The sequence below is a fragment of the Stutzerimonas stutzeri genome (genome assembly GCF_009789555.1).
Lineage (GTDB): Bacteria > Pseudomonadota > Gammaproteobacteria > Pseudomonadales > Pseudomonadaceae > Stutzerimonas > Stutzerimonas stutzeri_R.
The window spans coordinates 4,624,365-4,680,122 of record NZ_CP046902.1; the positions used below are offsets into that span (position 1 = coordinate 4,624,365).

58 protein-coding genes (2 of these 58 running past the window's edge) are annotated in these 55,758 nt (G+C 62.7%); 23 read left to right on the plus strand and 35 right to left on the minus strand.

The window, feature by feature from the left end; translation table 11 throughout:
• Both GQA94_RS21535 and GQA94_RS21540 read left to right on the plus strand, forming a co-directional pair.
• Positions 1–263 carry the 3' end of a pilus assembly protein gene (locus GQA94_RS21535; RefSeq protein ID WP_233270200.1) on the plus strand. It extends 3,304 nt beyond the left edge of the window, so only the last 263 of its 3,567 coding nucleotides appear in the window; the start codon falls outside the window, past its left edge; the stop codon is at positions 261–263.
• 32 nt (positions 264–295) lie between these two features.
• The gene (locus tag GQA94_RS21540; protein WP_158189932.1) at positions 296–712 is read left to right on the plus strand and encodes a type IV pilin protein; all 417 of its coding nucleotides are present in this window, start codon (positions 296–298) and stop codon (positions 710–712) included.
• Positions 713–746: 34 nt separating this feature from the next.
• On the opposite strand, the gene ispH is transcribed toward GQA94_RS21540, so the two are convergent.
• The 6 genes from ispH to murJ all read right to left on the minus strand — a co-directional run bounded on the left by ispH (position 747) and on the right by murJ (position 8,226).
• Positions 747–1,691 (minus strand): 4-hydroxy-3-methylbut-2-enyl diphosphate reductase, encoded by a 945-nt coding sequence (gene ispH / locus GQA94_RS21545; protein WP_158189933.1) that lies wholly within the window; start codon positions 1,689–1,691, stop codon positions 747–749.
• Positions 1,692–1,843: 152 nt separating this feature from the next.
• Positions 1,844–2,281 carry an FKBP-type peptidyl-prolyl cis-trans isomerase gene (fkpB, locus tag GQA94_RS21550; RefSeq protein ID WP_158189934.1) on the minus strand — a complete coding sequence of 146 codons (438 nt, stop codon included), beginning with the start codon at positions 2,279–2,281 and terminating at the stop codon, positions 1,844–1,846.
• A complete protein-coding gene (gene lspA, locus GQA94_RS21555; RefSeq protein ID WP_158189935.1) occupies positions 2,274–2,777 on the minus strand; it encodes a signal peptidase II in 504 nt (167 codons plus the stop codon). The genes fkpB and lspA overlap by 8 nt, the downstream gene beginning before the upstream one ends.
• A 33-nt stretch (positions 2,778–2,810) precedes the next feature.
• The gene (gene ileS / locus GQA94_RS21560; RefSeq protein WP_158189936.1) at positions 2,811–5,642 is read right to left on the minus strand and encodes an isoleucine--tRNA ligase; all 2,832 of its coding nucleotides are present in this window, start codon (positions 5,640–5,642) and stop codon (positions 2,811–2,813) included.
• A 1-nt stretch (position 5,643) separates the two neighbouring features.
• Positions 5,644–6,594, minus strand: a complete 951-nt coding sequence (ribF, locus tag GQA94_RS21565; RefSeq protein WP_158189937.1) for a bifunctional riboflavin kinase/FAD synthetase — start codon at positions 6,592–6,594, stop codon at positions 5,644–5,646.
• 84 nt (positions 6,595–6,678) lie between these two features.
• Positions 6,679–8,226 (minus strand): murein biosynthesis integral membrane protein MurJ, encoded by a 1,548-nt coding sequence (gene murJ / locus GQA94_RS21570; protein WP_158189938.1) that lies wholly within the window; start codon positions 8,224–8,226, stop codon positions 6,679–6,681.
• A 218-nt stretch (positions 8,227–8,444) separates the two neighbouring features.
• Between murJ and rpsT the strand changes: the two genes are divergently transcribed.
• Entirely contained in the window at positions 8,445–8,723 is a 279-nt protein-coding gene (gene rpsT / locus GQA94_RS21575; protein WP_003281567.1) for a 30S ribosomal protein S20, read from the plus strand.
• Positions 8,724–8,822: 99 nt separating this feature from the next.
• Here rpsT and GQA94_RS21580 read toward each other — a convergent pair whose 3' ends face one another.
• From GQA94_RS21580 to rplU, 5 genes are all read right to left on the minus strand, one after another.
• Positions 8,823–9,281 carry a CreA family protein gene (locus GQA94_RS21580; protein ID WP_158189939.1) on the minus strand — a complete coding sequence of 153 codons (459 nt, stop codon included), beginning with the start codon at positions 9,279–9,281 and terminating at the stop codon, positions 8,823–8,825.
• A gap of 8 nt (positions 9,282–9,289) precedes the next feature.
• Complete coding sequence (gene proB / locus GQA94_RS21585) at positions 9,290–10,408, minus strand: glutamate 5-kinase (protein WP_158189940.1); 1,119 nt, start codon at positions 10,406–10,408, stop codon at positions 9,290–9,292.
• Between the two features lie 97 nt (positions 10,409–10,505).
• Positions 10,506–11,723, minus strand: coding sequence for an Obg family GTPase CgtA (gene cgtA / locus GQA94_RS21590; protein WP_158189941.1), 1,218 nt, complete (start codon positions 11,721–11,723; stop codon positions 10,506–10,508).
• Positions 11,724–11,885: 162 nt separating this feature from the next.
• Entirely contained in the window at positions 11,886–12,143 is a 258-nt protein-coding gene (gene rpmA / locus GQA94_RS21595) for a 50S ribosomal protein L27 (protein WP_003281574.1), read from the minus strand.
• Positions 12,144–12,178: 35 nt separating this feature from the next.
• On the minus strand, positions 12,179–12,490 hold the full coding sequence (gene rplU, locus GQA94_RS21600) for a 50S ribosomal protein L21 (RefSeq protein ID WP_003302133.1): 312 nt from the start codon (positions 12,488–12,490) through the stop codon (positions 12,179–12,181).
• A 248-nt stretch (positions 12,491–12,738) separates the two neighbouring features.
• On the opposite strand from rplU, the gene GQA94_RS21605 reads away from it, so the two are divergent.
• A complete protein-coding gene (locus tag GQA94_RS21605) occupies positions 12,739–13,707 on the plus strand; it encodes a polyprenyl synthetase family protein (RefSeq protein ID WP_158189942.1) in 969 nt (322 codons plus the stop codon).
• Positions 13,708–13,891: 184 nt separating this feature from the next.
• On the plus strand, positions 13,892–14,119 hold the full coding sequence (locus GQA94_RS21610; protein WP_158189943.1) for a hypothetical protein: 228 nt from the start codon (positions 13,892–13,894) through the stop codon (positions 14,117–14,119).
• Between the two features lie 11 nt (positions 14,120–14,130).
• Here GQA94_RS21610 and GQA94_RS21615 read toward each other — a convergent pair whose 3' ends face one another.
• The 4 genes from GQA94_RS21615 to GQA94_RS21630 all read right to left on the minus strand — a co-directional run bounded on the left by GQA94_RS21615 (position 14,131) and on the right by GQA94_RS21630 (position 18,472).
• Positions 14,131–14,748 (minus strand): FKBP-type peptidyl-prolyl cis-trans isomerase, encoded by a 618-nt coding sequence (locus tag GQA94_RS21615; protein ID WP_158189944.1) that lies wholly within the window; start codon positions 14,746–14,748, stop codon positions 14,131–14,133.
• Between the two features lie 115 nt (positions 14,749–14,863).
• On the minus strand, positions 14,864–15,352 hold the full coding sequence (locus GQA94_RS21620; RefSeq protein ID WP_158189945.1) for a TIGR00645 family protein: 489 nt from the start codon (positions 15,350–15,352) through the stop codon (positions 14,864–14,866).
• Between the two features lie 160 nt (positions 15,353–15,512).
• Entirely contained in the window at positions 15,513–15,848 is a 336-nt protein-coding gene (locus GQA94_RS21625; RefSeq protein WP_158189946.1) for a hypothetical protein, read from the minus strand.
• 170 nt (positions 15,849–16,018) lie between these two features.
• Positions 16,019–18,472, minus strand: a complete 2,454-nt coding sequence (locus GQA94_RS21630) for a Lon protease family protein (RefSeq protein WP_158189947.1) — start codon at positions 18,470–18,472, stop codon at positions 16,019–16,021.
• A gap of 340 nt (positions 18,473–18,812) precedes the next feature.
• On the opposite strand from GQA94_RS21630, the gene GQA94_RS21635 reads away from it, so the two are divergent.
• Entirely contained in the window at positions 18,813–19,844 is a 1,032-nt protein-coding gene (locus GQA94_RS21635; RefSeq protein ID WP_158189948.1) for a cytochrome-c peroxidase, read from the plus strand.
• A gap of 52 nt (positions 19,845–19,896) precedes the next feature.
• On the opposite strand, the gene mscL is transcribed toward GQA94_RS21635, so the two are convergent.
• Complete coding sequence (gene mscL, locus GQA94_RS21640) at positions 19,897–20,307, minus strand: large-conductance mechanosensitive channel protein MscL (protein ID WP_158190196.1); 411 nt, start codon at positions 20,305–20,307, stop codon at positions 19,897–19,899.
• A 212-nt stretch (positions 20,308–20,519) separates the two neighbouring features.
• On the opposite strand from mscL, the gene GQA94_RS21645 reads away from it, so the two are divergent.
• Positions 20,520–20,789, plus strand: a complete 270-nt coding sequence (locus tag GQA94_RS21645) for a YdcH family protein (protein ID WP_158189949.1) — start codon at positions 20,520–20,522, stop codon at positions 20,787–20,789.
• 108 nt (positions 20,790–20,897) lie between these two features.
• Here the strand turns inward: GQA94_RS21645 and GQA94_RS21650 are convergent, their stop codons facing one another.
• On the minus strand, positions 20,898–21,332 hold the full coding sequence (locus tag GQA94_RS21650) for a CopD family protein (RefSeq protein WP_158189950.1): 435 nt from the start codon (positions 21,330–21,332) through the stop codon (positions 20,898–20,900).
• A gap of 115 nt (positions 21,333–21,447) precedes the next feature.
• Here GQA94_RS21650 and radA point away from each other — a divergent pair, with 115 nt between their 5' ends.
• Positions 21,448–22,809 carry a DNA repair protein RadA gene (radA, locus tag GQA94_RS21655; RefSeq protein WP_158189951.1) on the plus strand — a complete coding sequence of 454 codons (1,362 nt, stop codon included), beginning with the start codon at positions 21,448–21,450 and terminating at the stop codon, positions 22,807–22,809.
• 13 nt (positions 22,810–22,822) lie between these two features.
• Here radA and GQA94_RS21660 read toward each other — a convergent pair whose 3' ends face one another.
• The 6 genes from GQA94_RS21660 to GQA94_RS21685 all read right to left on the minus strand — a co-directional run bounded on the left by GQA94_RS21660 (position 22,823) and on the right by GQA94_RS21685 (position 30,378).
• Positions 22,823–23,191: a PilZ domain-containing protein gene (locus GQA94_RS21660; protein ID WP_158189952.1), complete on the minus strand. Its 369-nt coding sequence runs from the start codon at positions 23,189–23,191 to the stop codon at positions 22,823–22,825.
• Positions 23,192–23,255: 64 nt separating this feature from the next.
• The gene (locus GQA94_RS21665; RefSeq protein ID WP_158189953.1) at positions 23,256–23,717 is read right to left on the minus strand and encodes a methyltransferase family protein; all 462 of its coding nucleotides are present in this window, start codon (positions 23,715–23,717) and stop codon (positions 23,256–23,258) included.
• A gap of 117 nt (positions 23,718–23,834) precedes the next feature.
• The gene (locus tag GQA94_RS21670; RefSeq protein ID WP_158189954.1) at positions 23,835–24,473 is read right to left on the minus strand and encodes a response regulator; all 639 of its coding nucleotides are present in this window, start codon (positions 24,471–24,473) and stop codon (positions 23,835–23,837) included.
• Between the two features lie 35 nt (positions 24,474–24,508).
• Complete coding sequence (locus tag GQA94_RS21675; RefSeq protein ID WP_158189955.1) at positions 24,509–25,861, minus strand: cache domain-containing protein; 1,353 nt, start codon at positions 25,859–25,861, stop codon at positions 24,509–24,511.
• A gap of 171 nt (positions 25,862–26,032) precedes the next feature.
• Positions 26,033–27,286: a serine hydroxymethyltransferase gene (gene glyA / locus GQA94_RS21680; RefSeq protein WP_158189956.1), complete on the minus strand. Its 1,254-nt coding sequence runs from the start codon at positions 27,284–27,286 to the stop codon at positions 26,033–26,035.
• Between the two features lie 125 nt (positions 27,287–27,411).
• A complete protein-coding gene (locus GQA94_RS21685; protein WP_233270201.1) occupies positions 27,412–30,378 on the minus strand; it encodes a bifunctional diguanylate cyclase/phosphodiesterase in 2,967 nt (988 codons plus the stop codon).
• Positions 30,379–30,430: 52 nt separating this feature from the next.
• Here GQA94_RS21685 and GQA94_RS21690 point away from each other — a divergent pair, with 52 nt between their 5' ends.
• Both GQA94_RS21690 and ettA read left to right on the plus strand, forming a co-directional pair.
• Entirely contained in the window at positions 30,431–30,655 is a 225-nt protein-coding gene (locus GQA94_RS21690; RefSeq protein WP_158189957.1) for a hypothetical protein, read from the plus strand.
• On the plus strand, positions 30,597–32,264 hold the full coding sequence (ettA, locus tag GQA94_RS21695) for an energy-dependent translational throttle protein EttA (RefSeq protein ID WP_158189958.1): 1,668 nt from the start codon (positions 30,597–30,599) through the stop codon (positions 32,262–32,264). Before GQA94_RS21690 ends, ettA begins: the two co-directional genes overlap by 59 nt.
• Positions 32,265–32,367: 103 nt before the next feature.
• Here ettA and GQA94_RS21700 read toward each other — a convergent pair whose 3' ends face one another.
• Entirely contained in the window at positions 32,368–32,877 is a 510-nt protein-coding gene (locus GQA94_RS21700; protein ID WP_158189959.1) for a gluconokinase, read from the minus strand.
• Positions 32,878–33,266: 389 nt separating this feature from the next.
• Here GQA94_RS21700 and gdhA point away from each other — a divergent pair, with 389 nt between their 5' ends.
• Positions 33,267–34,604, plus strand: coding sequence for an NADP-specific glutamate dehydrogenase (gdhA, locus tag GQA94_RS21705; RefSeq protein WP_158189960.1), 1,338 nt, complete (start codon positions 33,267–33,269; stop codon positions 34,602–34,604).
• A gap of 105 nt (positions 34,605–34,709) precedes the next feature.
• Here gdhA and GQA94_RS21710 read toward each other — a convergent pair whose 3' ends face one another.
• Positions 34,710–35,486: a ferredoxin--NADP reductase gene (locus GQA94_RS21710; RefSeq protein WP_158189961.1), complete on the minus strand. Its 777-nt coding sequence runs from the start codon at positions 35,484–35,486 to the stop codon at positions 34,710–34,712.
• A gap of 87 nt (positions 35,487–35,573) precedes the next feature.
• Between GQA94_RS21710 and GQA94_RS21715 the strand changes: the two genes are divergently transcribed.
• On the plus strand, positions 35,574–36,701 hold the full coding sequence (locus tag GQA94_RS21715; RefSeq protein ID WP_158189962.1) for a methyltransferase: 1,128 nt from the start codon (positions 35,574–35,576) through the stop codon (positions 36,699–36,701).
• A gap of 62 nt (positions 36,702–36,763) precedes the next feature.
• Here the strand turns inward: GQA94_RS21715 and GQA94_RS21720 are convergent, their stop codons facing one another.
• The 4 genes from GQA94_RS21720 to GQA94_RS21735 all read right to left on the minus strand — a co-directional run bounded on the left by GQA94_RS21720 (position 36,764) and on the right by GQA94_RS21735 (position 41,311).
• Positions 36,764–38,968, minus strand: a complete 2,205-nt coding sequence (locus tag GQA94_RS21720; RefSeq protein WP_158189963.1) for a xanthine dehydrogenase family protein molybdopterin-binding subunit — start codon at positions 38,966–38,968, stop codon at positions 36,764–36,766.
• Positions 38,965–39,951 (minus strand): FAD binding domain-containing protein, encoded by a 987-nt coding sequence (locus GQA94_RS21725; protein ID WP_158189964.1) that lies wholly within the window; start codon positions 39,949–39,951, stop codon positions 38,965–38,967. The genes GQA94_RS21720 and GQA94_RS21725 overlap by 4 nt, the downstream gene beginning before the upstream one ends.
• Complete coding sequence (locus GQA94_RS21730; RefSeq protein ID WP_158189965.1) at positions 39,948–40,481, minus strand: (2Fe-2S)-binding protein; 534 nt, start codon at positions 40,479–40,481, stop codon at positions 39,948–39,950. Before GQA94_RS21730 ends, GQA94_RS21725 begins: the two co-directional genes overlap by 4 nt.
• Before the next feature lie 227 nt (positions 40,482–40,708).
• The gene (locus GQA94_RS21735; protein WP_158189966.1) at positions 40,709–41,311 is read right to left on the minus strand and encodes a nucleotidyltransferase family protein; all 603 of its coding nucleotides are present in this window, start codon (positions 41,309–41,311) and stop codon (positions 40,709–40,711) included.
• Positions 41,312–41,742: 431 nt separating this feature from the next.
• On the opposite strand from GQA94_RS21735, the gene GQA94_RS21740 reads away from it, so the two are divergent.
• Together GQA94_RS21740 and trmA are read left to right on the plus strand one after the other, a co-directional pair.
• On the plus strand, positions 41,743–43,038 hold the full coding sequence (locus tag GQA94_RS21740; RefSeq protein ID WP_158189967.1) for an NCS2 family permease: 1,296 nt from the start codon (positions 41,743–41,745) through the stop codon (positions 43,036–43,038).
• A gap of 103 nt (positions 43,039–43,141) precedes the next feature.
• Positions 43,142–44,230, plus strand: coding sequence for a tRNA (uridine(54)-C5)-methyltransferase TrmA (gene trmA, locus GQA94_RS21745; RefSeq protein ID WP_158189968.1), 1,089 nt, complete (start codon positions 43,142–43,144; stop codon positions 44,228–44,230).
• Between the two features lie 31 nt (positions 44,231–44,261).
• Here the strand turns inward: trmA and GQA94_RS21750 are convergent, their stop codons facing one another.
• Positions 44,262–45,806, minus strand: coding sequence for a 2Fe-2S iron-sulfur cluster-binding protein (locus tag GQA94_RS21750; RefSeq protein ID WP_158189969.1), 1,545 nt, complete (start codon positions 45,804–45,806; stop codon positions 44,262–44,264).
• 136 nt (positions 45,807–45,942) lie between these two features.
• On the opposite strand from GQA94_RS21750, the gene GQA94_RS21755 reads away from it, so the two are divergent.
• The 3 genes from GQA94_RS21755 (at position 45,943) to GQA94_RS21765 (ending at position 47,752) form a co-directional block, all read left to right on the plus strand.
• A complete protein-coding gene (locus GQA94_RS21755; RefSeq protein WP_158189970.1) occupies positions 45,943–46,347 on the plus strand; it encodes a DUF1924 domain-containing protein in 405 nt (134 codons plus the stop codon).
• Between the two features lie 11 nt (positions 46,348–46,358).
• A complete protein-coding gene (locus tag GQA94_RS21760; RefSeq protein ID WP_158189971.1) occupies positions 46,359–46,877 on the plus strand; it encodes a cytochrome C in 519 nt (172 codons plus the stop codon).
• A 329-nt stretch (positions 46,878–47,206) separates the two neighbouring features.
• Positions 47,207–47,752 carry a cytochrome b gene (locus GQA94_RS21765; RefSeq protein ID WP_158189972.1) on the plus strand — a complete coding sequence of 182 codons (546 nt, stop codon included), beginning with the start codon at positions 47,207–47,209 and terminating at the stop codon, positions 47,750–47,752.
• 144 nt (positions 47,753–47,896) lie between these two features.
• Here the strand turns inward: GQA94_RS21765 and GQA94_RS21770 are convergent, their stop codons facing one another.
• Complete coding sequence (locus tag GQA94_RS21770; protein ID WP_158189973.1) at positions 47,897–48,439, minus strand: DUF4345 domain-containing protein; 543 nt, start codon at positions 48,437–48,439, stop codon at positions 47,897–47,899.
• Positions 48,440–48,608: 169 nt separating this feature from the next.
• On the opposite strand from GQA94_RS21770, the gene GQA94_RS21775 reads away from it, so the two are divergent.
• Entirely contained in the window at positions 48,609–49,043 is a 435-nt protein-coding gene (locus GQA94_RS21775; RefSeq protein WP_158189974.1) for a DUF411 domain-containing protein, read from the plus strand.
• A gap of 92 nt (positions 49,044–49,135) precedes the next feature.
• The gene (ypfJ, locus tag GQA94_RS21780) at positions 49,136–49,996 is read left to right on the plus strand and encodes a KPN_02809 family neutral zinc metallopeptidase (RefSeq protein WP_158189975.1); all 861 of its coding nucleotides are present in this window, start codon (positions 49,136–49,138) and stop codon (positions 49,994–49,996) included.
• A 21-nt stretch (positions 49,997–50,017) separates the two neighbouring features.
• On the opposite strand, the gene GQA94_RS21785 is transcribed toward ypfJ, so the two are convergent.
• On the minus strand, positions 50,018–50,350 hold the full coding sequence (locus GQA94_RS21785) for a hypothetical protein (RefSeq protein ID WP_158189976.1): 333 nt from the start codon (positions 50,348–50,350) through the stop codon (positions 50,018–50,020).
• Between the two features lie 108 nt (positions 50,351–50,458).
• Between GQA94_RS21785 and GQA94_RS21790 the strand changes: the two genes are divergently transcribed.
• From GQA94_RS21790 to GQA94_RS21805, 4 genes are all read left to right on the plus strand, one after another.
• Complete coding sequence (locus tag GQA94_RS21790) at positions 50,459–51,034, plus strand: DUF2796 domain-containing protein (RefSeq protein ID WP_158189977.1); 576 nt, start codon at positions 50,459–50,461, stop codon at positions 51,032–51,034.
• A 69-nt stretch (positions 51,035–51,103) separates the two neighbouring features.
• The gene (locus tag GQA94_RS21795; protein WP_158189978.1) at positions 51,104–51,811 is read left to right on the plus strand and encodes an ABC transporter ATP-binding protein; all 708 of its coding nucleotides are present in this window, start codon (positions 51,104–51,106) and stop codon (positions 51,809–51,811) included.
• A 2-nt stretch (positions 51,812–51,813) separates the two neighbouring features.
• Positions 51,814–53,079 carry an ABC transporter permease gene (locus tag GQA94_RS21800; RefSeq protein ID WP_158189979.1) on the plus strand — a complete coding sequence of 422 codons (1,266 nt, stop codon included), beginning with the start codon at positions 51,814–51,816 and terminating at the stop codon, positions 53,077–53,079.
• Between the two features lie 8 nt (positions 53,080–53,087).
• Positions 53,088–53,600, plus strand: a complete 513-nt coding sequence (locus GQA94_RS21805; RefSeq protein WP_158189980.1) for a DUF3299 domain-containing protein — start codon at positions 53,088–53,090, stop codon at positions 53,598–53,600.
• 105 nt (positions 53,601–53,705) lie between these two features.
• On the opposite strand, the gene GQA94_RS21810 is transcribed toward GQA94_RS21805, so the two are convergent.
• The 3 genes in view from GQA94_RS21810 to GQA94_RS21820 are tightly spaced (at most 1 nt apart) and all read right to left on the minus strand, a layout consistent with a single transcriptional unit that may run on beyond the window.
• Entirely contained in the window at positions 53,706–54,797 is a 1,092-nt protein-coding gene (locus GQA94_RS21810) for a tetratricopeptide repeat protein (protein WP_158189981.1), read from the minus strand.
• Position 54,798: 1 nt separating this feature from the next.
• On the minus strand, positions 54,799–55,509 hold the full coding sequence (locus GQA94_RS21815; protein ID WP_158189982.1) for an energy transducer TonB: 711 nt from the start codon (positions 55,507–55,509) through the stop codon (positions 54,799–54,801).
• A protein-coding gene (locus GQA94_RS21820; protein ID WP_158189983.1) for an ExbD/TolR family protein crosses the window boundary here: on the minus strand, positions 55,509–55,758 show its 3' portion. The gene runs 164 nt beyond the window's last position; 250 of the gene's 414 nt are visible here — the last part of the coding sequence; its start codon lies off the right edge, out of view; its stop codon occupies positions 55,509–55,511. Before GQA94_RS21820 ends, GQA94_RS21815 begins: the two co-directional genes overlap by 1 nt.

A 55,758-nucleotide genomic window follows, 5' to 3' on the forward strand; every position in this document is an offset into this window, starting at 1 on the left:
GTGATGGCGCCACCAACTGGACCTTCGCCATAAACCCATTCACGGGTGGCAGAACGCTCCACAACGCCTTCGACTACAGCCCAGTTACCGGCCTCGATACCAATTACGTTTCAGCAATTCGCCAGGACGGCGAAGGCGGCGGAACTCTTTCGCAAGACTCCGACGGCACTTACCAATACTGCACTGGGCAAGAGTGTGTGAACATCTATCCGGACCCGGCAAGCCTAGGCCGCCAGAGCTGGCGCCGTGTCGAACAGGAATGAAAGATGAACCAGGAATTTAAGCAGGATCCGCTATGAAACACACCCAAGATGGTTTCAGCTTAATAGAATTGATGATCGTCGTTGCAATCATCGGTATTCTTGCAGCTATCTCATATCCGAGCTACGACGAATACGTCAAGCGCGGCAACCGTACCGAAGGGCAGGCATTACTGGGCGATGCGTCTGCTCGGCAAGAGCGGTACTTTTCGCAAAACAATACCTATGTCACGTCTAACGCAGATATCGCCAAGCTGGGCCTTAGGAATGGCGGTACATCGGAAACCGGCAAATACGAGCTGACTGTGAGTGAAGGCACTGATGAGGGCGGCTACGCCCTAACAGCAGAACAGAAGTTCGGAGATACCAAGTGCGGCGACTTGACTTTGAATGCTCTGGGCGCGAAAGGACGCAGCGGTAGTGGTAAGAGCGTAGAGGAATGCTGGCGGTAATCACGCCAGAATCCCTCTAAAAAAGCGCTGACCTTTACACCGCCTTCAGCCGCAGCTCCTTTGGCATCGAGAACGTGACGTTCTCGGGGCGACCGTCGAGTTCGGCCATGCCGGTGGCACCCCAGGCTCGGAGTTGGTCGATCACGCCGCGCACCAGCACCTCCGGTGCTGAGGCGCCGGCAGTGATGCCGACGCAGGCGATATTATCGAACCAGTTGCGGTCGAGGTCTTCTGCCCCATCGATCAGGTAAGCGGGCGTGTCCATGCGCTCGGCCAGTTCGCGCAGGCGATTGGAGTTCGAGCTGTTCGGGCTGCCGACCACCAGAACCACATCGCACTCAGCGGCCAGTTGCTTGACGGCGTCCTGGCGGTTCTGTGTGGCGTAGCAGATATCGTCCTTACGTGGGCCACCGATGCTGGGAAAGCGCTCACGCAGCGCATCGATTACCCGGCTGGTGTCGTCCATCGAAAGCGTCGTCTGGGTAACGAAGGCCAACGAATCGGGGTTACGCACCTGCAGCCTGGCGACGTCTTCCTCGTCCTCGACCAGATAGATCGAACCGCCGTTGGCGGTGTCGTACTGCCCCATGGTGCCTTCCACCTCGGGATGTCCCTGGTGGCCGATGAGGATGCATTCACGCCCTTCCCGGCTGTATTTGGTCACTTCGAGATGGACCTTGGTCACCAATGGGCAGGTGGCGTCGAATACCTTGAGCCCGCGCTTGTCCGCCTCCATCCGCACGGCCTGCGAAACGCCGTGCGCACTGAAGATGACGATGAAGCCATCCGGCACCTGGTCCAGCTCGTCGACAAAAATCGCGCCCCGCTCGCGCAGATCTTCCACCACGAATTTGTTGTGCACCACTTCGTGACGCACGTAGATCGGAGGCCCGAACACTTCCAGCGCACGGTTGACGATCTCGATGGCGCGATCGACACCGGCACAGAAGCCACGCGGATTAGCGAGTTTGATTTGCATGTGATTCTCGGCACTCGAGCGGGTGAGAGTTGAGTGTAACGCCAGATCGGCCCCCTGCAGCACAGCGAGCCCGTCATCGCGATGGGGTGCGCGCCGCCTATGGCCCTGTGCATGCGGCGCCTACGGCGACAGCGTAGGGCGCCGGCGGGCACTCAGACCGGCTTGACCTCGAATATTTCCACATCGAACGTCAGCGCCTTGCCGGCCAGCGGATGGTTGAAGTCAACCGTGACCTGACGCTCATCGTAGGCTTTGACGATGCCCGGCAGTTCGGTCTTGGCCGCATCGTTGAAGATCACCAGCAGGCCCTCGGACAGCTCCATGCCTTCGAACTGGCTACGCGGCATGGTCTGTACATTCTGCGGGTTATGCTGGCCGAAGCCTTGCTCCGGCGTCATCCGGAAGGTGCGCTTGTCACCCGCCTTGAGCCCGAACAGTTGCTGTTCGAAGCCGGGCAACAGATTACCGTCACCGACCTTGAACGTCGCGGGCTGCTTGTCGAACGTCGTATCGACCTGCTCACCATTTTCCAGACTGAGCGCGAAGTGCAGGGTGACCTGCATGTCCGGCCCGATGCGTTGTTCAGTCATTTACCGTTTCTCCCGTTTTACTGCTACGGAACATGTCCAGCGCCAGCATCACGGCGCCTATGGTGATTGCGCTGTCGGCGACGTTGAATGCCGGGAAATACCAGCGGTTCTGCCAATGCACCAGAATAAAGTCGACGACGTGGCCCAGCATCACGCGATCGTAGAGATTGCCGATCGCGCCTCCCAGTACCAACGCCAGCGCAACGGCCAGCCAGGTTTCACCGGGCTTCAAACGCTTCATCCAGATCACCAATACGACGCTGACGCCAATGGCGATCACCGCGAAAAGCCAGCGCTGCCAACCGGAATGGTCAGCCAGGAAGCTGAAGGCAGCGCCCGTGTTGTAGGCCAAGGTCCAGGCGAAGTAATCAGGAATCACGTCGACTTTCTGGTACAGGCTGAAGTTGGCCTCAAAGTAGTGCTTGGTGGCCTGGTCCAGTGCAATGACCAGCACACTGAGCCAGAGCCACGCCAGCTTGCCTGAACGGGACGTCATGCGACACGCCCCGAGTCGAAACCCGACCGGCCGTTACGCATAGTGACGAACCTCGCCAGCGCCTTCGATGTTCTCGACGCAGCGCCCGCAGATCTCCGGATGCCCGGCATGCGCGCCCACGTCCGGCAGGTGATGCCAGCAACGGCCACACTTGGGGTTGGCGGTTTTGGCAACCTGCAGTTTCAGGCCGGGCAGTTCGCTTTCGACGGCATCGACGGGCGCTTCGGTGAGCGGGGCGACCCGGACAGCCGAGGTAATCAGCACGAAGCGCAGCTCATTGCCCAGCTTGGCCAGATCGTTCACCAACGCATCTTCGGCATAAAGTACAACCTCAGCTTGCAGGTTGCCGCCGATGGTCTTGGCCGCGCGTTGGGCTTCCAGTTCCTTGTTCACGGCAGCCTTGACCGCCATGACTTTGTCCCAGAAGGCGCGACCCAGCTCGACACTCTCCGGCAGTTCGCTGAGCCCTTTATACCAGGTATTGAGCATCACCGATTCGTTGCGCTCGCCGGGCAGGTACTGCCAGATTTCATCGGCGGTGAACGACAGGATCGGTGCGATCCAGCGCACCAGCGCCTCGGCGATGTGGTACAGCGCGGTCTGGCAGGAGCGGCGCGGCAGGCTGTCGGCACCGGTGGTGTACTGGCGATCCTTGATGATGTCGAGGTAGAAACCGCCCAGTTCCTGCACACAGAAGTTGTGCACCTTCTGATAAACGTTCCAGAAGCGGTAGGTGCCGTAGGCTTCCTCGATCTCCCGCTGCAGCAGCAGGGCACGATCGATGGCCCAGCGATCCAGCGCAATCAGTTGTTCCGCTGGGACCTGATGCCGAGCCGGATCGAACCCGTCCAGGTTACTCAGCAGGAAACGCGCGGTGTTGCGAATACGGCGATAGGAGTCCGCGCTGCGCTGGAGGATGACCTTGGAGACGGCCATCTCGCCGGAATAGTCCGTGGAGGCCACCCATAGACGCAAAATATCGGCGCCCAGGCTGTCGGTGACTTCCTGCGGCGCGACGACATTGCCCAGAGACTTGGACATCTTGCGTCCGTTCTCGTCGACCACGAAGCCGTGGGTCAGCAGCCCTTTGTACGGCGCATGGCCATCGATTGCCGAACCGGTCAGCAGCGACGAATGGAACCAGCCGCGGTGCTGGTCGGAACCTTCCAGGTACAGGTCCGCACGCGGACCGTTTTCATGTCCCATCGGGTGCGAGCCGCGCATCACATGCCAATGCGTGGTGCCGGAGTCGAACCAGACGTCCAGGGTGTCACTGATCTTCTCGTACTGTGCCGCTTCGTCACCCAGCAGTTCGACCGCGTCCAGTTTGGACCAGGCCTCGATGCCGCCCTGCTCCACGCGCTGTGCCACCGCTTCCATCAGCTCGACGGTACGCGGATGCAGCTCGCCGCTTTCCTTGTGCAGGAAGAACGGGATCGGCACGCCCCAGATCCGCTGACGCGAGATGCACCAGTCCGGACGCCCGGCGATCATGCCGTGCAGCCGTGCCTGGCCCCACGCGGGGACGAACTCGGTCTGCTCGATGGCGTCCAGCGCGCGACGACGCAGCGAACTGCCGTCGTGCACCACTTTGTCCATGCCGACAAACCATTGCGCCGTGGCGCGATAGATCAGCGGTGTCTTGTGCCGCCAGCAATGCATGTAGCTGTGCCGGATCGACTCATGCTTGAGCAGCGCGCCGACTTCACGCAGCTTTTCGACGATGGCCGGATTGGCCTTCCAGATGAACTGGCCACCAAAGAACGGCAGGTCCGACACGTAGACACCGTGGCTCTGCACCGGGCTGAGGATGTCGTCGTTTTCCATGCCGTAATGCTTGCAGGACCGGAAGTCGTCTTCACCGTAAGCAGGCGCCGAGTGCACGATGCCGGTACCCGCGCCGGTTTCCACGTACTCAGCCAGGTGCACGGGCGCAAAGCGCTCATAGAACGGATGGCAGAAGCGAATGAGCTCCAGCGCCTTGCCCTCGCAGCGCGCAATGATCTCGCCTTCCAGCCCGTAGCGTTGCAGACAGGAATCGACCAACGCTTCGGCAAGCACCAGCAGCTTTTCGCCGGTGTCGACCAGGGCGTAGACGAAGTCGGGATGGACGTTGAGCGCCTGGTTGGCCGGAATGGTCCAGGGCGTCGTGGTCCAGATGACGATGCTGGCCGGCTTGCTCAGCGATGCGACAGAGAACGCCGTTGCCAGCTTGTCGGCGTCTTCGACCTGGAAGGCGACGTCGATGGCATCGGACGTCTTGTCCTGGTACTCGACTTCCGCCTCGGCCAGGGCCGAGCCGCAATCGAAACACCAGTTCACTGGCTTCAGGCCCTTGAAGACGAAACCGCCCTCGACCATTTTCGCCAGCGCGCGTATCTCACCGGCTTCGTTGGCGAAGTCCATGGTGCGATACGGGTTGCCCCAATCGCCAAGCACGCCGAGACGGATGAAGTCGGCCTTTTGTCCCTCGATCTGCTCGGCGGCATAGGCACGGCAGCGCTCCCGGGTCAGGTCGGCCGGCTGGTTCTTGCCGTAGGTGATCTCGACCTTGTGCTCGATCGGCAGGCCGTGGCAATCCCAACCCGGCACATAGGGCGCATCGAACCCGGCGAGCGTCTTGGACCGAACGATGAAATCCTTGATGACCTTGTTGACCGCGTGACCGATGTGAATGCTGCCGTTGGCGTATGGCGGGCCGTCGTGCAGGACGAATTTGGGGCGACCTTCGCCGATCTGCCGCAGCTTCCGGTAGAGGTCAATACTGTTCCAGCGCTCCAGGGTCTCCGGCTCGCGCTGTGGCAGACCGGCCTTCATCGGAAACGCCGTGGACGGCAGATTGAGGGTCGCTTTGTAATCGGTCATTTCAGTCCTGACTCGTGGTAAAGGGTGAAGCTCGCCAGTATTCGCGAGCTGCGGCGATATCCGCCTCGATCGCCGTCTTGAGCGCCTCCAGCGAGGCGAAACGCTGCTCATCACGCAGCTTGCGGTGGAAGGTCACACGCAACAGGCGACCATAGAGATCGCCCTGATAGTCGAGCAAGTGCACTTCCAGATGCGGTTGGCCGTCGCTTTCCACCGACGGGCGCATGCCGATGTTGGCCACCGCCGGCTGATGGATACCCTCGACGTAGGTGCTCACCATGAACACGCCGCTGAGCGGTGTGCTCCTGCGTTTGAGCTGGATATTGGCAGTCGGCGCACCAAGCTGCCGCCCAAGCGCCTGCCCATGCATGACCCGTCCGGTAATGCTGAACGGTCGCCCGAGCAACTTCTGCGCCAGCACCAGATCGCCATCGGCGAGCACCTGACGCAGCCGAGTACTGCTGACACGCTCACCGTCCACCTCGATGGTGGTGGCCGCCTCGACCGTGAATCCTTCCGCGGCACCCGCCTTCAACAGAAAGTTGAAATCGCCGGCGCGGTCGCAACCGAAACGAAAGTCGTCGCCTACTTCCAGGTGCCGGACGCCGAGGCCTTCGACCAGTGTCGCGTGAACGAACTCGGCGGCACTCAGCTCACGCAAACGGCGGTTGAAGGCCAGGCACAGGACGAGGTCGACACCTTGCTCGTCGAGCAACTGAAGCTTTTCACGCAGCCGCGTCAGCCGCGCGGGCGCCTTGTCCGGTGCAAAATATTCACGCGGCTGCGGTTCGAAAATCACCACGCAGCTGGGCAAGCCAAGCTCGGCGGCACGCTCGCGCAGGCGCGCCAGGATGGCCTGATGCCCCCGGTGAACCCCGTCGAAATTGCCGATGGTGGCGACGCAACCCCGATGCCGGGGCCGCAGGTTATGAAGACCTCGAACCAGCTGCATACCGCACTTCTTGCTTGAAAAGTCGACGATTATACGCATGAGCCGACAGTCCCGGACAGGTTTGCCGCGCATGCGCGCTGCCGATCAATGACGAAGATGTCGAGGCCGCAAACCGAGCAATACCAGCCCTGCCGCGAAAGCGCCCAGCCCCGCTGCCACCAACACCCCCAACTGTACGGCACGCTGCTGCCAATTCCAGGCGAACCATTCGTCCGACGGCGCATTGAGCCACCAGACCATGGCGACCATCGCGGCGCAACCACCGGCCAGCCGCAGCAGGAAGGCTGCCCAGCCAGGCGCGAACTGAAACACGCCGATCCGGTACAGGCCCCAGAACAACAGGCCCGCGTTCAGCATCGACGACAGCGAGGTCGCCAGCGCCAACCCGACGTGCTTGAGCGGCCAGATGAGCACCAGGTTCAGCACCATATTGGCAACCATGCAGATGATCGCAACCCGGACCGGCGTTTTCAGATCCTGGCGGGCAAAGAAACCCGGCGCCAACACTTTGATCAACATGAATGCCAGCACGCCCAGCGAATAGGCCTCGAGTGCATTGGCCGACTGCACCACGGCCTCCTCGCTCATCGCACCGTAGTAAAACAGGCTGGCGATCAGCGGTTCGGCCAGGATGCCCAATGCCAGCGCAGCGGGGATGCCGACCAGCAGCACCATGCGCAACGCCCAGTTGAGCGTGTTGGAAAAGGCCTTCGGGTCCTCGCCGGCATGCTGGCGCGACAGACTCGGAAGAATCACCGTGCCGATGGCAATGCCGAATGCACCGAGCGGCAACTCCGAAAGCCGATCCGCGTAATAGAGCCACGACACGCTGCCGGTCTGCAGAAACGACGCGAGCACTGTATCGAGCAACAGGTTGATCTGACTGACCGACACCCCGAACAACGCGGGGACCATCAACAGCATGATCCGCCGCACGCCCTCGTCGCCGAACCTGACCCGCGGCCGCGGCAGCAGCCCCAGCCTGGCGACATAGGGCAGCTGGAACGCCAGTTGGGCGAAGCCGGCAATGAATACGCCCCAGGCCAGCGCCATGATGGGCTGATCGAAATAGGGCGTGAGAAATATCGCCGAGGTGATCATGCAGACGTTGAGCAGCACCGGCGTGAATCCGGGCACGGCGAAATGCCCATAGGTGTTCAGCACGCCGGAGGTGAAGGCCGTCAGGGATATCAGCAAAAGGTAGGGAAAGGTGATGCGCAGCAGCTCGCCGGCCAGCTGCATCTTGGCCGGCTCGTCGTGGAAGCCCGGAGCGAACAGCATCACCACATACGGCGAGGCCAACACGCCGACGGCGGTAATGCCCGTCAGGATCAAGCCGAGCATGCCGGCCGTACGATCGACCAGCAGCTTGACCTCGACCTGCGTCCGTCTGGTTCGATACTCCGACAACACCGGGACGAACGCCTGCGCAAAAGCGCCTTCGGCAAATAATCGGCGCAGAAAGTTGGGAATCTTGAAGGCTATGAAAAACGCGTCCGCCGCCGCGCCGGAACCGAAGTAGCTCGCCACTACCATATCGCGTACCATTCCCAGCACGCGGGACAGCAGCGTCATCACGCTGACCACCGCGCTGGAACGCAACAATCCGCCTTTACCGGCTGTCTCGGACATTTGTTTTCCTACAGGTTTGCTACGAAGGTTCCAGCCAGGCATCTGCCAGCGGAATCGATGGGCAATTACGACAGATAAAGAGGCCGCGAGTTTAGCGGCCCCCCATCTGTCCGGCCAGCGTCTCGAATGACTTGCACGGGCTTGACAAGGGCTCGGCGCATCGGCATGATTCGCGGCCTTATTTGCTTTGTAATCCCACGTTTTCGAGGAGTTCGACGGTGGCCAACAGCCCTTCCGCCAAAAAACGCGCAATTCAGGCTGAGAAGCGTCGCAGCCACAACGCCAGCTTGCGCTCCATGGTTCGTACCTACATCAAGAATGTGGTCAAAGCCATCGACGCAAAAGATCTGGATAAAGCTCGTACTGCTTACACCGCAGCCGTGCCTGTAATCGACCGCATGGCCGACAAAGGCATCATCCACAAGAACAAGGCAGCCCGGCATAAAAGCCGCCTGAACGGCCACATCAAGGCCCTCGGCGAAGCTGCTGCAGCCTAAACTGCACGCTCTTGAAAAAAACCGGCCTAGCGCCGGTTTTTTTATGCCCGCCGCAATCAGCCAAGAGCCAATCGCTCAGCGAGCGTCAGATCGAAAAGCTCAGGGTCGCGCCCAAGGCAGGATTGGGATAGCCGTTACAGCGTTCTGCGGGCTACCCTCGATCACCCGGTCGCTGTAGACCAGATAGACAAGCGTGTTGCGCGCCTCATCGAAAAATCGCACCACCTGCATGGTCTTGAACACCAGCGAGGTGCGCTCCCTGAACACCACTTCGCCATCGTCGAGATTGTCGCTCATACGGATTGGCCCGACCTGACGACACGCGATGGATGCTTCGGCGCGGTCTTCGGCCAATCCGAGCCCACCCTTGATGCCACCTGTTTTTGCCCGCGACAAATAACAGGTCACGCCCTCGACCTTGGGGTCATCGAAGGCCTCAACGACGATCTTGTGGTTCGGCCCAAGCCACTTGAAGACCGTGTCGACCTCGCCGACTTCACGGGCCATGCCGACAATCGGCCAGGCCATCAGCACCATGAACAGCTTCGCCAATCGCATCGAGCACCTCACACCAGAATCATGTTGTCGCGATGAATGAGCTCGGGCTCATCGACATAGCCGAGCAGTTTTTCGATTTCATCGGAAGCATGACCCAGGATCCGCTGGGTTTCTGCCACGCTGTAATTGACCAGTCCTCGCGCGACCTCCTGCCCATCCGGCCCCACGCAGACCACCATTTCACCACGACGAAACCCGCCCTGCGCCGCCTGGACGCCCACCGGCAGCAAACTGCGGTTGCCCTGCTTGAGAGCATGCACCGCGCCCGCGTCCAGCGTGACCGAGCCCCGCGTTTGCAGATGCCCGGCCAGCCACTGCTTGCGAGCGGCGTGCCGGCTGCGCTCAGGCGCCAGTAACGTTCCCAGCTGCTCCCCTGCCTTGAGACGCGCAAGGACCCGCTCGATGCGCCCGCCGACGATGACCGTATGGGCACCGGAACGCGCAGCCAGGCGCGCCGCGCGCAACTTGGTCTGCATCCCCCCGCGCCCCAGCGCACCACCCGTCGCGCCTGCCACGGCATCCAGGGCCGGGTCGTCGGCGCGGGCCTCGCTGATGAGTGTCGCGTCGGGATTGTGGCGCGGGTCGGCATCGAACATGCCATCGCGGTCAGTGAGGATCACCAGCAGATCAGCCTCGACCAGGTTTGCCACCAGCGCGGCCAGGGTGTCGTTGTCCCCGAAACGAATTTCATCGGTGACAACGGTGTCGTTTTCATTGATGACCGGAACCACGCCCAAATCGATGAGCGTGCGTAACGTGCTTCGCGCATTGAGATAACGCTTTCGGTCAGACAGATCGTCGTGCGTTACCAGCACTTGCGCGGTCTGCTGATCGCAACGACCGAAACTGGCCTCCCATGCACGGATGAGGCCCATCTGGCCGACCGCGGCAGCCGCCTGCAGCTCATGAACCGCCTTGGGCCGACTCGCCCAGCCGAGGCGGCTCATTCCGGCAGCGACCGCACCGGACGACACCAGCACAAGCTCGACGCCAGCCTGACGCAACGCGACCATCTGATCGACCCAGACAGCCATGGCCGCCTGATCGAGCCCGCGGCCATCAGCCGTCAGCAGCGCACTGCCGATCTTCACCACCCAGCGCCGCGCGCCGCTCACCTTGTCCCGCATCGATCCCGCCTTCTATCCGTTATCCGGCCAAACCAATCGACGGACTGCCGACGAGCAGCCCAGCGATCCCCTCTAAAGATGCGCAACCACGCGAACCTCAGCGCACGTAGAAGATCTCTGCGCCACCCTCGTCATCGTCGTCATCATCGAAGTCGTCGTCATCCGCCTCGGCAGCCGCCTTGACGCCCGCGCGGCGCAGCGCCCGCTGATCATCGAGTTCCTGCAGACGAGCACGCGCCTCGTCTTCGATCTGCTGATCCAGCTCGGCAAGCGCCTCGGCATAAGCCGGCTCCTCGCTGATACGCAGGGTACGCTCATCGAGGTAACGCATGATCGCCTGACTCAATTCCTCGGTCCCCTCGCGCTCGAGCGCCGAGATGACGAAGACCGGCCCGGTCCACTCGAGACGCTCGACCACACGACGGACGCGCTCCTCGCGATCCTCTTCGAGCAACTGATCGGCCTTGTTCAACACCAGCCAGCGATCACGCAGCGCCAGGGCCGGACTGAATTTCTCCAGCTCGTTGAGAATGACTTCCGCCGCGTCCGCTGGATCGCTCTCATCGAGCGGCGCCATGTCCACCAGATGCAGGAGCAGACGGGTACGCGCCAAATGCTTGAGAAAGCGAATACCAAGGCCCGCACCCTCCGAGGCGCCCTCGATCAGGCCCGGGATGTCGGCGATGACGAAGCTCTTGTAACGCCCGACGCTTACCACACCAAGATTCGGCACCAGCGTGGTGAACGGATAATCGGCAACCTTGGGTTTGGCGGCCGATACCGAGCGGATGAACGTACTCTTGCCCGCGTTGGGCAACCCCAGCAGACCGACGTCAGCCAGTACCTTGAGCTCCAGCTTCAGATCACGCGCATCACCCGGCTTGCCAGGCGTGGTCTGGCGCGGCGCGCGGTTGGTGCTGGACTTGAAGCGCGTATTACCCAGCCCATGCCAGCCGCCCTGGGCAACCAACAGGCGCTGGCCGGCCTTGGTCAGGTCACCGATCACGTCCTGAGTGGCCGCATCGATAACCGTGGTACCGACCGGAACCGGCAGGATCAGGTCGTCACCCTTGGCACCGGTACATTCAGTGCTGCCGCCCTTCTGGCCGTTCGGCGCATTGAAACGACGTGTATAGCGGTAATCGACGAGCGTGTTGAGGTTTTCATCCGCCTCCAGGAACACGGAGCCGCCGTCACCACCATCGCCGCCATTGGGGCCGCCTTTCTCGATGAACTTCTCACGACGGAAGCTCATCATGCCGTTACCGCCGTCTCCGGCTTTTACAAAGATCGATACTTCATCGACGAATTTCATGGGAACGCCTCCCGCCGCAAGGACGGGCTAGAAAACAGGAATATAAGGGTCTTGCAAAACCCAGCGAAACTAGAGCAAAGCAGTGTTTAGCAAGAGCCCTATAGAGGATACAGAAACAAAAAAGCCCCGTCGCATGACAGGGCTTTTCCAGCAACGCCGCAGTTAGGCTGCGACGACGCTCACGTAGCGACGGCCGAAAGCGCCCTTCACTTCGAACTTGATCACGCCTTCCACTTTCGCGAACAGGGTGTGATCCTTGCCCATGCCAACGCCGTAACCGGCGTGGAACTGGGTGCCGCGCTGACGCACGATGATGTTACCGGCCTTGATGGCCTGGCCGCCGTACATCTTCACGCCAAGACGTTTGGCTTCTGAGTCGCGACCGTTGCGGGTAGAACCGCCAGCTTTTTTGTGTGCCATGAGTTCAATACTCCTATAAGGGGATTCAGGCCCGATTAGCCCTGAATACCGGTGATTTTGACCTCAGTGAACCACTGACGGTGGCCCTGACGCTTCATGTGGTGCTTACGACGGCGGAATTTGATGATGGTGACCTTGTCGTGACGACCTTGAGCAATCACTTCAGCAGTGACCTTGGCACCATCAACCACCGGAGCGCCGATTTTGACATCGTCGCCGTTGCCGATCAGCAGAACGCGGTCGAACGTGACAGCTTCGCCAGTGGCAACTTCGAGTTTTTCGATCTTGAGGTATTCACCTTCGGCAACCTTGTATTGCTTGCCGCCGGTAACGATAACTGCGTACATCTGTGTATCTCCGTTAATCCTGCTCACCCAGCGCTTAAGTGAAATAGTTGGTGGCTGGCATGGCTGCTCGGGGCCGGAAGGGACGCCCTTGCAATTGCGTAAGGCAGGGAAATGCCCAGGGGGAAAGTTCAGGGTCCGCGATTGTACGCATCCACCAGGCCCTGCGCAATAGCCGCCTGGCCTTGCCTTGACAGTGCCTGACCCGCCCCATAGCATGCCGCGCAATCTCCGAGGAGTACTCGTCCCCGATGCAACCCCAGGCCTTTTACCAAGTAGTGGCTGAAGATTTTGCCGCAGTCGACGGCATCATCCGCAACCAACTGACTTCCCGCGTACCGCTGGTGGAAAAGATCGGGGACTACATCACCTCGGCCGGCGGTAAACGCCTGCGTCCCCTGCTGGTCCTGCTGAGCGGCAATGCGCTGGGCCTCAATGGCGAGCAGCTGCGCCTGCTGGCCGCCATCATCGAATTTCTGCACACCTCGACACTGCTGCACGACGACGTCGTCGACATGTCGGGCATGCGCCGTGGCCGCTCGACGGCCAATGCGCTGTGGGGCAACGCACCGAGCGTGCTGGTCGGTGATTTCCTTTATGCACGCTCCTTTGAAATGATGGTCGATCTGGGCTCCATGCCGGTCATGCGCATCATATCCCAGGCCACCCGGGTGATCGCCGAAGGCGAGGTGCTGCAGCTGTCCAAGGTGCGCGACGCCAGCACCACGGAAGAAATCTACATGGAAGTCATCCGCGGCAAGACGGCCATGCTCTTCGAAGCCTCGACGCACAGCGCCGCCACGCTGGCCGGCGCCAGCGAAACACAGCGTGAGGCCCTGCGCGCCTTCGGCGACTACCTGGGCATCGCCTTCCAACTGGTCGACGATCTGCTCGATTACCAGGGCGACGCCGAAACCCTCGGCAAGAACGTCGGCGACGACCTGGCCGAAGGTAAGCCGACCCTCCCGCTGATCTATACGATGCGAGAAGGTACGGCGGAACAGGCGACACTGGTTCGCCAGGCCATTCAAAAAGGCGGTATCGAGAATCTCGAAAGCATCCGCAGCGCAGTGGAAGCGTCCGGCGCGCTGGAGTACACCGCGCGCCTGGCCCGCGACTATGCCGACCGCGCTATCGCCTGTCTCGAACTGATCCCCGCCAACCGCTATCGGGACGCCCTGGTGGAGCTGAGCCGCTTCGCCGTCGCACGCACCCACTGACCCAGCCCCGGGGGCGCGCTCGCGCCCTCGGCACCCGCTCGACGCCCGAGCCCTTACCGCCAATCGCCAACCCCAACCGCCAACCGCCAACCGCCAACCGCCACTGATCGCCGCGGAGAACATTTGCGCTTGCATGTTTGCAAATAACAATTATTCTCATTAACAAAATCAACTGGAGGCGAACATGACTTATCTGATCGATGCCTGGCTAGACCGTCCGCACCCCTATCTGCGAATACTCGATCGCAATACCGGCGCGGTATGCATTTCGCTGGAGGGAGACGCCCTGGAAGAACTTCGAGACCAGGGCGATCTGGACCTGCATGAGCTGAGCACCAGCGAACCCTGCGTGCTCAAGGAACAAGTGCGCAACCTGTTCCTGTTTTCCTATGCCAGGGCGTTGCGCCCGTAGCGGTACGGGCCTTACAGAACGGCCAGCAGCTCGACGTCGAACACCAGCACGCTGTGCGGAGGAATGCTGCCAACGCCCTGCGCGCCGTAAGCCAGCTCGCTCGGCACATAGAGACGCCATTTGCTCCCCACACCCATCAGTTGCAGGGCCTCGGTCCAACCGGCAATCACGCCGCCCACCGGGAACTCGGCCGGCTGACCGCGCTGGTAGGAACTATCGAATACGGTGCCGTCGATCAGCGTGCCGTGATAATGCGTGCGCACCTGGTCTTGCGCGCTGGGCTTGGTCCCCTCTCCCGAGGTCAGCACTTCATACTGCAGGCCCGACGCCAGAGTGGTCACCCCTTCACGCTTGGCGTTTTCGGCCAGAAATGCCTTGCCTTCCCCCGCGGCAGCTTCCGCCTTGCGTTGTGCCTCGGCCTGCATGCGTTCGCGAATCACCGCAAAGCTGGCATTCAAGGCTTCGGGAGGGACTTGGCTGGTGACGCCGGCAAAAGCATCACGGATTCCCGCGATGACCGCATCCAGGCTGATCCCCGGCGGCGGATTCTCACGCAGCTGGTCACCCAACTGGCGACCGATGCCGTAGCTCACGCGCGTTTCGTCGGTGGAAAGATTGAGGTCGGTCATGCCTGGGCTCCGCTGAAAAAAGGGCGGCCAGCCTAGCACAGCTGCTGGAGCGACTCAGCATTGGTCTCAGCGGGACAGGTTGCAGGGCGCGCGTGCCGCCCTGCCCGGCGCTGGCTCAATGCTTGGTGAGTTTGTCCAGATATCCCATGGCGAAGGCAGAAAAGACAAACGTCAGGTGAATGATCACGTACCACATCAGTTGCTCGCTTTCGAGCTGCTGGGCATCCATGAACATGCGCAGCAGATGGATCGACGAAATCGCCACGATCGAGGCGGCGACCTTCATCTTCAGCGACCCGGAGTCCATCTTGCCCAGCCAATCGAGCTTTTCCTTGCCTTCATCGACGTCCAGCTGCGAGACGAAATTCTCGTAGCCGGAGAGCATTACCATTACCAGCAGGCCGCCAACCAACGCCATGTCGATCAATGACAGCAGCTTGAGGATCAGGTCACCTTCGCTAAGCGAAAGCACCGCCGGGAGGATGTGCCAGATCTCCTGAAAGAACTTGATCGCCAGAGCCAGCAGGGCGAACGCCAAGCCGAAGTAAATAGGCGCCAGTAACCAGCGGGCGGCGTACATGGTGTTCTCGATCAAGCGTTCCATCTGTTCTCACTGCGGGTCGATACCGGTAGGCGAGTATACGCAGCACAACGGAGTCTTCAAGACGGCGGCGCAGCTGCAACTCTCTCTGTGGATAAGAATTCGCGTGACGGCGCGTTCGAATCAAAAACCTCTTAAAAAGCCCGAGGCCGCAGGGCCGGCATCAGGGCCTGGATTCCCAGCCGCCCAGATACCGAGCCTGATTGGCGTTGATCTTGCGCAGCTCCGCGTGCAGATGCAGTTGCCAGATCGAGGGCGAGTCGGATTCGCTGTAACCTTGACCCTGAAGGTTACTGGCGATCGCCTTCAGCACCGATTCAGCCTCGCGAGGGCCGTGGAATGGGCCTTGCGCCTTGATCGCCGTGGGCTGACCGGCGTCTATGCCGGCCGCACACAGCAGCGTCCACAAGCCGTTGCCGCCGGCCAAAGGGCGGATGATGCATTCGATACGCGTAACCAGACCCAGGCACTGGCGGTTCAGACAAAGCGTTTGAGACATGACGGCGATCCTCGCGCTGGGCTGCGCGCCGTCATTCTGGACGAACCGGCGGCGACCTTTTTATCCACAAAAGGTGTGGATAACCATGTGGATACTGAGTGGGAACTCTCCTCCACTGCAGACCCGCCGCCGCCCATATCGTTCCGTCCAGCCATGGATCAAACCAGAGGCTACTCGTCCCGCTCGACCGCCTTCGCCTGCGCCGCGGCCTGCACCGCTTCGGGAGCGTTCGCATCGCCCTTGCCGTCATCCTCGAGTTCGATCTCGGCGATATCGCGCAAACGCTCCACCACTCGAGCGTTGACGCTGCCCTTGGGAAACTGTCCCTCCTCGTCCGCAGCGCCCACTGGCTCGCCCACCAACAGGGAAAGCGCTTCATCCACGTGGCGGACGGCGTAGATGTGGAATCGCTCCTGGCGTACGGCTTCCAGGACACGCTCGTCGAGCATCAGCGTGGTGACGTTGGCGAAGGGAATGATCGCGCCCTGCTCGCCGGTCAGCCCGCGCGCTTCGCAGAGACGGAAGAAGCCCTCGATCTTCTCATTGACGCCGCCTACCGCCTGAACTTCGCCGAACTGGTTGATCGAGCCGGTGATGGCAAAGCACTGTTTCAGCGGCGTGCGAGAGATGGCCGAAATCAGGGCGCAACACTCCCCAAGCGAGGCGCTGTCGCCGTCGACATAGCCATACGATTGCTCCAGGGCGATGCTGGCGGAGATTTCCAGCGGAAATTCCTGCGCGTAGCGGCTGCCGAGAAAGCCGGTCAGGATCATCACACCCTTGGAGTGGATCGGCTGTCCAAGATTGACCTCGCGTTCGATGTCGACGATGCCCGAACCACCCGGATAGACCGTCGCGGAAATACGTGCCGGCATACCGAAGGCCGAATCGCCCACCTCTAGCACGGTCAGGCCGTTGCACTTGCCGATCGCCGCACCTTCGCTATCGATCAGAATGACCCCGGCGAGAATGTCTTCGAGGATCCGCGCCGAGACGCGCCCGGTGCGGGTCGCCTTGGCCTTCAGGGCACGTTCGATATGGCCCACATCGGTCACGTCATCCTTGGCCAACTGGCGGATGAAATCGGCTTCGCTGACCAACTGGAAGAGGTCCCCGATACGCGCCGAAAGGCGCCCTTGGTGTTCGGCCAATCGAGCACTGTAGGTGGCCAGACGCGCCACCGCGGCGGCCGTCAGCGGCGCCATGCCCTCTTCCGAGGTGCGGGTTTTCATCAACTGCGCAAATTGCTCGAGGCTGTCTTCACCCAGCGGTATTTCCTCGTCGAAGTCCACCAGCACGCGGAACATCTCCTGGAAATCCGGATCGAGGTCCTGCAACGTGTAATACAGTTGACGCGACCCAATGATCACCACCTTGACGTTGAGCGGAATGACTTCCGGATTCAAGGTCACGGTAGCCAGCCGCCCCAGCTCGGCGAGCGGCGACTCCATCTTCAACCGGCGCGACTGCAAGGCTCGCTTCAGCGCTTCCCAGACGAAGGGCTCGCTCAGCATTTTTTCCGCCTCGAGCATCAGGAAACCGCCGTTGGCGCGATGCAGCGCACCCGGCCGCAACTGACGATAACTGGTGTAGAGCGCGCCCTGGTCAGTGCTGTATTCGATTCGGCCGAACAGGTTGTCATAGGTCGGGTGGGGTTCGAACACCACCGGAGCGCCGCCATCGAGCGGGTGCCCGACCACCAGGCTCGGGCTGTACTGTTCTTCCAGCATCTGCCTAATCTGGGCATCCGGACGGTTCTCGTCGACCAGTTGCTCGACCACCGTTTTGAGCAGGTTGACCTGCACCGCCTGTAGATAGGACTCGATGCCGGCATTTTCTCCATATTTTTCAGACAGCGGTGCCAACAATGGCTGCAAGGCTTGGCTGATGGTTTCATCGTTGAGCTGACGCAGTTGGTTGCTCGACTCACGCTTCCACTGCGGCAGGCTGGCGAGCCCCTCGTTGAGATGGACTTCCAATGCCGAGATATCGTCGTGGTAGCGCTCGCGCTCCGCTTCCGGCAGTTGCGCGAACTCCGCCTCGTCCATGGATTTGCCATCTTTCATCGGCGTGAAGGCAATATTGCTGCTGTCGCGATACAGCGCGATCTCTTTCTCCAGCGCGAGTTTTTCGATGACATCCAGCGCCTTGTCGTAGCGCTGATTGAACGCGCGGTCGATCGCACTCTTCTTCTGCTGGAAGCTCGGGTGCTCGAATACCGCCGGGAAGGTCGCCATCAGGTTATCGATCAACTGCCCGATGTCGGCGATGAACTCGGCAGCCCCGCCCTGCGGCAACTCCACCACGCGCGGCTCTCGAGGCTCCTCGAAATTGTTTACGTAGACCCAGTCTGACGGCGTGTCCAGACGCTTGCCTTCGGCCTTGAGGTAACGGCGCACAAACGAGAAGCGCCCCGTACCCGGCTCCCCCATCACATAGACGTTATAGCCCGGACGCGGCATCGCCACGCCGAACTGCAGGGCCTCCACGGCTCGCTCCTGGCCAAGCACGCCGAGAAAAGGCTCCAGCTCATCGGTGGTTTTGAAGTCGAACTGGCTGGGTTCGAACGGACGGGTCAGCGCTTCGGGCGCCAGGCGCAAGCCGGCAGCGACAGTTTCGGGCATTGGGGATCCTTGCTGGGGTGGCCTGGTGACCACGATTGATGCCGCCATTCTGGCGATGCGTCCGGCTGCCTGCAAGGTTCAGCAGCGTCCGCGTTGGGCCTGTTCGGCCTACGCCGGTCCGGCATGCAGGTGCCAGCCGGGCGCAGAGACGGATCGACCCGAAGAGACCCTCGGGCCGTTTGCCCCGATTCGCGCATCGGGGCGCTCCACCGGACCCGCCGGCGTGCCAACTGCGACATTTTGTCTGGTGCCTGGCAAAAGACCGCCTTGATTCAAATCAACAAGCCAGACGGACAAAAAGCGCCTCCTAAAACAGCCGATTTTTTAGAAGGATTTCGTGATGCGCTGCCCGATTCCCGTCCTGTTCAGCGGACTGATGCTGATCTCCAACATGGCCCATGCAGACGACCTGCGCGAGCGCGCCAATGCCATTTTCAAACCGATCCCTGCCAAGGTCACCGAAGTGCGTGGCCATGCCGTCAATAATGACCAGGCGAAGCTCGGCCACAAGCTCTGGTTCGATCCACGCCTGTCCAGCAGCCACATCATCAGCTGCAACAGCTGCCATAACCTGAGCATCGGCGGCAGCGACAACGTGCCGACCTCCATCGGCCACGGCTGGCAGAAGGGTCCGCGCAACTCACCCACCGTGCTTAACGCGGTATTCAACGCCGCGCAGTTCTGGGACGGCCGCGCCAAGGATCTTCAGGAGCAGGCCAAAGGCCCGGTGCAGGCCAGCGTGGAAATGAACAGCACGCCTGAACGCGTCGTAGCGACGCTCAAGAGCATTCCCGAGTACGCGGCCGAGTTCAAGAAGGCGTTCCCCAACGACAAGGACCCCGTCAGCTTCGACAACATGGCCTACGCCCTGGAGGCATTCGAAGTCAGCCTGACCACGCCCGATTCGCCGTTCGACCGCTACCTCAAGGGCGAAGACAAGGCCTTGGACGCCAAGCAGAAGGAAGGGCTTGCGCTGTTCATGGACGTTGGCTGCATCGCCTGCCATAACGGTGTCAACATCGGGGGCCAGAGCTACTTCCCCTTCGGCGTGATCAAGAAGCCCGGGGCCGACATCCTGCCGGCCGGCGACAAGGGCCGCTTCACGGTCACCAATACCGCCGACGACGAATACGTATTCCGAGCAGCGCCACTGCGTAACGTCGCGCTGACGCAGCCCTACTTCCACAGCGGCGAAGTCTGGGAACTGGAGCAGGCGGTGGCGATCATGGGCGACAGCCAACTGGGCCGCACCCTGAAGGATAACGAAGTCACTGCAATCGCAGCCTTTCTGCGCAGCCTGACCGGCAAGCAGCCAGAGGTCGCCTACCCGGTATTGCCAGCCAGCTCGGCGGATACACCGAAGCCCGAGTGAGTGAACGGCGGCCCGGCCCAGCGGCGGGGCCGCCGCTTATGGATTCAAACCTTCAGGACCGGTTCTGTGCACGTAGCGCATCGCGAATTTCGGTCAGCAACACCTCTTCCTTAGTGGGTGCGGACGGGGCTGACGGAGCTTCCGCCTCCTTGCGTTTGAGATGATTGATCGCCTTGACCGCCAGGAATATCGCGAAGGCCACGATGGTGAAGTCGAACACCGTCTGGATGAACCGTCCGTAGCTCAACGTCACCGCCGGCGTATCGCCTACAGCCTGTTTGAGCACTATCGCCAGGTCGGAAAAATCCACACCGCCAATCAACATGCCCAGCGGCGGCGTCACCACATCGGCGACGAACGACGAGACGATCTTGGTGAACGCCGCACCGACGATGATGCCAACCGCCATATCGATGACGTTGCCCCTGACTGCAAACGCTTTGAATTCGCTGATCATGCCCATCTGATTACTGTCCCATTCGATTGAAGTTACGTCGTCGGAGCGACCGCCGTAGCGCTTCGGCCCTGTGCAGCATAGGCCGGGTTGAAGCGCCGGGCCAGACCGTCGCGCGACAAACCGGAGCGCCGCGTTAACCTCGCCTTGATCGCCGTCAAAAGGATTGGCCAGGGGCACGGCTAAGGTACGACTCTACAGACACGACCCGGAGCGGCACCATGCACGTCGAACATCACCCACTGATCAAGGATTTCCCGGAAAACCGCGAAGAGCTTCATCAACTGCGCCTGCAGGACGCCGCGTTTGCCCGCAAGGCAGATGCTTACGAAGCGCTGGACAAGCAGATCTGCCGCGTGGAAGACGGTGTTGAGACCCTCAGCGACGGGGCGCTCAGCGCGCTCAAGCAGGAGCGCGTAGCGCTCAAGGACGACATCGCCCGCGCCCTCAAGCGTGCCAGCGGAAGCTGCTGCGGCGGCTGCTGCGGCTGATCGCGGTTCAGTAGCGCATCCGCCGCGGCGACGTGGCGGGTCGCGTGGATCGACTCGGCCCCGGAGGCGCTCCACGTTGCGACAGGCGTGGCTTAGCCATTCGGCGCACTAGAACAGACGTCCAAACCTGAACCCCGTCCCGACCCAGACAAACGCCACGGCGGTCAGGGTGATGAGGACTATATGCACGGCCAGGTGCGGCAAGCGCTGCGGGTCCAGCTTCGGAATCAATGCCAGCCGGGCGTGCGCGCCGAGCGCCGCGGTGAAACCCAGCAGTATCAGTTTGGCTTGAACCAATTGAGCGATAGGCGAGCTGCCAAACCAATGCGAGTACGGCAGCCATTGCCCGGCCAGCCAGATCCCGGTGATGATCTGCAACAGCAAGGCCGGGAGGCCAACCCGCTCGTAAAGCCGCTCGAACGCGCGCACTGGCTCCACCTCGCGGCCACGCAACGCACCCGGCAACACCCCAAGCAACAGCACCACATGACCGCCAGCCCAGACGCTGGCCCCGAGCAGGTGCAAGAACAACACGTGGCGCATGACTGACTCCTGTTCGAATTGTTTACAGTCTGACGGCGCGCCACGCGCTTGTGGCTGATGGCGATCAAGTCAGCCGTTATCATGCAATTCAATTCGTCCGACGCGGAGTTCCCCAATGGCCAAGGCCAAGCGCATGTATGGCTGCACCGAGTGTGGCTCGACCTTTCCCAAGTGGGCCGGGCAGTGCGGCGACTGTGGCGCCTGGAACACCCTGGTGGAAACAATCATAGAGGGCGCTGCTCCGCCGAGCGGTCGCGCGGGCTGGGCTGGAGACCAGGCGAACATCAAGACCCTGGCCGAAGTCAGCGTCGAGGAAGTCCCCCGTTTTTCCACCGCATCCGGCGAACTGGACCGCGTGCTCGGAGGCGGGCTGGTGGACGGCTCGGTGGTACTCATCGGAGGCGACCCCGGCATCGGCAAATCGACCATCCTGCTGCAGACGCTGTGCAATATCGCTCGGCAGTTCCCCGCCCTCTATGTCACGGGCGAAGAATCGCAGCAGCAGGTGGCCATGCGCGCACGGCGGCTGGATCTGCCGCAGGACAGACTCAAGGTCATGACCGAAACCTGCATCGAGTCGATCATCGCCACCGCACGCCTGGAAAAACCCAAGGTGATGGTCATCGACTCGATCCAGACCATCTTCACCGAGCAGTTGCAATCGGCCCCCGGCGGCGTCGCCCAGGTCCGCGAAAGCGCGGCGCTGTTGGTGCGTTTCGCCAAGCAGAGCGGTACGGCGATTTTCCTGGTGGGTCACGTGACCAAGGAAGGCGCGCTCGCCGGGCCTCGCGTGCTTGAACACATGGTCGATACGGTGCTGTATTTCGAAGGCGAATCGGACGGTCGCCTGCGGCTGCTGCGCGCGGTGAAGAACCGGTTCGGTGCCGTCAATGAACTGGGCGTGTTCGGCATGACCGACAAAGGCTTGAAGGAAGTCACCAACCCCTCGGCGATCTTCCTCACCCGTGCCCAGGAAGCAGTGCCCGGCAGCGTGGTCATGGCCACATGGGAAGGCACTCGCCCAATGCTGGTCGAGGTCCAGGCCCTGGTTGATACCAGTCACATGGCCAATCCGCGTCGCGTCACCCTCGGCCTCGATCAGAACCGCCTGGCCATGCTGCTGGCGGTGCTGCATCGCCACGGCGGCATACCCACCTACGACCAGGACGTCTTCATCAACGTGGTCGGAGGCGTCAAGGTACTGGAAACCGCGTCGGACCTCGCGCTGATGGCCGCGGTGATATCCAGCCTGCGCAATCGCCCTCTGGATACCGACCTGCTGGTCTTTGGCGAGGTGGGACTTTCCGGCGAGATTCGTCCGGTACCGAGCGGTCAGGAACGGTTGAAGGAAGCCGCCAAGCACGGTTTCAAACGTGCCATCGTGCCCAAGGGCAACGCGCCCAAGGAAGCGCCCGCCGGGCTGCAGATCATCGCGGTAACACGCCTCGAGCAGGCGCTGGACGCCCTGTTCGAATAAGGTACGCCGCCGCTCAGGGCTCGCCGAGCGCAGCCAGTTCGCGCTCGAGCAGGGTTTCATCGCCCAGATTCAGCTCCACCAGCCGCCGCAGATGACTGATGGAGTCGACATCGATGTGCCGACACATCAGCCCGACCAGTTCTCCTTCACCGTGCGCCGCCTCGACCTCCATGCGCACTTCGGCCTCATCGGAAAGCCGTATCCGTGCTTCGAACGGTTGGGCGAGATCGGCATCCCAACCAGCGGGCCGATGCACCAGCAAGCCCTTGAGCGATAGATCGTGCAACTCGACCCGCCATCGGCGCTGCCCCTGCACCAGCTCCGTTTCGGCATCGAAGGCGAAGCGCTGGAAGCGCCGACGGTCGCTGCTTGTTTTATTCATCAAAACCACTCCCGGGAAATTCTTCGATTAACTATAGGCGACGCGCCATGCGCCAGAAGGGTGCTCAGAGCCAGCGTCGCACCCGGCGTCGATACGACCTGTACTGATCGCCGAACATGCGCGTCAGCAGGTGTTCCTCGTGCAGGATCACGGTGCGCTGCATGCAGCGAATCAACAAGGGCAGCAACAGCCAGGGCCAGAGGCTGGCAAGCAGCAGCGCAATGCCGCAGTAGACGAGCGTATCGGCAAGGTAGATCGGGTTGCGCGAATAGCGGAACGGGCCGCTTTGCAACAGGGCGCTTGGCTTGCCGTAGGGGTTGATGGTGGTGCGGTGACGAAACATTTCCCAGGCCGCCCAGACCATCAGCACGGCGCCAAGGATGATCGCAGCCCAGCCGGCGACGGTCATCCAGTCATGGGTTGGGAGGTCGAGCGGCACCCACCTGGCCAGTCCCCAGGCGCAGCCGATGAATACCAGGTAGACCAACGGTGGCGGCGGGATCGATCCGGCTGAGTAGACAGGCATGACGCATCCTGATGTGGAAATGGGCAATCTGTGCTGCCGCAACGCAGCACCGCCTGCGTGGAATGCGCTTTCTGACGAGCGAGTCCGCGCCGTCTGGTTTGAACCTGTAAAGCGCCGTTAGTGCTGTCCCGGTAGCCAACCATGGACCATGGCGTGCTTCATCAGGTCCGCCGGTCGGTCGATGTCGAGCTTGCGACGAATGCTCAGCCGATGGGTTTCCACCGTTCGCACGCTGATCTGCAACGCCCGCGCCATGGTCTTGTTGTTATGCCCCTGCGCCAGCATCAACAGCACTTCGCGCTCGCGCGGGGTCAGTTCGCGCTCCTCGGCGCCGTGGCTGGCCAACTTCTCGGCAATTCCCTTGCTGTAATAGGTGCCGCCTGCGGCGATCGCCTCGATGGCGACGATGATTTCACGCGACGGCGCGTCCTTCAGGACATAACCGCAAGCACCGACCTTTACCGAAGTGTTCACGTATTCCTGATTGTCGTACATGCTCAGGATCAACACGCGGATGCCGGGATAAGCCTCGCGCAAGGATTGGGTCAACTCGAGGCCGTTGACGTCCTTCAGCCCGATATCCATCAGCACGACGTCCGCCGGCACGCGCCCGAGCAGTTCGAACGCTTCCGCGCCGCTGCCGGCCTCGCCGACCACATCCAGTTCGGGTACGGCCATCAGCAGCGCGCGGATGCCGTCCCGAACCAAGGCATGGTCGTCTATCAGTACCACCTTGATGCCAATCTGCGGGTTCATTGAGCGAGCCTCTTATTATTCGAAAATGCCAGGGTTCAACCGGCCCGAGCCGGCAATGTCACGTCCAGTTCAGTGCCGCCAGCCGCCGATAGCAGGCTGAAGCGCCCGCCGAAGTGCTCCACCCGCTCACGGATGTTGCGCAAGCCGATTCCGCCGCCCTTGATGCTATCGAGGCGGCGTGGATTGAACCCGACGCCATCGTCCCGAACCCGCAGGCGCACCGAGGCGCCGTCGCCGTCCAGGCTGATGTGAACAGACTCCGCAGCGGCGTGCCGTTCGATATTGGTCAGCGCTTCCTGCAACACCCGAAACAACGCGACAGCGACGGCGTCATCAGGCGCGCCGTCACCAAGGCCATTGCGGTATAGCATCTTCAGCCCGCTGCGCTGCTCGAATTCGGCCACAAGCTGACCGATTGCCGCCGACAGCCCCAGCGTATCCAGGAGCGAGGGATGCAGGTCATGAGAGATGCGCCGTACCTCGCCAATCGCTCCCGCCAGCCGCTCGACACCGGTCTCCAGCGTCGTCAGTGCCTTGGGGCTGCCGGTACGAAGCTCATGGCTGGCCAGTTCGAACTGGAACTTGATCGAGACCAGCAATTGGCTGATGCCGTCATGCAGTTCACGCGATACCCGAGAACGCTCCTCTTCCTGCAGGCTGACGATCCGCTGGGTCAGCACTTGCAATTTGCGGTCCGCCAGCCGGCGCTCGCTGACGTTAAGCGTCAGGCCGCTGGCAAACACCAACAGCACCGCAACCAGCGCAACACCGGCAATGGCGAGCATGGTGGTGTGAATGCCGCTGGACACCTCTTCGCGTACTTGCATGATCGCCTGGTCGACGTCCTCCAGATACAGGCCAGTGCCGAGCATCCAACCCCAGCGGTCCAACATCACGACATAGGCGAGCTTGGCCGCAAATTGCCCGGTAGAAGGCTTTTGCCAGGCATACCGCTGAAAGCCCTCGCCGCTGCTGGCACTGCGCATCAGCGCCTGGATCACCGGCAGGCCGTTCGGATCGGTCATTTCCCACAGGTTCTGCCCTACCAGTTCGCTCTGGCGCGGATGCATCAGGTTGCGGCCGCTATGGTCATAGACGAAAAAATAGCCATCGCTGCCAAAGCTGAACCGGCTCAGTGCGGCCAGCACCTTCTGCTTGGTCTGGTCATCGTCCTGACCGCTGTCGTAGAGCGGCGCAATGATGCTGATGGCCATTTCCACATAGTTTTTCAACTCAGCCTGCTTGCTCGCCAGGATGCTCGCTTCGATCAGCTTGGCCTGCTGCTCGCCCAGGCGCTGGTTCTGGACGAAGACCAGCGCGCAAACGACCGCCACGGCCAACAGCAATGGCAGGATGCTGAGCGCGGCAATCTTGTGTTTGAGCTGCATCGTGGCTCTCCGCACGGCGCGCTCCCTGGCGGAACGCTGCCGAAAATTAACCCAGACCGTGAGCCCCCGCGAGTGCTCTGCGTGGGTTACTGATGACAGGCCAGCCGACCCGCGCGAGACACAAACGAAAAAGCCCGGCAATAGCCGGGCTTTCGTTGCTGCGACGAGCGATCAGTTACCGTAGACCGGGAACTTGGCGCAAACGGCTTCGACCTTGCCGCGCACAGCCTCGATCACCGATTCGTCGCCCATGTTATCGAGAATGTCGCAAATCCAGCCCGCCAGGTCACGGCACTCGGCCTCGCTGAAGCCACGGGTGGTCACGGCTGGAGTGCCGATACGCAGACCGGAGGTGACGAAGGGCGAGCGCGGATCGTTCGGCACGCTGTTCTTGTTCACGGTGATATGGGCGCGACCCAGGGCGGCGTCGGCGTCCTTACCGGTGATGTCCTGCTTGATCAGGCTGAGCAGGAACAGATGGTTCTGCGTGCCGCCAGATACCACGTCGAAGCCACGCTCGAGGAACACTTCGGCCATCGCCTGAGCGTTATCCACCACCTGCTGCTGATAAACCTTGAATTCTGGCTGCAGCGCTTCCTTGAAGCACACCGCCTTGGCCGCGATGACATGTTCCAGCGGGCCACCCTGCGCGCCAGGGAACACCGCGGAGTTGAGTTTTTTCTCGATCTCGGCGTTGGCACGCGCCAGGATCAGGCCACCGCGCGGGCCACGCAACGTCTTGTGGGTGGTGGTGGTGACCACGTCGGCGAACGGCACCGGGTTCGGATAGACGCCTGCGGCGACCAGACCGGCCACATGAGCCATGTCGACGAACAGGTAGCCACCGACCTTGTCGGCGATTTCGCGGAAGCGCGGGAAATCCAGTTTCTGCGAGTAAGCAGAAAAGCCCGCCACGATCATTTTCGGCTTGTGCTCGACGGCCAGGCGCTCGACTTCGTCATAGTCGATCAGACCCTGGTCGTTGATGCCGTACTGCACGGCGTTGTACAGCTTGCCCGAAGATGAAACGGTGGCACCGTGGGTCAGGTGACCGCCGTGGGCCAGGCTCATCCCGAGAATGGTGTCGCCTGCATTGAGCAGGGCCAGATAGACGGCGCTGTTGGCTTGCGAGCCGGCATGCGGCTGGACGTTGGCATAGTCGGCCCCGAACAGCTGCTTGGCGCGGTCGATGGCCAGTTGCTCGACCACGTCGACAAACTCGCAACCCCCGTAGTAGCGCTTGCCCGGATAGCCTTCGGCGTACTTGTTGGTGAGTACCGAACCCTGGGCTTCCATCACCGCCGGGCTGGTGTAGTTCTCCGAGGCGATCAGCTCGATGTGGTCTTCCTGACGCTTGGCTTCCTGCTGCATGGCAGCGAAGAGATCGGCGTCGAAACGGGCGAGGGTCAAATCACGGCTGAACATGGCAGTCCTCTGAGAATCAGCTGGCGGTATAAAAAGAGAGGCGCGGATTCTACCTCATCCGCCGGGGCGCGGGTATGAGGCCTGGTCATCTGCAACATGAATGCGTCCACAGCGTTTCCCCCAGGCTAGCCGAGCAGCGCCTGCAACTCGCTGCCGGGCATCGGCTGGCCGAGATAGAACCCCTGCACTTCATCGCAGCCGTGCTCCCTGAGAAAATCCAGCTGCGCCTGGTTTTCCACGCCTTCGGCAATGACCGACAGGCTGAGACTGTGCGCCATGGCGATGATGGCCCGCGCAATCTGCCCGTCCTGCTCGCCCGTCGGCAAGCCGTCGACGAAGCTGTGGTCGATCTTCAGGACATCGATGGGGAACGCCTTCAGGTAGTTGAGCGACGAGTAGCCCGTGCCGAAATCGTCGATGGCGATGGACGGCCCGAGCCCCTTGAGCGAGTCGAGGATGCGCATCGCCTCATCGACGTTCTGCATCAGGATACTTTCTGTCAGCTCCAACTCCAGGCATGCGGGCAGGATGCCACTGGACTCAAGGATCGAGGCGATGCGCTGGCCCAGCAGGCCGTCGGCAAACTGTCGTGCGGAAAGATTGACCGACACCTTGGGCACGGCAAGCCCCTGCGCCTGCCACGCCGCAATCTGCCGGCAGGCTTCACCCAGCACCCAATCGCCCGCCTCGACCACCAGGCCCAGCTCTTCGAGCGCCGGAATGAAATCGCCAGGCGGCACCAGACCACGGCCCGGATGTTGCCAACGCAGCAGCGCTTCGACGCCAGTCAGGGTACGACCATCGGCCAGAAACTGCGGCTGATAATGCAGCACGAACTGTTGCTGCTCGAGGGCATGACGCAGATCGCTTTCCAATTCCAGGCGCTCCAGGGCGCTGGCGTTCATCTCGGCTTGATAGAACTGGAAATTGTTCTTGCCGCGCTCCTTGGCGTGATACATCGCCGTATCGGCATTCTTCATCAGTTGGCTGATGTCGTCACCGTCCTGCGGGCTGAGCGCGATGCCGATACTGGCGGTGACGAAGAACTCGCGACCCGAGAGCACGAACGGCTCGGTCAGGCTGGCCAGGATACGTTCGCTGACGTGGATCGCTCGGTTCAGGGCCTCGTCGCGATCGGCGCAGGGATGCAGGAGGAACGTGAATTCGTCGCCCCCCATGCGGGCCACCGTATCGTCCTCGTCGACGCAGGAAGCCAGACGCATGGCCACGTCTTTGAGCATCCGGTCACCGGCAGCGTGGCCGAGCGAGTCATTGATCGGCTTGAAGCGATCCAGATCGAGAAACATCAGCGCGATCCAGGCACCGCGGCGCGCGGCCAGTTGCAGGCTGTTGTGCAAACGATCCTGGAACAGTGTCCGATTGGGCAGCTGGGTCAGGCTGTCATAGTAGGCGAGCCGATGGATGCGCTTCTCGCTGGCCTTGCGCTCGCTCATGTCACTGAAGAAGCAGACATAGCTGACCAGATCATTCTCATCGTCGCGCGCCGCGGTGATGCCAACCCAGCACGGATAGGTTTCCCCATCCTTGCGCTTGAGCCAGAACTCGCCTTCCCAGGTGCCGGCCTGAAGGATCTGGTCACGCACGAAGGTCATCTGGTTGGCCTGCTGGCGATCGGCACTCAGCGCGGTCGGCAGCTTGCCGAGCATTTCGTCACTGCCATAACCGGTAATGCGCTGGAACGCCGGGTTGACCTGGACGATGCGCCCCGCTGGGTCGGTGACGACGATGGCGGCGGTAGAATGGTCGAACACCGTTGCCGCGCGACGCAGCTCCTTCTCCGCCTGGCGCTGTTGGCTGATGTCACGGCCAATGCACAGCGCGCCGTCGAAACGATTGTTCTCGTTTCTGATCAGCATGATGCGCAACTCGATCGTCACCGCTCGACCGTCCGCGGCCAGGCAATCGAAATGCAGCGGCTGGCCCAGCAGATTCTGGCCGAGCTCGGCGAAGGCTATCGGATCGGCCGAAGCGTTGCGCACCCGACGCATCAGGTCATAGAAGCGTGCGATCTGGCGCGGCTTGGTCACCAGCCGACCAAGGCCATTGCGCGCCATCCACTGCGGGCTGTAGCCAAGCATGGCTTCCACCGACGGGCTGACGTAATCGATGCGGACCGCGCTGTCGGTAGTGAAAATCAAATCCTGCAGGCTGTCGGCGAGCATGCGATAACGGCGCTCGCTGTCACGCAGCGAATGGCTGTGCTCGATGTTTGCGGTCACGTCGCGGGCCACGCCAATCAGCCGCCAGACCCGGCCCCGGTCGTCGCGAGAGAGCACCTGCTCGCGGATGCTGAACCAGCGCCAGCTACCGTCCCGATGGCGCCAACGCAGCAACGCCTCCTGGCCAGCCCCCTCGTTCATCGAGCCGCGCAGTGCCAACAGTCGCCAGATGTATTCCTGATCATCGGGGTGGCTGATGCGCCGCCAGAATGCGTCGCCGTCTGCGCCGCGTTCTTCCTCGCTGTAGCCCAGCCGCGAGGCCAGGTTGCTGTTGCTGAACAGGAGTTTGCCGGTCTGAACGTCTTGCACGTACAGCGTGTCCGGTACGGCACGCAGCACTTCCGACCAGAAGCGCTCGCGCTCTGCCAACGCCGTCTGCGCCTGCTGCTCGCGGGTGATGTCGCGCATGACCCAGACAAAGCCGGTGGGTTTCGCATCATCATCCAGGCGCAACGCCCGGCGGGTCATCGAATAGATGCGGGACTCCCCGTCCTGCAGCAATCGAACCGGGGCCAGGCAGACATCGGCATCAGCGCTGCCGGCATCGAAGGCCTGAGGATCGAGCGTGGGCAGCAACCGCTGCAACCGATAGCGGGAAACCTCCCGATTGTTCAGGCCGAACATCGCCTCCGCCTGGCTGTTGAGGTAGCGCAGGCGACCGGAAAAATCGCTGATCAGAATGCGCTCCTCGATGGCGTCCAATGCCGTGATCGAATAGCGCAACGCCTGCCAGCGAGAAGCAAAGCGCCGAGGCGTCAGAAAACGGGCACAGGCTTGCGCCGCGAGCCGCACAAGCGGCGCGAGCTTTTCGGGACGGGACGCAAGCGACGGGGTAGGGTCGAGGTCGGTCAAACGTATCGGACCTGTGTGTTGACGGCCGAGTAGCCATACAGTTGATGCGGTGATGGATGCCAAGAATGCCTACGTGCACGGCAAAATGCCATCATTGAAAAGCCCGGCCGCTGGTTTGCCCTGCCCGGAGCATTCCGGTAGCTTTGCCGAACTGTTCTACCGGCCCGCCGCGGCGGGTTTCCATCTTCCTTTTTTTCTTGTCACGGGCTTCCGTTTCCATGGCTCAATACGTCTACACGATGCACCGGCTGAGCAAAGTCGTTCCGCCGAAGCGTGAAATTCTGAAGAACATTTCGCTGTCATTCTTCCCCGGCGCCAAGATTGGTGTGCTCGGCCTCAACGGCGCGGGTAAATCCACACTCCTGAGAATCATGGCTGGCGTCGACAAGGAGTTCGATGGCGAAGCGCGCCCGATGCCCGACCTCAACGTGGGCTATCTGCCGCAGGAACCGCAGCTCGATCCGAACAAGACCGTCCGCGAAGTCGTCGAAGAGGCCGTGAGCAGTATCAAGGATGCCCAGGCCCGGCTCGATGAGGTCTACGCCGCCTATGCCGAGCCGGATGCCGACTTCGACAAGCTGGCCGCCGAACAGGCCAAGCTCGAAGCCATTCTGCAAGCCAGCGATGGGCACAACCTGGAGCGCCAGCTGGAAGTCGCCGCCGACGCCCTGCGCCTGCCGCCGTGGGATGCGAAAGTCGAACACCTGTCCGGTGGCGAAAAGCGTCGTGTCGCCCTCTGCCGCCTGCTGCTATCGGCGCCCGACATGCTGCTGCTGGACGAACCGACCAACCACCTGGACGCCGATTCGGTGGCCTGGCTGGAACACTTCCTCCACGATTTCCCTGGCACCGTAGTGGCGATCACTCACGACCGCTACTTCCTGGACAACGTGGCCGGCTGGATTCTCGAACTCGACCGCGGCGCGGGTATCCCGTACGAGGGCAACTACTCCGGCTGGCTGGAAGCCAAATCCAACCGCCTGGCGCAGGAGTCCAAGCAGCAGTCGGCCCATGAAAAGGCCATGAAGGAAGAGCTGGAGTGGGTGCGCAAAGGCGCCAAGGCCCGCCAGGCCAAGTCCAAGGCGCGCTTGCAGCGCTTCGAGGAACTGCAATCGCAGGAATTCCAGAAGCGCAGCGAAACCAATGAAATCTATATTCCGGCCGGTCCCCGCCTGGGCGACAAGGTCATTGATTTCAACAACGTGACCAAGGGCTATGGCGACCGCGTGCTCATCGAGAATCTCTCGTTCAGCATGCCCAAGGGCGCCATCGTTGGCGTGATCGGCGGTAACGGCGCGGGCAAGTCGACGCTGTTCCGCATGATCATGGGCAAGGAGCAGCCGGACTCGGGCAGCATCGAGATCGGCGACACCGTGCAGGTCGCCTGCGTCGACCAGAGCCGCGAGGACCTGGACGGCAGCAAGACGGTCTGGGAAGCGGTGTCCGATGGCTCCGACATGATCCGAATCGGTAACTACGAAGTGCCATCGCGCACCTACGTGGGCCGCTTCAACTTCAAGGGCGGCGACCAGCAGAAGTTCGTCAAGGACCTCTCTGGCGGTGAGCGTGGCCGTCTGCACTTGGCGCTGACGCTCAAGGAAGGCGCCAACGTGCTGCTGCTCGACGAGCCGTCCAACGACCTCGACGTGGAAACCCTGCGTTCGCTGGAAGAAGCGCTGCTGGACTTCCCCGGCGCCGCCATCGTGATCTCCCACGACCGCTGGTTCCTGGACCGCGTCGCCACGCACATCCTGTCCTACGAGGACAACGGCGATATCGTCTTCTTCGAAGGCAACTACACCGAATACGAAGCCGACCGCAAGAAGCGCCTGGGCGACGCCGCCGCCCAGCCGCACCGGGTCAAGTACAAGAAACTGGCGCAGTAACGAGCACGACCGAAACGGAGCCGAAAGGCTCCGTTTTCGTATCGACCGACAATCGCCGCCCTGCTGCTGCCCGCGTATGGGTAACGGTCAAGCGGGCGGACAGCTAGGGGCGGTCACCGCCAGGCGCCGCCAGCGCCTGTGCGATCTGTTCGACGATTTCCTCCGGCCGGCTGCGAATGTCTACGAGCAGCGCCTCGCCCTTCCCCGGCGGTTCGAGGTTGGCGAGCTGGTCGTCCAGCAGCGTAGCCGCGAAAAAATGCCCGCGGCGCTTGCCGACGCGCTCGGCCAGCACCTCGCGAGGCCCGTGCAGGAACACCAGGCGCACGTCCTCGACCTCACCCCGCAGCACCTGCCGATACCGCCGTTTGAGTGCCGAGCAGGCGAACACGTGATCCTCCCCGAGCCGCGCCCGTTCGACGATTGCCTCATGCATGGCCTGCAGCCAAGGCTCGCGATCCGCATCGGTGAGCGGCGTTCCGGCAGCCATTTTCGCCTTGTTGGCATCGCTGTGGAATTGGTCCGCGTCCGAAAAGCCGCATCCCAGACGAGCCGCCAGCCGCTCGCCGATAGTCGTTTTGCCGCTGCCGGACACACCCATGATGATGACGATCACTGACACACTCTTCCTTTCAGCCATTCGGAACCGGGACATCGCAGGCCATCGACGGACGACCTGATCGCCCCGATACATGCGCGCTGCGCTTCCCCTCTTCGGTCGTACGGGGGTACCGAAGTTCCTCCCTTGACTGGTCAGTTCGCAGCGACCGGCCACGTTGCCGAGGCGCGGACACCGGCAAGCCTTTCGCCCGATCAGCGGTGACGGCGGGACCGGTCGCAAAGCGCGTCGCCTATACACTGCCGGTATTTGCGGCGACAGATGCGCACCAAAAGACGACACGCGCACAGTGAGTCGCACCTTCACGGTGCAAAAGTTGTTTGCTAGAGTCGCCGCCCTATAAAAATTTCCAACAGGCTGCCGCAGGCGGTTGCCGAGGGCTCAATATGTTCGAAACCGTCGACGCGTTCCTTGCCCGACTCAAACAACGCGATCCCCATCAACCCGAATTTCATCAGGCCGTCGAAGAGGTCGTTCGCAGCCTCTGGTCGTTCCTCGAGGCCAATCCGCTGTACATGCAGGCCGGCATCATCGAGCGCATGGTCGAGCCGGAGCGCTCCATTATCTTCAGGGTCCCCTGGGTCGACGACCAGGGACGCGTCCAGGTCAATCGCGGTTTCCGTATCCAGATGAACAGCGCCATCGGCCCCTACAAAGGCGGCCTGCGCTTCCACCCTTCGGTCAATATCGGCGTCCTGAAGTTTCTCGCCTTCGAACAGGTATTCAAGAATTCGCTCACTTCGCTTCCGATGGGCGGCGGCAAGGGCGGCTCTGACTTCAACCCCAAGGGCAAGAGCGACAACGAGGTCATGCGCTTCTGCCAGTCGTTCATGACCGAGCTGTACCGTCATATCGGCGCCGACCTCGATATTCCCGCCGGTGACATCGGCGTCGGCGGGCGCGAGATCGGCTTCCTTTTCGGCCAGTACAAGCGCTTGTCTAACCAGTTCACCTCGGTACTGACCGGCAAGGGATTGTCCTATGGCGGCAGCCTGATCCGACCGGAAGCCACCGGCTACGGCTGCGTGTATTTCGCTGAAGAAATGCTCAAAAGCACCCGTACCCGCATCGAAGGCAAGCGCGTCGCCATTTCGGGCTCCGGCAACGTTGCCCAGTATGCCGCCCAGAAAGTCATGGAGCTTGGCGGGCGGGTCGTTTCCTTGTCCGACTCGGGGGGAACGCTGCACTTCCCGGACGGCCTGACCGAAGAGCAATGGAGCTACCTGATGGACCTCAAGAACGTCCGTCGCGGCCGTATCGAGGAGATGGGTGCGCATTTCGGCGTGACCTACCTGGCCGACCAGCGCCCCTGGAGCCTGCCTTGCGAGATCGCGCTGCCTTGCGCGACACAGAACGAACTCGATGCGCAGGACGCCCGCACGCTGCTCAACAACGGCTGCATTTGCGTGGCCGAAGGCGCCAACATGCCGTCGACGCTGGAAGCGGTGGACCTGTTCCTTGAAGCCGGCATCCTTTACGCCCCGGGCAAGGCATCGAATGCCGGCGGCGTGGCCTGTAGCGGACTGGAAATGAGCCAGAACGCCATGCGCCTGCACTGGACCGCCGGGGAGGTGGACACCAAACTGCACGGCATCATACAATCGATCCACCATGCCTGTGTCGCCTACGGCGAAGAAAACGGCCGCACCAATTATGTGAAAGGCGCCAATATCGCCGGCTTCGTCAAGGTTGCGGACGCCATGCTGGCCCAGGGCGTGGTTTAACCTCGCTCGAACCCTGGAAGCTGACCCTGGCGGCCCTGCTGGGGCTTGCCAATCAACGCCCCAGCGGGCGACCCGGCGAGAGCGGCGGGGACGTCTCGCCAGCGCTTACCAGTAATTTTCCACCGCGACCTGCCCCGGACGCCGGGTCAGGCTGAGATTGAGCCCTCGCGCTTTTAGCATGGCGCGAGTGTCCTCGATCATCTGGGGGTTGCCGCACAGCATGATGCGCGAATGCTCGGGCTCGAGGCTGAGCCCCGCAGCACGCTCCAGTTCGCCGTTCTCGATCAGTGTGGTGATACGTCCGTGCAAGGCACCGGGCGCCTTCTCGCGTGTGATCAATGGCAGGTAGGTCAGCTTGCTGCCCAGACCCTCCAAGTACTCACGCTGCGGCAGCTCGTGGATCAGCGACTGGTAGGCCAGTTCAGACGCCGTGCGCGCACTGTAGACCAGCACGATCCGCTCGAAGCGCTGCCAGACCTCGAAATCCTGGAGAATCGAAAGGAACGGCGCGATGCCAGTCCCGGTGCCCAGCAGCCAAAGATCGCGGCCATCGATGAACCGGTCCAGCGTGAGAAAGCCGAACGCCTGCTTGTCCACCAGCAACTCGTCGCCAGGTTTCAGGCGGCTCAATTGGCTGGTGAACTCGCCTTCCGGTACCACAATGGAGAAGAAGTCGAGAAACTCGTCATGGGGCGCCGACACCATCGAGTAAGCGCGCCAGACGATGCTACCGCTGGGCTTACGGACGCCGAGACGCGCGAACTGCCCGGCCGTGAAGCGAAAGCCCGGGTCGCGGCTGGTGCGCAAGGTGAACAGGCTCGGGGTCAACGTCTGCACATCGAGCAGACGCTGGCGGGTGAACTTCTCTTCGCTGACGGTCATACTTCGCTCCCTTCGCGGAGATCTGCGGATTCGAGGGGTCAGCCCCTTGATACTCCTTTCCGACGCTCACAAACACCGCCAGTTCTTATGCCTATTCTCGAATCTCGCTACGCCCGCCTCGACCTGATTCGCCAGCCGGAGCAGCCCAACGAACCGTTACAGGCCTTCGATGCGGCCGATGAATACCTGTTGGCCGAATTACATGAGCAGGATTTGCCAGCCACAGCGCGGGTGCTGATCCTCAACGACAGTTTCGGTGCCCTGGCCTGTTCGCTGGCCGAACGGCTACAGGTAACCAGCAGTGGTGACTCGCACCTGGCCTACCTGGCCCTCGAGAAAAACCTCCAGCGCAACGGGATCGGCACCGGCAGCGTCATCTTCACCCCCTCAAGCGAGCCGCCGCAGGGCCCCTTCGATCGAGTGTTGATCAGGGTGCCCAAAACCCTGGCGCTGCTGGAGGAACAACTGATCCGCCTGCACGGTCAGCTTGCACCCGGCGCACGGGTGATCGCTGCCGCGATGATCAAGCACCTGCCACGCGCGGCGGGCGACCTGCTGGAAAAATACATCGGTCCGGTGCAGGCCTCGCTGGCTGTGAAGAAGGCGCGACTGCTGACCGCGACCCCAAGCCACATGCCGGCACCCGCGTCGCCCTACCCGACCCGCTACAGCCTCGATCAACCGCAGGTCGAACTGATCAACCACGCCAACCTGTTCTGCCGCGAAGGCCTCGATATCGGCACCCGCGCCTTCCTCCCATACCTGCCCAAGGCACTCGGCGACCTGCGTGTCGCGGACCTCGGCTGCGGCAATGGCGTACTGGGTATCGTCTACGCGCTGGGCAATCCCCAGGCACAACTGACGCTGATCGATGAAAGCTACATGGCGGTGCAGTCGGCGAGAGAAAACTGGCGAGCGATCCTCGGCGAGCGCCCTGCCGACATCCGTGCTGGCGACGGGCTCGCCGAGCAGCCCCCAGCCTCGCTCGATCTGGTGCTGTGCAACCCGCCGTTCCACCAACAGCAGGTAGTCGGGGATTTCCTCGCCTGGCGCATGTTCACCCAGGCCAAATCCGCACTCGCCAAGGGTGGCGAGCTCTGGATCGTCGGTAACCGCCACCTGGGCTATCACCTCAAACTCAAGCGCTTGTTCGGCAAGGTCGAGCAGGTCGCGGCGACGCCCAAGTTCGTCATCCTGCGGGCGATCAAGGCATGAAGGCTCGCGACTTGCTGGCCAGTCAATGATTGGTCGACCGCAGGGCAGAAAACAGCAAAGCCTTACAACAACTTGTCCAGCGTGATCGGCAGGTCCCGCACGCGCTTGCCGGTGGCATGGTAGATCGCGTTGGCTACGGCTGCGGCAACCCCCACGATGCCGATCTCGCCAACTCCTTTTGAGCCCAGCGCATTGACGATCTCGTCTTTCTCTTCGACGAAGATAACGTCGATTTCGCCGATGTCCGCATTGACCGGCACGTGGTACTCGGACAGGTTGTGGTTCATGTAACGGCCCAGGCTATGGTCGATGAGGGTCTCCTCATGCAGGGCCTGGCCGATACCCCATACCACGCCACCGACGATCTGGTTGCCCGCTGTCTTCGGGTTGACCACCCGCCCAGCGGCGACGGCACTGACCGCCCGGCTCACCTTGATCGTTCCCAGCGCCTCATCGACCCGCACTTCGATGAACACCGCCGAGTGCGTGGCGGTCGAATAAGCGTTGCGTTTCTCGCCTGGTTCGACGCTTGCCTCGGCCTCGAGTGCGCCACTGACGGCGACGATCTGCTCGATCTCGACGCTGTGAGCGGGAGCGGCCTTCAGCCGCATCTGGCCATCGACGAAGTCCACATCGTCGAGCCTGGCGCCGGTAAATGGCGACACCGGCGATTGCTGGGCCGCGTCCAGGAGCTTCTGCCGCAAGCCTTCGCACGCTTGCTGTACCGCGCTGCCGACTGAGGACACCGTCGCTGAGCCGCCTTCGAGCGGCGCTTGCGAAAGGTTGGAGTCACCCAGGCGGAACTCGACGCGCTCAAGCGGCAGGCCCATGGCCGCCGCCGCGATCTGGGTCATCACCGTGTAGGTGCCGGTTCCGATGTCGGCTGTGGCGCTGCTGACCACCAGACGACCATTGGGCTCCATGCAGGCCTTGGCGCTGGCTGGCATCTGCATGGCTTCCCAGACGCCGGTGGCCATGCCCCAGCCGATGAGCTGATCGCCGTCGCGCATGGAACGCGGCGCCATGGAACGACGCGACCAGCCGAAGCGTTCGGCGCCCTGCTCATAGCACTGGCGCAGCGCCTTGCTGGAATAGGGCTTGTCCTCGTTGCCGTTACGCTCGGCATAGTTGGTCAGGCGCAGCGCCAGTGGATCGACGGACGCAGCATAAGCCAGCTCATCCATGGCGCACTCCAGCGCGTAGACGCCGACGGTCGCGCCCGGTGCACGCATGTCCAGCGGGGTGTAGACGTCCAGCGGCACCAATTGGTAGTCCAGCCGCACGTTGGGACACCGATAGAGCATGCCGGACCACTCGGCTTCATGCTCGGTAAAGTCTTCGAAGGTCGACGTCTGGCCGATTGCCTGGTGGGTCAAGGCTTCGAGCTGCCCATCGGCCGCTGCGCCGAGGCTGATGCGCTGCAGGGTGCGCGGTCGATAGCCGAACGTGAACATTTGCTGGCGCTTGAGCGTGACACGAACCGAGCGTTGCAGTTTCAGCGCCGCCATCACCGCCAGCGGCAGTTGATACTGCGGACGCAACCCGGAACCGAAGGCACCCCCTACGAAAGGCGATAGCACGCGAATCCTGCCTTGCAGGCCAAACACCTTCTCCAGGTAGCGCATGCAATTCTGCACACCCTGGGTCTTGTCGTAGATTTCCAGATGGCCTTCGGGGAAATAGTGCACGGTCGAGGCATGCGGCTCCATCGGGTTGTGGTGCTCGACCGGCGTGCTGTACTGGAGATCGAGCCTGAGCATGGCGCCGCGCAGTGCCGCGTCCACGTCGCCGCGGGCCGGCGGCAGTTCGGACGGCGCCTTGTGCATGGTCTGAAGCTCGCTGAGCAGATCGGTCCGATGTGGCTCGCGCGCGTACTCCACCCGCACCAGGCTAGCGGCATAGCGGGCGAGTTCGAGGTTCTCGGCAACCACCAGCGCAACCGGTTGGCCGCTGTAGAGGATGCGGTCGTTGAACAGCGGACGAAACGGCGAGCCTTCAGCGGCATCGTCGTCCTCGTAGGGTTCGTCGTAGCTGGCAATGGGGGGACGGTTCTGGTGGGTCAGCACCAGCACCACGCCCGGCACCGCCTCGGCTGCGCTGGCGTCGATGGCGACGATCCGTCCACGGGCTATACAGCTGTTGACCACACTGCCGTAGAGCAATCCAGGCACCTGAAATTCTGCGGCGTAGTGCGCCTGGCCAGTGACCTTGAGCGGGCCGTCGACGCGATCGATTGGCTGGCCGAACGGGGAAGTGGCAGGTTTCATCGGACGTCTCCTTTGGCGGCGTCGGTCAGGGCGCGGACGATGGCGCGCCGGCCCAATTCGATCTTGAACGCGTTGTGTTCGAAGCCTCTGGCGCCTTCGAGCAGCGCATCTGCCGCCGCCCCGAAGGCCACCTCGTCCGCAGCGCCTCCCACCAGCAGCGCTTCGGCTTCACTGTTGCGCCAAGGCTTGTGCGCCACGCCGCCCAGGGCGATGCGCGCGGCGCGAATGCCAGTGCCATCCATCTCCAGCGCTGCCGCCACCGAGACCAGAGCGAAAGCGTAGGACGCACGGTCGCGCAGCTTGAGGTAGCGGCTGTGTGCAGCAAACCCTTGCGCCGGCAGCTCCAGCGCCGTGATCAGTTCACCTTGGAGCAGCGTGTTGTCGTGCTCGGGCGCATCGCCCGGCAGCCGGTGAAAGTCACAGAAAGCGATGCGCCGCTCGCCTACTGGCCCCTGCACATGAACGACGGCTTCCAGCGCGGCCAGCGCGACGCACATGTCGGAGGGATGCACCGCGATGCACGCCTCGCTGTGACCGAGAATCGCGTGAATCCGGTTGAGCCCCGCACGCGCCGAGCAGCCGCTGCCGGGCTCACGCTTGTTACACGGCGTATTGCTGTCGTAGAAGTAGTAACAGCGGGTGCGCTGCAAGAGATTGCCACCGGTGCTGGCCATATTGCGCAGTTGTGGCGAGGCGCCGGCGAGAATCGCCTGGGCCAGCAGCGGGTAGCGCTGCTGCACCAGCGGATGCCAGGCCAGGTCCGAATTGCTCACCAGGGCGCCGATCCGCAACCCGCCGCCTGCCGTCTCCTGCACATCGGCCATCGGCAGGCGCGTGATGTCGATCAGTTGCTCCGGGCGGGTGACGTTTTCCTTCATCAGGTCGAGCAGATTGGTCCCGCCGGCGATATAGCGGCTGTTCGGTCGGAACAGACCGATGGCCTCGTCGATGGTGCGCGGACGGACGTATTGGAACGGATTCACGGCTTCACCTCCCGCACGGCGGCCAGGCGGTCGTGGGTCTGCGGCATCGCCTCTTCGATTGCCGCGAGGATGTTCGGATAGGCGCCGCAACGACAGAGATTGCCGCTCATCTGTTCGCGCAGATCGTCGCGCGTCCGTGCATGTCCTTCGGCGACCATGCCCACCGCCGAGCAGATCTGACCCGGCGTGCAGTAGCCGCACTGGAAGGCATCGTGACGGACGAACGCGGCCTGCATCGGATGCAGTTCGCCGCCCTGGGCCAGCCCTTCGATGGTCGTGAGACGGGCACCGTCGTGCATGATCGCCAGCGTCAGACACGCATTGATCCGCCTGCCATTGAGCAACACCGTGCATGCGCCGCATTGGCCGTGATCGCAGCCCTTCTTGGTGCCGGTCAAGGCCAGTTGTTCGCGCAGCAGATCGAGCAGGGTGGTCCAGGGTAGAACATCGACCTGGCGGCTCTGGCCGTTCAACTCAAGGGTGATCGAACAGGCGGCGATACCACCTGCGGGAGAAGATGTTTCGCTCATGGCAGCCTCACGGTTGGGGGCCGACCGGCACCTGTTCTGGGCAGGCTTGCCGACGACCTCAGGCATGGGTGCGCTGTCCGTGCGCCTACGGGGTACGACTGCCGCACGCGAAAGAATGTTCAGCGAGGGCTGCACCGGCAGGTGAGAAGCGCTGCAAGAAGGGCACGGAGCCCCGCCGGGACGGCCCGGGTCCGCAGGCGGTCGCGCACCTGCCATGCAGCGTTGCGTCAGGCTGGGCGGCGGTCGGTCGGGCGGTCGATATCCTGCAGCACACCCGGATCGTCCAGCGCGATCTCGCTGACCGATGGGCTGGCGAACAGTGCCTGCGCGCCCCGCTCGCCCGTTAAGGCCAGTAGCTGTTCGATATGCTCGGCACCGATGCCGCGAGGGTGGCCGCGTTGGCCCTGGAACGTCGGCACGACAAGCCGATGCGGCTGGATGTCCGCGACGATACGGGCAATGCTGTCGCGCCGCACGTAAGGCATGTCGCCCAGCGCCACCAGCCAACCCCGGCGAGCGGGTCGATACGCCACTGCCTGCGCCAGGCTATGGCCGAGACCATGGGTTCGAACCGACAGAATCTGCGCGTCGAAGTCGCCTGCTGCTTGCCGAAGCCAGGCCAGTAGCCGATGGTTGTCGTCACGGGTCACCACCAGCAGCCGTTCAGTCAAGCCGGTCAATGACCTCAGCGTCTCGGCAATGACCACAGGCGCATCGGCCGCGTCGGTGCTGCCGGCCAGCAGTTTGTCCTCGTCACTGTGCTCGCGGTATCGACTGCCCTGTCCCGCGGCCAGGACGATGGCGCATACGCCCTCGGCGAGATCAGACACAAGGGCGCACCGTAGCCGGGCTCAGGCCCCGAGCGCCCTGCGTCCTCGCCTTCACGCGGAGCAGGGCCCGGTTGACCTCACCCGCGGCCACGGCCCATTCCATTGGCTGATCATCACGCGGCACCGTCAGAAACACAGCTGTTCCCCCTCGTTCAGCAATCCGGTCGAAGCTCGGCACATCCGTCTTGCATTCGCCATTACCATGAGCGCACGCGACTGCCGAGGCCGACGACCATAACGCAGCGGCGTGCGGGCGGCCAGCCGGGCGAAACTCGCCGGTCACGCAATGGACAATTCAACCCGGCGCAGCAGCGGTGTAAGATGCGCGGCTTTTGCGAGCAGCGCCCGGATGGGCTTTGCTGTACCAGTGAACTGCCCCGAGAGGCAGGATACCCATCGCCAGCCTTGACCGGCACACACGAGGATCGACCATGCTGGAGAAGCTGTTTCAACTCAAGGCGCACCACACCACCTTGCGCACCGAGGTCCTCGCTGGTCTTACGACCTTCCTGACGATGGCGTACATCCTCTTCGTCAATCCGAGCATCCTTGCCGAAACCGGCATGGACCATGGCGCGGTCTTCGTCGCGACCTGCCTGGCAGCCGCCATCGGCTCGGCAATCATGGGGCTGGTGGCCAATTACCCGATCGCCCTGGCGCCGGGCATGGGCCTGAACGCGTTCTTCACCTACACCGTGGTGCTGACCATGGGTTACACCTGGCAGACCGCGCTGGGTGCGGTATTTCTCTCCGGTGCGATCTTTTTCCTGCTGTCCATTTTCAAGATACGCGAATGGATCATCCACAGCATTCCGTTGGCGCTGCGATCCGGCATCGCGGCAGGTATCGGCCTGTTCCTCGCCATCATCGCGCTCAAGAACGCCGGTATCGTCGTGGATAACCCAGCCACGCTGGTGGGCCTGGGCGACCTGACCGCTGGCGGTCCGCTACTGGCCTGCCTGGGGTTCTTCCTGATCGCAGCACTGGCCTATCGCAAGGTGACCGGCGCGGTGATGATTGGCATCCTGGTGGTGACCGGACTGTCGATCCTGCTCGGTCTTTCCGAACTCAACGGCGTGGTATCGATGCCGCCCTCGCTGGCGCCGACCTTGATGCAACTGGACATCATGGGTGCGCTGGACATCGGCCTGCTCAGTGTCATTTTCGCCTTTCTCTTCGTCGACCTGTTCGACACCTCCGGCACGCTCATCGGTGTCGCGCAGAAAGCCGATTTGCTGGACAAGGACGGTCGTATGCCGCGCCTGGGCCGCGCGCTGCTGGCGGACAGCACCGCGACCATGGCCGGCGCCGCGCTGGGAACCTCGACCACCACCAGCTACATCGAGTCCGCCGCCGGTATCAGCGCCGGTGGGCGTACCGGAATGACCGCCTGCGTAGTGGCTCTGCTGTTCCTGCTGAGCCTGTTCTTTGCACCGTTGGCCGGTGCAGTGCCGGCCTACGCCACCGCGCCTGCGTTGCTGTTCGTCGCGGTGCTGATGATGAGCAGCCTGGCCAACATCGACTGGGACGATCTCACCGTCGCCGCGCCGGTGGTCATTGCCGCGCTGGCGATGCCGCTCACCTTTTCCATCGCCAACGGCATTGCCTTCGGCTTCATTGCCTGGACCGCGATCAAGCTGCTCGCGGGCCGCTGGCGCGACCTGAGCCCGGCAATGTGGGTGCTGTCGATCCTGTTCGTGATCAAGCTGGGCTTTTTCAACGGTTGATGCCGCGCGAGGTGGATGACGCTGTTCCGTCCACCCTTATCGATACCCGGTGGATGGTCCAAGCGCCATCCACTCTACGATTTTGACAACCCAAAGAGTCCCCATGAGCCGTCCGCGATTCGACCCTGCCAACTACGACGCCCAACTCGCCGACAAAGCCGCCCGGCTGGTCGAGCTGCTGGCGCCCTTCGACGCGCCGGCGCCTGAGGTCTTCGACTCACCGCACGAACATTACCGCCTGCGCACCGAGTTTCGCCTGTGGCGCGAGGACGGCCAGCGCCACTACGCGATGTTCGAACCGGGTGACAAACATACGCCGATCCTGATCGACGAGTTTCCGATCGCCAGCCGCCGCATCAACGAACTGATGCCGCGACTGAAAGCCGCCTGGCAGGCAAGCGAGACGTTGAGTTTCAAGCTGTTCCAGGTCGAATTCCTCACGACATTGACCGGCGATGCGCTGATCACCCTCGCCTATCACCGTCCGCTGAACGAGGCCTGGCAGGTTGAAGCCGAGCAGCTAGCCGCCGAACTGGGCGTGAGTATCGTCGGGCGATCCAAGGGCAAGCGCTTCGTCATCGGACGCGACTACGTCGAGGAGCGGCTGGTGGTTGCCGGTCGAACCTTCAGCTACCGCCAACCGGAAGGCGCCTTCACCCAGCCCAACGGCGAGGTCTGCCAGAAGATGCTGAACTGGGCGTTCGATGCCCTTGGCGAGCGCGACGACGATCTGCTCGAACTCTACTGCGGCAACGGCAACTTCACCCTGCCGCTGGCGACGCGGGTGCGCAACGTGCTCGCCACTGAAATCAGCAAATCATCGGTGAACGCAGCGCTGGCGAACCTCGACGACAACGGCATCGACAACGTGACGCTGGTGCGCCTCTCCGCCGAGGAGCTGACCCAGGCGCTGAACGACGTGCGACCTTTTCGCCGCTTGGCGGGAATCGACCTGAAAAGTTATGCCTTCGGCAGCGTCTTTGTCGACCCGCCACGCGCCGGCATGGACGCGGACACCTGCGAGCTGACCCGCCGTTTCGAGCGCATCCTTTATATTTCCTGCAATCCCGAAACCCTGGCGCAGAACATCGCCCAACTGGCCGACACCCACCGCATCGAGCGCTGCTCCCTGTTCGACCAGTTCCCCTATACCCACCACATGGAGTCGGGTGTGCTACTGATCAGAAAGTGATCAGCAATAGCCGGTCTCGGGTAACACGGACTTAATACTCCACACGCAGCTCGGCACTGCTGGGTTCGGCCTGGCAGGCGAGCGTCCAGCCCTGATGTAACTGCGGCTCAGTCAGCACCTGATTGCTTCGCAGAATCACGCTCCCAGAGACCACGCGGCACGTGCAAGCCGCGCAGACACCGGAACGGCATGCACTGGGCGGCTGTAATCCAGCCTGTTCCATGGCCTCCAGCAATACTTCACCGGGAGCCACCTGCAGCTCATGCATTCGCCCCGCCAGAGTCACCTGCAAGCGGCTACGGCCTCCACTCCGCGCTGCCCCGCCCGGAGCCGCACCGAAGCGCTCCAAATGAATCCGCATGTCGCTGATCGCCAATAGACCGAGCGCGGTACGCGCCGTGTCCATGAAAGCCCGCGGCCCACAGATAAAACAGTCGGCACGGCTCCAATCGATCAATTGGGTCGCGATCTGTTGCGCATCCGCTCGCCCTTGGCTGACATCGAACCACTGACGCAAGTCGAAACGTTGCGAATAGTCCCGCTGCAACACCGCCAGTCGCTCCGCGAAAATCACTGATTCAGGGTCGCGGTTGGCGTAGAACAGGCACACCCGGGCACTGCCCTGCGCGAGCGCCGCCTCGATGATCGCCATCAACGGGGTGATACCACTGCCAGCGCCCAGCAGCAGGAGATCGGCATCCAGGCTATGCGGCACGAACAGCCCAGCGGGCGGCAGCGCCTCGATAGTGTCACCCGGCTCCAGATGCTCGAACAGCCAGTTCGAGGCGCGCCCGGCGGCAACCCGCTTGATGGTGATACGCAGCAAGCCATCGGTCCCTACGGGTTGCGACAGCGAGTAGCAGCGCAACAACGCTGACTCGTCACATGGCACCCTCAACGTGAGAAATTGCCCCGGACGAGCCAGGAAGCGCGACCGCTGAACACCTGGAACCTGCAATACGTATGAACAGGTATCGAGCGTCTCGGCCTGACGCGAAATAACCTGTAGACGAACGAACTCACCCGCCTCGGGCAGGCTTTGCGAACGAAGAGCGGCTCCCTTCGGCGTCTTCGTCAGCCCCTTCAACATCGGCCCTATCGATCTGCGGCGAAAGACCAGCAGATAGGCGATATGCAAGCCGACCAGCCCCAGGCCCAGATCGGCGAAGAACTGGTGTACGCCTTCGGTATCCCCCATCCAGTCGACAAAATCGATGTCGCTGGCGGCGCCGAACAGGTTCGGCTGTACTCCGGGCAGTGCGGCCAGCACATCGCCGTTATCAACCATGCCCAGACCAATCAGGGTGGCGATGGCGAAGCTCGCCAAGGCGGCAGAGGTAAGCCACATACCCAGCGCCGTTATATCCGGCCTGCGCAGTTGCCGCTTCGAGGGCAGCAGACGCGGGAAGCCGCGCAAGTGGATTCCTGAAATCAGCAGGCGCAACACCAGCAGCACGAGCAGGCCGTAGCCCAGCCAGATATGCAGCAGCTCGGCAGAGCTACCGCTCATGTAGACCGCAACAAAGAAGCCGGCCAGCAGCCAGTGGAATAGTCGGAAACGGTTGAAAGCCGCCATGAGGGTTCCTCCATGAAAGAAGTGCCACCTTGTAGGCGCATTAGCTGACGCGTAGCTGAATAGCCGCTGCTTAGCGTTCAGTTTCGCTTAAGTAGGCGCGCCCAGACTCCGCTCATTCTCAATCGGAGCCTGCGCCATGAAGACCCACTGGATCGCCTTGATCTGTTGCCTGAGCCTTCCCGCTCTGGCCGAAACCGGACACCCGCTATTGACCGTCTACGCGGAGCAGGCGCGCCAGCAAGACCCGGCCTTCGCCGGCTTTTCCGCCGAACGCGGCAAAGCGCTGTACTTCACGGAACAACAGCGCAACGGCAAGCCCATGAGTTGTACCACCTGCCATACCAGCGACCCACGACAAACCGGTAAAACGCTGGCCTACCGCAAGGTCAAGCCATTGGCACCGGTGGCCAATCCCGAGCGTTTCAGCAATCCGAAAAAGGTCGAGAAATGGTTCCGACGCAATTGCGACGACGTCTTTGCCCGCGAATGCACGGCACTGGAAAAGGGTGACTTCATCAGTTGGATCAGCCAACTGAAATAAAGGGAATGATCATGAAAATCGCACGACTGACCGCTATCGCCGGACTGAGCCTTAGCGTGATACTGATCGGGGTCAGCCTCGCCGGGAACGATAGCCACTCCAGTCGCTACAAGCGACCCAAGCAGCTTGCGGTGCAGCGCAATGCGCCACTGTTGTGGAAAGAAGAATGCGCCGCCTGCCACATGCTCTATGCGCCGGGCTTGCTGCCGCCTGAGGCTTGGCGCGAGCAGATGCGTACCCTCGATGAGCACTACGGCAGTAACGCCACACTCGAACCCGAGCAGGAGCGCGAGATTCTCGACTTCCTCGTGCGCGCCTCTGCCAGCAACCGGTTGCCCGTCGAACCCTCTCCGGTCGTCGGCGAACCGCCACGCATCAGCCAGACGCGCTGGTTCGAGCATAAACACGATGAGGTCAGCGAAGCCAAGTTCCGCCGCGAGGCGGTAGGTGGTCGGGCCAACTGCGTGGCCTGCCATCGCGATGCTGAACGCGGAGACTTCGATGATGACAACGTGGAAATTCCACGCTAGGTCATCTGCGCGTCTTCTCTATTTCCAGGAAGAGCGCGGCATCCTTCTGTGCATATTGCGTCTGGCTCGGAAGCCCGGGGACCAGCGGCGCAAGCGTGCTGCCGGCGCGAGAGACTCGATCAGCCGTGTGGCCTCGTCGGCTGTGCTGGCCAGCCCGCGATGCGCGCTGTTGAAGCATGCGCGCGGCACCGAAGGTGCCCGACTGCCCGCTCGCATAGGTGCACGCTGGCCCGCTGGCGCGTTGCGACCACAGCTCGGCACGCCGCTAAGCTTCGCTTAAGTTTCGCCGCCTAGACTCACCGCAATTACCCACACAAGGAGTAGGTGAAATGAACGCGAATTCAATGCCGACGCGTTACGGACGGCTGTCCATCGGGCTGCACTGGCTGATGCTGCTGCTGATCGCGGCGGTCTACGCCACCATTGAACTGAAGGGCAATTTCGACAAGGGCAGCGCACCGCGCGAGCTGCTCAAACACTGGCACTTCATGCTCGGTCTGGGGGTCTTCGCGCTGGTCTGGTTGCGCCTGCTCGCACACTGGCTGGGGCCGGTGCCGAAGGCCGCCGCAGGTGCACGCTGGGAGCATGCTCTGGCAATACTGGTGAAAGTCGCGCTGTACGGGCTGATGATCGGCCTGCCGTTACTCGGCTGGCTGACGCTGAGCGCCGCAGGCAAGCCGATCCCCTTCTTCGGTCTGCAGCTGCCGGCCCTGATTGCAACGAACAAAGCACTGGCCGGCGAGATCAAGGATATCCATGAGGCCCTAGCGGTCGCCGGGTACGGGTTGATCGGCCTGCATGCCGCGGCCGCGCTGTTTCACCACTATATCCGTCACGATGACGTGCTGCGTCGCATGCTGCCCCAGCGGCGCTGAGGCGCGTTGATGAATGCCCGGCCGGTACACGTTGGGCAGCGTTGCCGTGGGCCCGCACCGGTCACTCATCGAACCACCACCCGCGCATCATCGCCCCGTGCCCCGCGCCCCGTGCATGGGAGTCGTGGCCGGCCCGACACGCTGTCAGGGCGCCGGGTCGCCGCGGCGAAACGGCTGCGCCACGCTCTCGCTGGACTCGCTCGGTTCCGGCCGAACGTCGCCCAGGCGGAACGGTTGCGGTGGCTCATCCACCAGCCGACGGGTAGGCGGCTCGACCCGAGCGGCCGGGGCCTCGGCTGCGGCTCGCTCACGCATCGCCAGCAGCGCGCCGGCGGCGAGCAAGGCTGCACAGAACCGGTAAACCAGTGAGGCCAGATCGAAGCCGATCAACTGGCCACCGTCGAGCCACAGCGAGCCCAGTCGCCCGGCGGCCAATGCCAGCATGGTGATGACCAGCATGACCAGCGCCGCCCGGGCACGCTCCGGTTCGCGGATAGCCCAGAGCAGGAACAGCGCCATTCCCAGTTGCAAACCGCCGTAATAGACACGCATATGGCTGACCGAGGCGGTCTCCATCAGCAACATCCCGTTCAGATTGGCCATTTCATAGGGACGCAGCCAGTAGGCGAGGCTGAAAGCGATCATGATCACGGCCTGAACAACCAGAACGAAACGAGCAAAACGCATCGAAAACTCCCCTGATAGCGGCTGCGCACTACAATAGCCATCCGACCGAAACGACAGGCGTTGGTTCGCCGCGGTGCCACAGCCGCGCAACAATCGCTCGAACGCCTGCGCTTGGATGCCACGACCGCTTGGCGTTATCGTGCGCCGAATTCCATTGGAGAACTTGTCCATGCGCCGTCTGCTATTTGCCACGACCCTGTTCGCCAGCCTCGCCCAGGCTGCCGAACCCATCACCATCGAAGTTCATCGCGACGCCAACTGTGGCTGTTGCACCTCGTGGATCAAGCATCTCGAGGAAAATGGCTTCCAGGTCAACGATCACGTCGAAACCGACATGGCCGCCGTCAAGGCGCGCCTTGGCGTACCACACCGGCTGGGCTCCTGCCACACGGGCGTCATCGACGGAAAGTTCGTCGAAGGTCACGTTCCCGCCGCCGACATCCTTAGCCTACGCGCTCAGCCTGACCTTATCGGCGCGGCAGTGCCCGGTATGCCCATGGGCTCGCCTGGCATGGAGATGGGCGACCGCAAGGATGCCTACAGGGTGATCGGGGTAAGCAAAAAGGGTGATGAATCGGTCCTCGCCGACTATCCGGAGAACTGACGAAAAAGCAGACGAAACCTGAATGCCGGCTGAATTAGCTGGCCACCTGACGGGTCTATCCGCTAGCAGCTTCCTGCAAGAAGGATTCGCACATGCGTTGGAAAAAAGCGCGGCGCAGCGACAACGTGGTGGATGCCCGCGGCCGTAGCGGCGGCATCGGCGGCGGACGCCTGAGCCTGGCCGGGGTAGCGATCGTGGTGGTCATCGGATTGCTCTCTGGCCAGGACCCGATGCAGATACTTGGTCAATTGGCCAATCAGACAGGTCCGGCGCCCACGCAGCAGAGCGATACGCCCGCACGCGGCGACGACCCGCAAGTGGCGTTCGTCCAGGCCATTCTGGGCGACACCGAAGACACTTGGCGCGCGCTGTTCCAGGAATCCGGCGAGCAGTACCGCGACCCGACGCTGGTGCTCTTCCGCGGCGGGGTCAACTCGGCGTGCGGATTCGCCAGTTCAGCGGTTGGCCCGTTCTACTGCCCAGGTGACCGGCAGGTGTACCTCGACCTTCAATTCTTCGATGAGATGGCTTCGCGCTTCTCCGCCTCCGGCGACTTCGCCCAGGCTTATGTCATCGCGCACGAGGTCGGCCATCACGTACAGACCCTGCTCGGGGTATCGCAACAGATACAGGCCGCACGCCAGCGCGGCGCGCGCATGGAAGGCGACAGTGGCCTGCTGGTTCGCCAGGAGTTGCAGGCCGACTGCTTCGCCGGTGTCTGGGCCTACCACGCGCAACAGCGCCATGACTGGCTCGAAGTCGGTGATCTTGAGGAAGCGCTCAACGCCGCTACCGCCATCGGCGACGATAATCTGCAAAAGCAGAGTCAGGGCCGGGTGGTGCCGGACGCGTTCACGCATGGCACCTCGGCGCAGCGGGTGAAGTGGTTCCGTACCGGCTTCGACAGCGGTGACCCGGCACGTTGCGATACCTTCCAGGCACAGCGCCTGTAGCCTGATCGAGCTCAGCGCGGGTCATTCGACCCAACAATAGATCGGCGCATCGGCCCCGCTATCGACCTTGACCCGCGCACTGTGACGCAGGCGCACCAACAGCCGTTTGGCGCCCTGCGCACTGCCGGCCAGTGCTGCAAGTTCTGCCAGCAGTTGCGGCCCGTCCATCCGCCCCGCTTGGCGTAGCAGTTGTTGCGCGCCCTGCCATAGACGATCATCCGCGCCCGCCGACGCGGCGCGCGGCGCCACCGAGGTGGCGGGCAACTGGCGCGCGAGCTGAGCCCAATCCTCATCATCCAGCTCGATGCTGAGGTCGACCGGCCACGCACCGACGTGACCACGAATTCGGATCATCTTCACCTCCTGATGTCTGTGCCTCATGCTCCCACGCCTCGGACGGGCTGGCCAGCCGATACTTATATTTGTTATAACGTAACCATCAATATATCGATGGAGTTCGTTATGCGCCGCCTGCTGCTTGCCCTGCCCTTCGCCCTGCTGCCCGGTTTCGTTCACGCTGACGCCCCCCACGACCACGACCATGACCAGGACCATGCACACCATGGCAGTCTCGGTGCACATGAGCACGGTGCCGCCGAACTGGATGTGGCGCTGGACGGCTCAACCCTTGAGATCGAACTGCGCAGCCCGGCGATGAACCTGGTGGGTTTCGAGCACGCACCGAGCAGTCAAGCGGACAGACAGAAGGTCGCCGGCGCACGCAAGCAGTTGGAACAGCCGGACGCCCTGTTGGGCCTGCCGGCCGTAGCCAATTGCGCGCTATCCGAAACCGAACTGGAAAGCCCGCTCTTCGAAGACGCCGCTCATCAGCATGAAGATGAACATGACAGCCAGCACAGCGAGATCCATGCGCACTACCATTACGATTGCGCCACACCCCAGGCGTTGCATGCCCTCGATCTGCAGGGACTGTTCAAGGCTTTTCCAGGCACCGAGAAAATCCAGGTCCAGCTGATCGGCCCCAACGGCCAACGGGGGGCGCAGCTTGACGCCGACCAGTCGCGCATCGAATTCTGATCTCCGATCGTCTGCCGTTGCCCGGTCCGACGCAGTAAACTTTCCGGCTCGCCTGACACGGATCACTCGATGACCGCACCGTTGCTCGAACTCCACCAACTGGGTTTTGCCTGGCCTGGCCAGGCAGAGCTGCTAGACGTTCCCAGCTTCGTGCTGGAGCGAAACCAGAGCCTGTTTCTGAAAGGGCCTTCAGGCAGCGGCAAGACAACGCTGCTCGGCCTGATTGGCGGCGTACAGAAAGCGCAGCGCGGCACGGTTCGGCTGCTCGGCACTGACCTCGCGGCACTCTCGGCGGGCGCGCGGGATCGTTTTCGGGTTGACCACACCGGTTATATCTTCCAGCAGTTCAACCTGCTGCCCTTCCTCTCGGTGGCAGAGAATGTCGGCTTGCCTTGCCATTTTTCCAGGACCCGCGCCGAGCGCGCCCGCCAGCGGCACGGCAGCGTGGCGCAAGCGGCGGCGAGCCTGCTTGCTCATCTGGGATTGCCGGAGCAGCTCCTTGAACGACGTGCCGAAGCCCTGTCGATCGGCCAGCAACAGCGCGTCGCCGCGGCGCGTGCGCTCATTGGCCAGCCTGAACTGGTGATCGCCGACGAGCCCACTTCGGCACTCGACGCCGATAGCCGCGAAGCCTTCCTGCAGTTGTTGTTCGCCGAATGCCGGGAGGCCGGTTCGAGCCTGCTGTTCGTCAGCCACGATCAAGGCCTGGCCGCGCTGTTCGATCGGAGCCTGTCACTGGCCGAGCTCAATCGCGCCGCTCACGCACCGGAGGTATAGGCATGCACCTGTTGCGCCTGGCGTTGGCGAGCCTGAACAACCGCCGTTTCACCGCCCTGCTCACGGTCTTTGCGATCGCCCTCTCGGTGTGCCTGTTGCTAGCCGTCGAGCGGGTGCGCACAGAGGCCCGGGCCAGCTTCGCCAGCACCATCAGCGGCACGGACCTGATTGTCGGCGCCCGCTCCGGCTCGGTGAATCTGCTGCTGTACTCTGTTTTCCGCATCGGCAACGCCACCAATAACATTCGATGGGACAGTTTCGAACATTACGCCCGACATCCACGGGTCAGCTGGGCCATCCCCATCTCGCTGGGCGATTCTCACCGCGGCTATCGCGTCATGGGCACCAGCGGCGCCTATTTCGAGCACTATCGCTACGGGCGTAAGCAACCGCTGCAGGTCGCTGAGGGGCGACCGTTCGCCCATGATCCATTCGAGGTGGTGCTCGGCGCCGAAGTGGCGCAGGCATTGAACTACAAGCTGGGCGACGCGCTGGTGCTGGCGCACGGCGTGGCTTCGGTCAGCCTGGTCAAACACGATGACAAACCCTTTCGCGTGGTAGGCATCCTCCAGCGCACCGGCACGCCAGTCGATCGCACGCTGCATATCAGCCTGGAAGGCATGCAAGCGTTGCACATCGACTGGCAGAACGGCATGCCGGCCCGCGGCGCGGCGCGCATCGACGCCGAGCAGGCGCGGCAGATGGATCTGCAACCCGAGCAAATCACCGCATTCATGCTTGGCCTCAACAGCCGGATCGCCACCTTCGCCTTGCAGCGCGAGATCAACCAGTACCGCGCGGAACCGCTGCTGGCGATTCTGCCGGGCGTCGCCCTGCAAGAGCTCTGGAGCCTGATGGGTACGGCGGAAAAGGCGCTGTTCGTGGTTTCCCTGTTCGTTGTGTTGACCGGGCTGATCGGCATGTTGACGGCGATCCTGACCAGCCTCAACGAGCGCCGGCGGGAAATGGCGATCCTGCGCTCGGTGGGCGCCCGGCCCTGGCATATCGCCGGGCTGCTGGTGCTCGATGCGTTCAGCCTGGCACTGGCGGGCGTCCTGTTGGGCCTTGTGCTGCTGTATCTGGCCATCGCCCTCGCCCAAGGCCTGCTGCAAAGTCACTATGGGCTTTACCTGCCCTTGGCCCCGCCCAGCGCCTATGAGTGGTCACTGCTTGCAGGCATACTGCTGGCGGGGCTGGTGATGGGCAGCATCCCCGCCTGGCGCGCGTACCGGCAGTCACTGGCTGACGGCCTGTCGATCAGACTATGAGGACGTCCATGTCACGGCTGCTGCTTGCCATGCTGTTGGGCCTTGCGGCGACGTTCGCGGCCGCCGAGGTGCGTGAGTTGCAATGGTCGGACCTGATCCCCGCCGACGCGCCGCCACCGCCGCCACCGATGGCAATCCACGACCTGTCGCAGCTGGCCGACGCGCTGGCGGCCGAGACCGGCCCCGCTGCCGTGCAGCAATCTCCCGCGGCGCCTGTCGTCGGGGCGCTGGATGGCGCTCATATCAAACTGCCGGGGTATATCGTACCGTTGGACATGGGCGCGGACGGCCGGGTCACCGAATTCCTGCTGGTGCCGTACTTCGGCGCGTGCATACACGTTCCGCCACCGCCATCGAACCAGATCGTGCATGTGACCAGCGAACTGGGGGTCAAGGTAGACGAGCTGTACCAGCCGTTCTGGATCGAAGGGCCGCTGCGGGTCGAACACGCCAGCAGCGAACTGGCCGAAGCCGGGTATCGGATGGATGCGCAGAAGATTTACTTCTACGAGCTGGAATAACGCAGCGTCCGCACGGAAGGCCAAGCGCTGCCATGGATGACGGCGAGGCTGGCGCCCCGCACTGCCGCGGCCTGCTCGATTTTAGTCAGCCCACGCCAGCCGACGTCACCGAACGCTGGCAACCTGACGTTGCCGCTCGAAGTTCAGTTCCCCTTCGGCCCATTCACGCCAGGCGCGCACCTTGCGCCGCTCAGCACCTGCGCGCTCGGCCTGTTTCAGCGCATCGAGGCCAGCCTGCCAGCGGGCCTGCTCCAACTCCAGCTGGGCCAGGTTCATCCAGAACTTGGCGCTGCCCGACTGCACGGCCAATTGGTGATAGATCGTCGCAGCGGCAGCGCGCTCACGTGCCTGCCACCACAGCATGGCCAACCGCTCCCGGCGTTCGGCGTTATCGGCCAGCAAGCGCGAATCGAGCATTCCCTGAAGCAGCGTGGCGCCTTGCCACGGCTGATCCGCGGCGCCGGCGAGCAGCACCAGATTGTCCAGTTCCGCCTCGCTGAACCTAAGCCCCTTGGCATGCGCAGCGCGCAACGTGGCGAGCGCCTTTTCCTGCGCGCCAGCCATCTGCTGCAGTCCGGCCAGTTGGCGCCAACCCTTGGTCTGGTCGGGATGGCGCGCGAGCAGGCGACGCTGCCAGCGCTCGGCAGTCTCGTAGCGTTTCAGTTCGGCGTTGCCAGCCACCAGAAACTGTATCCAGGTATCGGCCGCACCGGGGTTGGCCTGCACATAACGCTCGGCCAGCGGTAACGCCTTGGCGTGCTGCCCGAGCCCCTGGTAAGCCTGGACCAGCATCTGCAGGACCTCCTCGTTCGCCTGGGCAGGCGCGCCCAGCAGGCTAACCACCTTGGCATAGCGACGCTCGATAAGATTCAGTTTGGCCAGGTTGAGGCGCTCAGTGGCCAGCAAGTCCTCGTCCAGCTTGCCACTGGCGACGGCTTTTTCCAGCAATTCCAGCGCCTGCCCGCTGTCGCCTTGGGCCCAGGCCAGATAGGCCTGACTGCGCCAAAGCAGGGCCTGCTCGAGACTGCCGACCTTGGCCTGCGCCTGCGTGAGGGCTGCGCGCGCCGTGCTGTAATCGCCCTTTTCCTGAGCGACCCGTGCACGCTCAAGGGCCTTGAAAATAGCCGGTTCGATGCTTTGCACAGCATGGGCCGAGACAGCGAAAAACAACGAGATCAACAGCAGCAAACGAGGCATGTCAGCGTTCTCCTTGCAGGCGGAAGTGCAGAGTCTTGACGGCTTCTCGCGACACCGCAGCCCCATTCTCGGTCCGTGGCGCGAAGCGCCAGCGAGCGGCGGCGCGGCGTGCTTCACGGTCGAATACGTTGGCCGGTGACGCTTCCAGCACCCGAATGTTCTCGACCTTGCCGGCGGCGGTAATGGTGAAAGCAAGCTTGATGTGGCCTTCGATGCCACGCTGACGTGCCCGATAGGGATACTCGGGACGGACGTCGTTGAGCGGCATGACTTCCTGCTCCGGTCCCGATTGCGAGGCCGACTCCGCTGCCGACGGGGCTGCCGGTGCCGGGGGCGCCGCCGGCGCAGACGCAGCCGTCAATCCGGCCAGGCTGGGCGCGGGCGCGCTGGCGACCGATATACCCGTTTCGATGTTCGGCAGCGGCAGGTCAAGCTTCGGCAGGTTGGCACTCGGACTGGCCATGCTCGGTGCAGGTGGCGTGGGCGTCGGCGGTGTCTTGGGTTGAGGAGGTTGCGGCGCCTGCTGTCGCGAGCGGGTCGCGGTGCTTTCGTTACGGTTGTCCATGCGCACGAAATTGGCGATCGCCACCGGCTCGTCGGTGACCTCGCTGCGCGGCGGGTTGACCATGCTCAGCATCAGCACGAACAACAGCAGCGCGACCACGCAGGCGCCGACGAAGGACAACCCGACGCGGGTCAGTCCCCGGACCATCACTGCGCTCCCGAGCTGGCAGCAAGCGCCACGTCCTGGACGCCGGCCAGACGCGCCTGGTCCATGACCTGGACGACCAGACCGGTCCGCGCATCCTGATCGGCCTGCACCACCACGGCGCCCTCTGGCTGATCGACGCGCATACGCTCGACGTGGGCCCGTACACTGCGAACGTCCACGGCCTGCTTGTCGATCCAGACCTGGCCTTCCGCAGTGACAGCAATGAGAATGTTGCCCTTGTCCTGGGCA

Coding starts and splice junctions, on each gene's coding strand:
- GQA94_RS21765 (WP_158189972.1), top strand. CDS start 47,207: ATGAACGCGAATTCAATGCCGACGCGTTACGGACGGCTGTCCATCGGG.
- GQA94_RS21750 (WP_158189969.1), bottom strand. CDS start 45,806: ATGGCGGCTTTCAACCGTTTCCGACTATTCCACTGGCTGCTGGCCGGC.
- GQA94_RS21795 (WP_158189978.1), top strand. CDS start 51,104: ATGACCGCACCGTTGCTCGAACTCCACCAACTGGGTTTTGCCTGGCCT.
- GQA94_RS21720 (WP_158189963.1), bottom strand. CDS start 38,968: ATGAAACCTGCCACTTCCCCGTTCGGCCAGCCAATCGATCGCGTCGAC.
- GQA94_RS21630 (WP_158189947.1), bottom strand. CDS start 18,472: ATGCCCGAAACTGTCGCTGCCGGCTTGCGCCTGGCGCCCGAAGCGCTG.
- rpmA (WP_003281574.1), bottom strand. CDS start 12,143: ATGGCACACAAAAAAGCTGGCGGTTCTACCCGCAACGGTCGCGACTCA.
- GQA94_RS21665 (WP_158189953.1), bottom strand. CDS start 23,717: ATGCCTGTCTACTCAGCCGGATCGATCCCGCCGCCACCGTTGGTCTAC.
- GQA94_RS21670 (WP_158189954.1), bottom strand. CDS start 24,473: ATGAACCCGCAGATTGGCATCAAGGTGGTACTGATAGACGACCATGCC.
- GQA94_RS21635 (WP_158189948.1), top strand. CDS start 18,813: ATGCGCTGCCCGATTCCCGTCCTGTTCAGCGGACTGATGCTGATCTCC.
- rplU (WP_003302133.1), bottom strand. CDS start 12,490: ATGTACGCAGTTATCGTTACCGGCGGCAAGCAATACAAGGTTGCCGAA.
- GQA94_RS21690 (WP_158189957.1), top strand. CDS start 30,431: ATGGATGCCAAGAATGCCTACGTGCACGGCAAAATGCCATCATTGAAA.
- ypfJ (WP_158189975.1), top strand. CDS start 49,136: ATGCGTTGGAAAAAAGCGCGGCGCAGCGACAACGTGGTGGATGCCCGC.
- GQA94_RS21770 (WP_158189973.1), bottom strand. CDS start 48,439: ATGCGTTTTGCTCGTTTCGTTCTGGTTGTTCAGGCCGTGATCATGATC.
- GQA94_RS21610 (WP_158189943.1), top strand. CDS start 13,892: ATGACTTATCTGATCGATGCCTGGCTAGACCGTCCGCACCCCTATCTG.
- GQA94_RS21760 (WP_158189971.1), top strand. CDS start 46,359: ATGAAAATCGCACGACTGACCGCTATCGCCGGACTGAGCCTTAGCGTG.
- ispH (WP_158189933.1), bottom strand. CDS start 1,691: ATGCAAATCAAACTCGCTAATCCGCGTGGCTTCTGTGCCGGTGTCGAT.
- trmA (WP_158189968.1), top strand. CDS start 43,142: ATGAGCCGTCCGCGATTCGACCCTGCCAACTACGACGCCCAACTCGCC.
- GQA94_RS21730 (WP_158189965.1), bottom strand. CDS start 40,481: ATGAGCGAAACATCTTCTCCCGCAGGTGGTATCGCCGCCTGTTCGATC.
- GQA94_RS21800 (WP_158189979.1), top strand. CDS start 51,814: ATGCACCTGTTGCGCCTGGCGTTGGCGAGCCTGAACAACCGCCGTTTC.
- GQA94_RS21805 (WP_158189980.1), top strand. CDS start 53,088: ATGTCACGGCTGCTGCTTGCCATGCTGTTGGGCCTTGCGGCGACGTTC.
- lspA (WP_158189935.1), bottom strand. CDS start 2,777: ATGACGTCCCGTTCAGGCAAGCTGGCGTGGCTCTGGCTCAGTGTGCTG.
- fkpB (WP_158189934.1), bottom strand. CDS start 2,281: ATGACTGAACAACGCATCGGGCCGGACATGCAGGTCACCCTGCACTTC.
- GQA94_RS21810 (WP_158189981.1), bottom strand. CDS start 54,797: ATGCCTCGTTTGCTGCTGTTGATCTCGTTGTTTTTCGCTGTCTCGGCC.
- murJ (WP_158189938.1), bottom strand. CDS start 8,226: ATGTCCGAGACAGCCGGTAAAGGCGGATTGTTGCGTTCCAGCGCGGTG.
- GQA94_RS21785 (WP_158189976.1), bottom strand. CDS start 50,350: ATGATCCGAATTCGTGGTCACGTCGGTGCGTGGCCGGTCGACCTCAGC.
- GQA94_RS21645 (WP_158189949.1), top strand. CDS start 20,520: ATGCACGTCGAACATCACCCACTGATCAAGGATTTCCCGGAAAACCGC.
- GQA94_RS21755 (WP_158189970.1), top strand. CDS start 45,943: ATGAAGACCCACTGGATCGCCTTGATCTGTTGCCTGAGCCTTCCCGCT.
- GQA94_RS21620 (WP_158189945.1), bottom strand. CDS start 15,352: ATGGAACGCTTGATCGAGAACACCATGTACGCCGCCCGCTGGTTACTG.
- GQA94_RS21605 (WP_158189942.1), top strand. CDS start 12,739: ATGCAACCCCAGGCCTTTTACCAAGTAGTGGCTGAAGATTTTGCCGCA.
- ileS (WP_158189936.1), bottom strand. CDS start 5,642: ATGACCGATTACAAAGCGACCCTCAATCTGCCGTCCACGGCGTTTCCG.
- GQA94_RS21790 (WP_158189977.1), top strand. CDS start 50,459: ATGCGCCGCCTGCTGCTTGCCCTGCCCTTCGCCCTGCTGCCCGGTTTC.
- GQA94_RS21715 (WP_158189962.1), top strand. CDS start 35,574: ATGCCTATTCTCGAATCTCGCTACGCCCGCCTCGACCTGATTCGCCAG.
- mscL (WP_158190196.1), bottom strand. CDS start 20,307: ATGGGCATGATCAGCGAATTCAAAGCGTTTGCAGTCAGGGGCAACGTC.
- GQA94_RS21625 (WP_158189946.1), bottom strand. CDS start 15,848: ATGTCTCAAACGCTTTGTCTGAACCGCCAGTGCCTGGGTCTGGTTACG.
- GQA94_RS21615 (WP_158189944.1), bottom strand. CDS start 14,748: ATGACCGACCTCAATCTTTCCACCGACGAAACGCGCGTGAGCTACGGC.
- GQA94_RS21675 (WP_158189955.1), bottom strand. CDS start 25,861: ATGCAGCTCAAACACAAGATTGCCGCGCTCAGCATCCTGCCATTGCTG.
- glyA (WP_158189956.1), bottom strand. CDS start 27,286: ATGTTCAGCCGTGATTTGACCCTCGCCCGTTTCGACGCCGATCTCTTC.
- GQA94_RS21580 (WP_158189939.1), bottom strand. CDS start 9,281: ATGCGATTGGCGAAGCTGTTCATGGTGCTGATGGCCTGGCCGATTGTC.
- radA (WP_158189951.1), top strand. CDS start 21,448: ATGGCCAAGGCCAAGCGCATGTATGGCTGCACCGAGTGTGGCTCGACC.
- GQA94_RS21775 (WP_158189974.1), top strand. CDS start 48,609: ATGCGCCGTCTGCTATTTGCCACGACCCTGTTCGCCAGCCTCGCCCAG.
- GQA94_RS21710 (WP_158189961.1), bottom strand. CDS start 35,486: ATGACCGTCAGCGAAGAGAAGTTCACCCGCCAGCGTCTGCTCGATGTG.
- GQA94_RS21650 (WP_158189950.1), bottom strand. CDS start 21,332: ATGCGCCACGTGTTGTTCTTGCACCTGCTCGGGGCCAGCGTCTGGGCT.
- GQA94_RS21660 (WP_158189952.1), bottom strand. CDS start 23,191: ATGAATAAAACAAGCAGCGACCGTCGGCGCTTCCAGCGCTTCGCCTTC.
- ettA (WP_158189958.1), top strand. CDS start 30,597: ATGGCTCAATACGTCTACACGATGCACCGGCTGAGCAAAGTCGTTCCG.
- cgtA (WP_158189941.1), bottom strand. CDS start 11,723: ATGAAATTCGTCGATGAAGTATCGATCTTTGTAAAAGCCGGAGACGGC.
- GQA94_RS21815 (WP_158189982.1), bottom strand. CDS start 55,509: ATGGTCCGGGGACTGACCCGCGTCGGGTTGTCCTTCGTCGGCGCCTGC.
- gdhA (WP_158189960.1), top strand. CDS start 33,267: ATGTTCGAAACCGTCGACGCGTTCCTTGCCCGACTCAAACAACGCGAT.
- GQA94_RS21740 (WP_158189967.1), top strand. CDS start 41,743: ATGCTGGAGAAGCTGTTTCAACTCAAGGCGCACCACACCACCTTGCGC.
- ribF (WP_158189937.1), bottom strand. CDS start 6,594: ATGCAGCTGGTTCGAGGTCTTCATAACCTGCGGCCCCGGCATCGGGGT.
- GQA94_RS21540 (WP_158189932.1), top strand. CDS start 296: ATGAAACACACCCAAGATGGTTTCAGCTTAATAGAATTGATGATCGTC.
- proB (WP_158189940.1), bottom strand. CDS start 10,408: ATGCGGGACAAGGTGAGCGGCGCGCGGCGCTGGGTGGTGAAGATCGGC.